The 57671-nt window shown below is 51.3% G+C and carries 39 protein-coding genes and 3 pseudogenes (1 of these 42 running past the window's edge); 19 read left to right on the forward strand and 23 right to left on the reverse strand.

Translation table 11 applies throughout. The features are described 5' to 3' along the window. Positions 1-160: 160 nt before the first annotated feature. Positions 161-1246, forward strand: a complete 1086-nt coding sequence (gene gluQRS / locus C5O23_RS09510) for a tRNA glutamyl-Q(34) synthetase GluQRS (RefSeq protein ID WP_240597781.1) — start codon at positions 161-163, stop codon at positions 1244-1246. 302 nt (positions 1247-1548) lie between these two features. Here the strand turns inward: gluQRS and recG are convergent, their stop codons facing one another. From recG to pnp, 3 genes are all read right to left on the reverse strand, one after another. Further along, positions 1549-3642 (reverse strand): ATP-dependent DNA helicase RecG, encoded by a 2094-nt coding sequence (recG, locus tag C5O23_RS09515; protein WP_107032713.1) that lies wholly within the window; start codon positions 3640-3642, stop codon positions 1549-1551. Between the two features lie 22 nt (positions 3643-3664). Then, positions 3665-4384, reverse strand: a complete 720-nt coding sequence (locus tag C5O23_RS09520; RefSeq protein ID WP_107032714.1) for an IspD/TarI family cytidylyltransferase — start codon at positions 4382-4384, stop codon at positions 3665-3667. A gap of 154 nt (positions 4385-4538) precedes the next feature. Continuing rightward, a complete protein-coding gene (gene pnp, locus C5O23_RS09525) occupies positions 4539-6806 on the reverse strand; it encodes a polyribonucleotide nucleotidyltransferase (protein ID WP_107032715.1) in 2268 nt (755 codons plus the stop codon). A 326-nt stretch (positions 6807-7132) separates the two neighbouring features. Here pnp and ybaK point away from each other — a divergent pair, with 326 nt between their 5' ends. The 4 genes from ybaK to upp all read left to right on the forward strand — a co-directional run bounded on the left by ybaK (position 7133) and on the right by upp (position 10506). After that, the gene (gene ybaK / locus C5O23_RS09530; RefSeq protein WP_107032716.1) at positions 7133-7621 is read left to right on the forward strand and encodes a Cys-tRNA(Pro) deacylase; all 489 of its coding nucleotides are present in this window, start codon (positions 7133-7135) and stop codon (positions 7619-7621) included. An 86-nt stretch (positions 7622-7707) separates the two neighbouring features. Continuing rightward, positions 7708-8784 carry a chorismate synthase gene (gene aroC / locus C5O23_RS09535; RefSeq protein WP_107032717.1) on the forward strand — a complete coding sequence of 359 codons (1077 nt, stop codon included), beginning with the start codon at positions 7708-7710 and terminating at the stop codon, positions 8782-8784. Continuing rightward, positions 8781-9677, forward strand: coding sequence for a TIGR01212 family radical SAM protein (locus tag C5O23_RS09540; protein WP_107032718.1), 897 nt, complete (start codon positions 8781-8783; stop codon positions 9675-9677). Before aroC ends, C5O23_RS09540 begins: the two co-directional genes overlap by 4 nt. A 175-nt stretch (positions 9678-9852) precedes the next feature. Next, complete coding sequence (upp, locus tag C5O23_RS09545) at positions 9853-10506, forward strand: uracil phosphoribosyltransferase (RefSeq protein WP_107032719.1); 654 nt, start codon at positions 9853-9855, stop codon at positions 10504-10506. A gap of 191 nt (positions 10507-10697) precedes the next feature. Here upp and metK read toward each other — a convergent pair whose 3' ends face one another. From metK to C5O23_RS09590, 9 genes are all read right to left on the reverse strand, one after another. Continuing rightward, the gene (gene metK, locus C5O23_RS09550; RefSeq protein WP_107032720.1) at positions 10698-12026 is read right to left on the reverse strand and encodes a methionine adenosyltransferase; all 1329 of its coding nucleotides are present in this window, start codon (positions 12024-12026) and stop codon (positions 10698-10700) included. Between the two features lie 409 nt (positions 12027-12435). Further along, positions 12436-14907, reverse strand: coding sequence for a GumC family protein (locus tag C5O23_RS09555; RefSeq protein ID WP_107032721.1), 2472 nt, complete (start codon positions 14905-14907; stop codon positions 12436-12438). Between the two features lie 167 nt (positions 14908-15074). Next, positions 15075-15881, reverse strand: coding sequence for a polysaccharide biosynthesis/export family protein (locus tag C5O23_RS09560; RefSeq protein ID WP_107032722.1), 807 nt, complete (start codon positions 15879-15881; stop codon positions 15075-15077). Positions 15882-16142: 261 nt separating this feature from the next. Further along, entirely contained in the window at positions 16143-16634 is a 492-nt protein-coding gene (locus tag C5O23_RS09565; RefSeq protein WP_107032723.1) for a hypothetical protein, read from the reverse strand. Positions 16635-16717: 83 nt separating this feature from the next. Beyond that, entirely contained in the window at positions 16718-19306 is a 2589-nt protein-coding gene (clpB, locus tag C5O23_RS09570; protein ID WP_107032724.1) for an ATP-dependent chaperone ClpB, read from the reverse strand. A 219-nt stretch (positions 19307-19525) separates the two neighbouring features. Further along, positions 19526-20383: an energy transducer TonB gene (locus C5O23_RS09575; RefSeq protein WP_107032725.1), complete on the reverse strand. Its 858-nt coding sequence runs from the start codon at positions 20381-20383 to the stop codon at positions 19526-19528. A 50-nt stretch (positions 20384-20433) separates the two neighbouring features. Next, on the reverse strand, positions 20434-21180 hold the full coding sequence (locus C5O23_RS09580) for a biopolymer transporter ExbD (protein WP_107032726.1): 747 nt from the start codon (positions 21178-21180) through the stop codon (positions 20434-20436). 5 nt (positions 21181-21185) lie between these two features. Further along, positions 21186-21902, reverse strand: coding sequence for an ExbD/TolR family protein (locus C5O23_RS09585; protein ID WP_107032727.1), 717 nt, complete (start codon positions 21900-21902; stop codon positions 21186-21188). Between the two features lie 74 nt (positions 21903-21976). Next, the gene (locus C5O23_RS09590) at positions 21977-22801 is read right to left on the reverse strand and encodes a MotA/TolQ/ExbB proton channel family protein (protein WP_107032728.1); all 825 of its coding nucleotides are present in this window, start codon (positions 22799-22801) and stop codon (positions 21977-21979) included. Between the two features lie 360 nt (positions 22802-23161). Here C5O23_RS09590 and C5O23_RS09595 point away from each other — a divergent pair, with 360 nt between their 5' ends. The 6 genes from C5O23_RS09595 to nqrF are packed head-to-tail and all read left to right on the forward strand — an operon-like array spanning position 23162 to position 29132. Continuing rightward, entirely contained in the window at positions 23162-24505 is a 1344-nt protein-coding gene (locus tag C5O23_RS09595) for a Na(+)-translocating NADH-quinone reductase subunit A (protein ID WP_107032729.1), read from the forward strand. Positions 24506-24534: 29 nt separating this feature from the next. Further along, positions 24535-25743, forward strand: a complete 1209-nt coding sequence (locus C5O23_RS09600) for an NADH:ubiquinone reductase (Na(+)-transporting) subunit B (protein ID WP_107032730.1) — start codon at positions 24535-24537, stop codon at positions 25741-25743. Between the two features lie 45 nt (positions 25744-25788). Next, positions 25789-26505, forward strand: coding sequence for an NADH:ubiquinone reductase (Na(+)-transporting) subunit C (gene nqrC / locus C5O23_RS09605; RefSeq protein WP_107032731.1), 717 nt, complete (start codon positions 25789-25791; stop codon positions 26503-26505). A 32-nt stretch (positions 26506-26537) separates the two neighbouring features. Then, positions 26538-27164 carry an NADH:ubiquinone reductase (Na(+)-transporting) subunit D gene (locus tag C5O23_RS09610; RefSeq protein WP_107032732.1) on the forward strand — a complete coding sequence of 209 codons (627 nt, stop codon included), beginning with the start codon at positions 26538-26540 and terminating at the stop codon, positions 27162-27164. Between the two features lie 49 nt (positions 27165-27213). Continuing rightward, positions 27214-27831, forward strand: coding sequence for an NADH:ubiquinone reductase (Na(+)-transporting) subunit E (gene nqrE, locus C5O23_RS09615; RefSeq protein WP_107032733.1), 618 nt, complete (start codon positions 27214-27216; stop codon positions 27829-27831). A 35-nt stretch (positions 27832-27866) separates the two neighbouring features. Continuing rightward, positions 27867-29132 carry an NADH:ubiquinone reductase (Na(+)-transporting) subunit F gene (gene nqrF, locus C5O23_RS09620; RefSeq protein ID WP_107032734.1) on the forward strand — a complete coding sequence of 422 codons (1266 nt, stop codon included), beginning with the start codon at positions 27867-27869 and terminating at the stop codon, positions 29130-29132. 119 nt (positions 29133-29251) lie between these two features. Here nqrF and C5O23_RS09625 read toward each other — a convergent pair whose 3' ends face one another. Then, positions 29252-29842: a nitroreductase family protein gene (locus C5O23_RS09625; protein WP_107032735.1), complete on the reverse strand. Its 591-nt coding sequence runs from the start codon at positions 29840-29842 to the stop codon at positions 29252-29254. A gap of 68 nt (positions 29843-29910) precedes the next feature. Between C5O23_RS09625 and C5O23_RS09630 the strand changes: the two genes are divergently transcribed. Next, positions 29911-31191, forward strand: a complete 1281-nt coding sequence (locus C5O23_RS09630; RefSeq protein ID WP_107032736.1) for an O-acetylhomoserine aminocarboxypropyltransferase/cysteine synthase family protein — start codon at positions 29911-29913, stop codon at positions 31189-31191. A gap of 107 nt (positions 31192-31298) precedes the next feature. On the opposite strand, the gene C5O23_RS09635 is transcribed toward C5O23_RS09630, so the two are convergent. The 8 genes from C5O23_RS09635 to C5O23_RS09670 form a co-directional block, all read right to left on the reverse strand. Next, entirely contained in the window at positions 31299-32729 is a 1431-nt protein-coding gene (locus C5O23_RS09635) for a sialate O-acetylesterase (protein WP_107032737.1), read from the reverse strand. Positions 32730-32734: 5 nt separating this feature from the next. Next, entirely contained in the window at positions 32735-34318 is a 1584-nt protein-coding gene (locus tag C5O23_RS09640; RefSeq protein WP_107032738.1) for a glycoside hydrolase family 43 protein, read from the reverse strand. 217 nt (positions 34319-34535) lie between these two features. Continuing rightward, positions 34536-36917, reverse strand: coding sequence for a TIM-barrel domain-containing protein (locus C5O23_RS09645; protein ID WP_107032739.1), 2382 nt, complete (start codon positions 36915-36917; stop codon positions 34536-34538). Positions 36918-37121: 204 nt separating this feature from the next. Next, a complete protein-coding gene (locus C5O23_RS09650) occupies positions 37122-38720 on the reverse strand; it encodes a xylulokinase (protein ID WP_107032740.1) in 1599 nt (532 codons plus the stop codon). Position 38721: 1 nt separating this feature from the next. Further along, positions 38722-40251 (reverse strand): L-arabinose isomerase, encoded by a 1530-nt coding sequence (gene araA, locus C5O23_RS09655; RefSeq protein WP_107032741.1) that lies wholly within the window; start codon positions 40249-40251, stop codon positions 38722-38724. A gap of 68 nt (positions 40252-40319) precedes the next feature. Further along, positions 40320-41015 (reverse strand): L-ribulose-5-phosphate 4-epimerase, encoded by a 696-nt coding sequence (locus C5O23_RS09660; protein ID WP_107032742.1) that lies wholly within the window; start codon positions 41013-41015, stop codon positions 40320-40322. A 62-nt stretch (positions 41016-41077) separates the two neighbouring features. Continuing rightward, positions 41078-42766, reverse strand: coding sequence for a sodium:solute symporter (locus C5O23_RS09665; protein ID WP_107032743.1), 1689 nt, complete (start codon positions 42764-42766; stop codon positions 41078-41080). Between the two features lie 110 nt (positions 42767-42876). Continuing rightward, positions 42877-44034 (reverse strand): aldose epimerase family protein, encoded by a 1158-nt coding sequence (locus tag C5O23_RS09670; protein ID WP_107032744.1) that lies wholly within the window; start codon positions 44032-44034, stop codon positions 42877-42879. 353 nt (positions 44035-44387) lie between these two features. On the opposite strand from C5O23_RS09670, the pseudogene C5O23_RS09675 reads away from it, so the two are divergent. Then, positions 44388-44651 (forward strand): annotated as a pseudogene (locus tag C5O23_RS09675) (ABC transporter permease); the annotation flags it as partial. 195 nt (positions 44652-44846) lie between these two features. Further along, positions 44847-45677, forward strand: coding sequence for a 4Fe-4S binding protein (locus C5O23_RS09680; RefSeq protein ID WP_107032746.1), 831 nt, complete (start codon positions 44847-44849; stop codon positions 45675-45677). Between the two features lie 31 nt (positions 45678-45708). On the opposite strand, the gene C5O23_RS09685 is transcribed toward C5O23_RS09680, so the two are convergent. Together C5O23_RS09685 and C5O23_RS09690 are read right to left on the reverse strand one after the other, a co-directional pair. Beyond that, a complete protein-coding gene (locus tag C5O23_RS09685) occupies positions 45709-47070 on the reverse strand; it encodes an MATE family efflux transporter (protein WP_107032757.1) in 1362 nt (453 codons plus the stop codon). A 173-nt stretch (positions 47071-47243) separates the two neighbouring features. After that, positions 47244-47822: pseudogene (locus tag C5O23_RS09690) on the reverse strand (sugar O-acetyltransferase). Between C5O23_RS09690 and C5O23_RS14660 the strand changes: the two are divergent. From C5O23_RS14660 to C5O23_RS09710, 5 genes and pseudogenes are all read left to right on the forward strand, one after another. Beyond that, positions 47809-47949, forward strand: a pseudogene (locus tag C5O23_RS14660) (phage integrase SAM-like domain-containing protein); the annotation flags it as partial. The pseudogenes C5O23_RS09690 and C5O23_RS14660 overlap by 14 nt on opposite strands. 155 nt (positions 47950-48104) lie before the next feature. Next, complete coding sequence (locus C5O23_RS09695) at positions 48105-52043, forward strand: hybrid sensor histidine kinase/response regulator transcription factor (protein ID WP_161553589.1); 3939 nt, start codon at positions 48105-48107, stop codon at positions 52041-52043. Positions 52044-52209: 166 nt separating this feature from the next. After that, positions 52210-53055, forward strand: a complete 846-nt coding sequence (locus C5O23_RS09700) for a glycoside hydrolase family 16 protein (RefSeq protein WP_107032748.1) — start codon at positions 52210-52212, stop codon at positions 53053-53055. Positions 53056-53064: 9 nt separating this feature from the next. After that, positions 53065-56256 carry a SusC/RagA family TonB-linked outer membrane protein gene (locus tag C5O23_RS09705; protein ID WP_107032749.1) on the forward strand — a complete coding sequence of 1064 codons (3192 nt, stop codon included), beginning with the start codon at positions 53065-53067 and terminating at the stop codon, positions 56254-56256. A gap of 14 nt (positions 56257-56270) precedes the next feature. Further along, on the forward strand, positions 56271-57671 hold the 5' portion of the coding sequence (locus C5O23_RS09710) for a SusD/RagB family nutrient-binding outer membrane lipoprotein (RefSeq protein WP_107032750.1). The gene runs 267 nt beyond the window's last position; 1401 of the gene's 1668 nt are visible here — the first part of the coding sequence; its start codon is at positions 56271-56273; the stop codon falls past the right edge of the window.

Below are 57671 nucleotides of genomic sequence, written 5' to 3' on the forward strand. Positions count from 1 at the left end.
CTTCAGAAGGCTGTGCAGGAATTACGAGGAAACGACAGAATCAGCCAACGAAATGCTCATGGTCGCAGCTGTTGTTATTTCTCTCCGAAAACTCACTTCTGTTAACAATCGTTTTTAAACAAGCTCTTACAAAAAGACAATACAATCGCCTCCGAAAGCTTTGAGCGGCTATGGCTCTTCATTTCAGTCACATAGCTCGCTATGCTCCTTCAATTCAGAGCCATATCCATCTCAAATCTTTCGCTCAGATTTTAACTATTGTTATGAAACGCCCTCTAAAGACTCAGATACCGGAATTTCAGCCGCTACGAAGACTCCTGCCGGACGTTTCGCGCCATCGCCTACCGGACGCATGCACCTCGGCAACGTGTTCACGGCTCTGCTTTCATGGCTTTCAGTCAGGAAGGCCGGAGGGCGGTGGATTCTTCGGATCGAAGATCTTGACCCACAGCGCTCCAGAGAAGAATATGCGCGGCAGATTGAAGACGACCTCCTCTGGCTCGGCCTTGAATGGGACGAGGGAGGTCTGGCTGGCAGGGGCGATTCGGCTCCTTACAGGCAGAGCCTCCGCGGAGAAATCTATGAGACTTATCTCAGGCGGCTGGAGTCGACCGGCTATACCTATCCATGTGTCTGCACCCGTGCCGACATAATGGCCACCCAGGCTCCACACCAGTCTGACGGGCGTGTGATCTATGGAGGCAGATGCCGTCCGGCCACACTGCCATGTGTTTTGCCTGCTGAAAATGTCACGGCCCGTCATGCTGTCAGACTCTATGTGCCGGAAGATGAAATCTGTTTCTCCGATCGCGTCTATGGCCCGCAGAGAGTTTCTTTGGCTGCCGAATGCGGCGATTTTGTGTTGCGTCGGGCCGATGGGGCCTGGGCCTATCAGCTGGCGGTAGTGGTCGATGACGCGCTGATGGGTGTGACCGAGGTTGTGCGCGGGAATGACCTCTTGCTGTCCGCCGCCCAGCAGATTTATCTCTACAGACTGCTCGGATTGCAGTCGCCCTCCTATGCCCACCTTCCGTTGCTCTGCAATCAGGACGGACAGCGCTTGTCGAAGCGCGACAGCTCGCTGAGCATGGATCGGCTGCGCGAGGCTTATATTCCGGAGCGACTTGTGGGGCACCTTGCGTGGCTTGCCGGATTGCTCCCGCAGCCCCAGGCCTGCCGTCCGGACGATCTTATTGAAGCCTTTGACTGGAATTGCATAAAGCCGCTTTCAGGAATCACAGTCTGACGCCTCAGGCTGTATATGACAAAGGAGGAGTTAAGACAACTGCCTTAACTCCTCCCCTCACGTTTCAACTATTTATTTATGAGAGCCTCAGAACCTGGTTTCACAACCCGATAAAGAGGACGAGGGATGTAAATTTAGATTTTCCTGCTTGTTGTTGCTTCTTTATCTTTACTTACACTATTAAAACAACTGAAACCATGCTTTGAAGTGGTCAGGTGCGCTAAAAGACTTTAAAAAACGTCAAGGGGAGGGCTTATTTCAGGTGATCTGTTAGAGGGTGTTGTCAGTTTGTACGGCAGTGGTCAGGAAATTCTCGACCAGTCGCGGACGCGGGTTGTAAGATTGGCCAGTTCTACAATAAGGGGGCGGTTTTCCGGGTGGCCGAGTTCGGGGTCTGCGTCAAGAATCTCGCAGGCCGTGTCGCGGGCAAGCTGCACGATTTGCCCGTCCGTAGCAAGATTGGCTATGTGAAGATCAATCGGCATTCCGCTCTGCATGGTACCTTCGATATCGCCGGGACCTCGCATCTGCATGTCGGCTTCGGCTATCGCAAAGCCGTCGGTGGTAGATGTCATGAGTTCAAGACGCTTGCGCGTGTCGGAGGCTATCTTGCGTTTCGACATCAGGATGCAGTAGCTCTGGCCTTCACCACGGCCCACTCGGCCGCGGAGCTGGTGAAGTTGCGAAAGTCCGAAGCGCTCGGCGTTCTCGATAAGCATCGTGGTGGCGTTTGGGACATTGACGCCGACCTCTATCACGGTTGTGGCCACAAGAATATGGGCTTCTCCTGATGCGAAAAGCCCCATCTGATACTCTTTTTCCTGCGGTTTCATCTGTCCGTGCACGAAGGCCACCTTATAGTCGCGGAAGGTGTCGCAGATCGACTCATAGCCTTCTTCAAGCGATTTCAGATCAAGTTTCTCGTTTTCTTTGATGAGCGGATAGACAATGTAGATCTGCCGTCCGAGGCGCAGTTGCCGTCCGATGCCCTGATAGGTAGCAAAACGGTTTTCTTCATAGCGTAGCAGAGTCTGCACAGGCTTTCGGCCGGGGGGCAGTTCGTCAATCACGGAGACATCGAGATCGCCGTAGACGGTCATGGCCAGGGTGCGGGGAATCGGGGTGGCCGTCATCACAAGCACGTGGGGGGCGATGACATTTTTGGTCCACAGCCGTGCACGCTGAGCCACACCGAAGCGGTGTTGTTCGTCGATCACAATGAAACCGAGGTTTTTGAACCGCACATTGTCCTCGATCACGGCATGGGTGCCTATGAGTATGTGGAGAGACCCGTCGGTGAGCTGGGAGTGGATCTCCTCGCGCGCTTTCTTGCGGGTAGATCCGGTGAGCAGTTTCACGTTTATGCCCATAGGAGCTACCATTGAGCTGATGGTCTCGAAATGCTGTGTGGCCAGAATTTCGGTCGGTGCCATCAGGCAGGCCTGGGCATCGTTGTCAAGCGCTATGAGCATGCAGAGCAGAGCCACAAGGGTCTTGCCGGAGCCTACATCGCCCTGGAGCAGGCGGTTCATCTGGCGTCCGGTGGCCATGTCGGCGCGGATTTCTTTGATCACGCGTTTCTGCGCGCCGGTAAGCGGGAAGGGCAGAAACTGGGAGTAGAAGGTGTTGAAAAAATGTCCGATGCGGGGAAACAGAAAGCCCTTGATGGCCTCGTTGCGGCGCCGGGCGTAGCGCTGAATGTCAAGCTGAAGATAGAAAAGCTCTTCGAATTTCAGACGGAAACGGGCTTGTTCGAGTTGCTGCGGTGTCTGGGGAGAATGGATGGCGGTGAGAGCTTCGTGTAGCCCCATGAGCCGGTGGCGGGTGATGATCTGCTGAGTGAGCGTCTCGGTGACAGTGCGTATCCCTGCCAGAATCTCTGTGGCGGCGTTGGCGAATGTGCGCGATGAGAAACCGCGGTTGCGCAGTTGCTCTGTCAGCGGATAGACACCTCGGAAGCCTCCTTGTGCCGAAGCGTTTTCAGGAGTGTCGACTTCAGGGTGAACCATGCTCCAGCGGCCATTGAAATTGGATGGCTTGCCGAAGAGAATATACTCGGTTGCGGTGTGATAGAGCTGTCTGAGCGATTTTATGCGCTGGAACCATACCACTTCCATCACTCCTGAACCGTCGGAAAAAAGGCCCACAAGGCGCATCTTGGCGCCTTCACCCTGCACATTGAAGCTGACAAAGCGGCCTCTGACCTGAATTGATGGCATGTCTTCACCGGCAAAGTCGATGATGCGGTAGACGGAACGACGGTCTATATAGTGGGTAGGGAAGTGGTACAGAAGATCGTGAAACGTCTTTATGCCGAGATTCTTGTCGAGAAGCTCGGCGCGTTTCGGTCCCATTCCGCGCAGAAATTTTATGTCGGTATGTCTCAGCCTGTCCATGAGTGTCAACAATAGCTTATACTTATAATGTGTCGGACAGCGAAAGATAGAGCTCGGCCACAGCCATGTCGCCGGGATTGGTTACTTTGATGTTATGCGGATCGCCGGCCGTTAGCCTCAGATTGCAGAATCCGGCGGCTTCCATCACCGATGCATCGTCAGTGAATTCCGGCCGGAGTTCCTGGCGGTAGGCTTCCGAGAGCTTTGCGGCGGGGAAGATCTGAGGGGTCTGTACCGATCGGTAGAGCTTGCGGTCTACGGCTCGGCTTGATCCGTCAGGAGCGGTGATACGTATGGAGTCTGTCACCTGGCAGGCAGGAATCACACCGTCTGCCCCGTTAAGTCCGTCAAGAAGATTCCGGATAAGAGAACTGCTTACCACAGGCCGCGCGGCGTCATGTACACTGATTAGTCCGCATGATTCCACGGCGAGTGATTCAATGGCGTTTCTGACGCTGTGTGCGCGGGTCGGTCCGCCGGTCACGATGCTGTGGGGCAGGCTGAAGCCATATTCCCGGCACATATCCTGCCACTCTCCGGTCATGTCACGGCTGAGCACCACTGTCAGTTCCCAGTCCGGAGTGTGGCGGTGGAGGCGTTCGAGGGTGGTCATGAGCAGCGGTCTGCCGTCGAGCAGGCAGAATTGCTTGGGCAGATTGCCTCCGTAGCGCGATCCGCTTCCAGCGGCTACTATAATGTGGACATTCCTTTCGGCTTGTTTTGTTGATGCGGTGGCTGCCATATGGTTCGGGTAAATAAATCCGGCGGATTCCCGTGAAGGGGAACCCGCCGGGGCGTTGATTCAATGGTAATGAATATCGGAGCTTGGTTAACTAAGAGTGTGCAAATTTAATCTGTATGATGGATTTAAGATACTATAATGCACTTTTCAGGTCTTAGTTACGGGGAGCGCCGTGGTTGCCGCCATTGTTTTCACGGCGGGGTCCACGGTCACCGTCACGTCGGGGACCGCGATCTCCGTCACGACGGGGACGGTCGCCTTCGCGACGCGGTCCGCGTTCGCCACGGGGTGCGCGTTCACGCTCTACGTAGCCTTCGGGTTTGGGCTGGAGCGCGCGCATTGACAGGCGGTATTTGCCGGTCTTCTTGTCGATCTCGATGAGTTTCACTTCGAGCTCGTCGCCTTCCTTGAGGCCCGCGGCTTCCATGTTTTCGAGACGGTCCCATGAGATTTCCGAGATGTGGAGCAGACCGTCGCGGTTGGGCATGAATTCAACGAATGCGCCGAAGTCAAGGATAGAACGCACTTTGCCGTGGTAAACCTTTCCCTCTTCGGGGAGTTCGACGATAGCGTTGATCATATCGAGAGCCTTGTCGATCGAAGCCTTGTTAGAGGCAGCGACTTCGATGTAGCCTCCGTCGGGGATTTCGTCGATGCTTACGGTTGCGCCGCTTGCTTCCTGGATTCCCTGGATGATCTTTCCGCCGGGGCCGATCACTGCACCGATAAGCTCTTTGGGGATGAGCATGGTGACGATGCGAGGCACGTGGGGCTTGTAGTCCTCGCGGGCTGCGGGGATTGTCTCTTCGATCTTGTCGAGGATGTGCAGACGACCTTCCTTGGCCTGATTGAGAGCCTTTTCAAGGATTTCGTAGCTCAGGCCATCGCACTTGATGTCCATCTGGGTGGCGGTGATACCTTCGCGGGTACCGGTCACTTTGAAGTCCATGTCGCCGAGGTGGTCTTCGTCACCGAGAATGTCGGAGAGGACTGCATATTTTGTTCCGTCTGAGATGAGACCCATAGCGATACCGCTGACAGGGCGTTTCATCTTCACACCTGCGTCGAGCAGCGAGAGGGTGCCTGCGCAGACAGTTGCCATTGACGATGATCCGTTTGATTCGAGGATGTCGCTGACGATGCGGCATACGTAGGGGAAATCATCGGGGAACATGCGCTTGAGGGCACGGTGGGCAAGATTGCCGTGGCCTACTTCGCGACGGCCTACGCCACGCACCGGACGGGCTTCGCCGGTGGAGAAGGGCGGGAAGTTATAGTGGAGGAGGAAGCGTTCGCGGCCCTGGTTGAGAACGTCATCGAGGATCTTCTCGTCGAGCTTGGTTCCGAGGGTTACGGTTGCGAGCGACTGGGTCTCGCCACGGGTGAACACGGCTGATCCGTGAGGTCCGGGCAGATAGTCTACCTCACACCAGATCGGGCGGATCTCGGTGGTCTTGCGGCCGTCGAGACGGATGCCTTCGTCAAGAACGCAGCGGCGCATGGCTTCTTTTTCCACATCGTGGTAGTAGCGCTTGACCATAGCGGTCTTTTCATCGCGTTCTTCTTCGGGGAGTGATTCGAGATATTCTTCGCAGATCTTTTCGAAGCTTTCCTGACGCCAGTGCTTGTCGGCGCAGCCGGCCTTGGCCACTGCATATGCCTTGTCGTAGCACTTGTCATGTACGTCCTTGCGGAGATCTTCGTCATTGGTCTCGTGGCAATATTCGCGTTTTACGGTCGAACCAACTTCCTCGGCAAGTTCCATCTGGGCCTTGCACTGAACCTTGATGGCGTCATGGGCGGCGCGGAGCGCTGCGAGAAGATCTGCTTCTGATACTTCGTTCATTTCGCCTTCCACCATCATGATGTTGTCATAGGTGGCACCGACCATGAGCTCCATGTCGGCTTTCTCAAGCTGTTCGAAAGTGGGGTCGATTACGAATTCGCCGTTTACACGGGCCACTCGGACTTCCGAGATAGGACCGTTGAAGGGTATGTCGCTCACTGCGATGGCTGCCGAAGCGGCGAGGCCGGCAAGAGCGTCGGGCATGTCGACACCGTCGGAAGAATACATTGTAACCTGTACGAAAGTGTCGGCGTGGTAATTGTCAGGGAAAAGTGGGCGGAGCACACGGTCAACCAGACGCGATGTCAGGATCTCGTAGTCGCTTGCGCGGCCTTCACGCTTGAGGAAGCCGCCGGGGAAACGTCCGTTAGAGGAGAATTTTTCTTTATACTCAACTTGGAGGGGCATGAAGTCTACGCCCTCTCCGGCCTCTTTGGCCGTTACTACTGTCGCAAGGAGCATAGTGTTGCCCATGCGCAGTTCTACCGCTCCATCGGCCTGCTTTGCAAGTTTGCCGGTCTCCAGTGTGATGGTACGACCGTCAGGCAGCGCGATGGTTTTTTTGATTGGATTCATAAATTGTTTCTATTTTCAGCTTGATAGTTATATCTTCGTTTTTGCAGCTTATTTGGTTTCAGTTTGCAAAGTTAACAAATATCTTGCAATTAACCTGCTTGATCAGACTGAAATAAGGGCGTGAATATGGGTCAAAACTTCGATTTAGTGTTAAATTTGTCTAATTACCGCTTCTTCCGGTTGAATTTTTCCGAAGCCCCTTTTTTAGGAGCCGTTCGGGGTGATGAAGATTTTTCAGCCGCCGTGGCAGCCCGATTTGGTTTTGATCTTAAAATGGATTAATTTTGTTTTCTTATTGTCGAACACTCTCTAAAACTGAAATTACTATGGATAAAGTGTCGAAAACAAATGCAGCGCGACTGCTTGACAAGGCTAAGGTTGAATATGAACTGATTCCTTATAAGGTGGATCCTGACAATCTCGCGGCCGAACATGTGGCCGAAGAGCTTGGCGAGGATATAAACTCGGTGTTTAAAACTCTGGTGCTCCACGGTGACCGCTGCGGCTATTTTGTCTGCGTGATTCCAGGAAACATGGAGGTGGATCTGAAGAAGGCCGCGAAAGCTGCCGGGGCTAAGAAGGCGGAGATGATTCCGATGAAAGAACTGTTGCCGCTTACGGGCTATATCCGCGGTGGGTGTTCGCCTGTCGGTATGAAGAAGCCTTTTCCTGTGTTTTTCCATCAGACGGCTCTTGATTTTCAGGCCATCTATGTCTCTGCCGGCCAGCGCGGTCTTCAGCTCAGAATCAGCCCACAGGCACTGATTGATTTCTGCAGGGCGTCGGTGGCTGACGTGGCGGAGAGTAAGGAGTGATTTGATATATAAATGAATAATAATTTTGCGCAGTCCCTGTGGCTTTCTACGGCGGAATGAAGAGTGCGCCAGGACAATGACAGACTATGAATACAATCGGAAAGATATTTACTTTCACCGGATTCGGTGAAAGTCACGGTGCCGCCATCGGCGGTGTCATCGACGGTATGCCCGCAGGGGTTGAAATAGACCTTGAAAAGGTGCAGCATGAGCTTGACCGCCGCAAACCGGGGCAGTCGGCTGTCACTACAGCCAGGAAAGAGAGCGACACGGTGGAGATTCTTTCCGGGCTGTTCGAGGGACGCACTACCGGCAGTCCGATCGGTTTCATTATCCGCAATGAGAACCAGCATTCGAATGACTATGATCATTTGAAAGACGCGTTCCGCCCGTCGCATGCCGATTTTACATATACAGCCAAATATGGTCTTCGCGATCATCGCGGAGGCGGCCGGTCAAGCGCGCGTGAGACTGCCACAAGGGTTGTGGCCGGAGCTTTTGCGCGGCAGGCTTTGGAGCAGTGGGGCATAACGGTCCGGGCCTATACTTCTCAGGTGGGTCCGCTTGTCCTTGACAAGGATTACGGCGGTATGGATCTGTCTGTAGCTGAAAGCAATCCTGTAAGGTGTCCGGATCCGGAGATGGCTGCCGAGATGGAGGCGCTGATACTGAAGGTGAAAAGCGAAGGTGACACGATAGGCGGTGTGGTCGACTGTGTGGTCAGCGGTGTGCCTGTCGGTATCGGTGATCCTGTGTTCGGGCGTCTTGGCGCGCGTCTTGCCGAGGCTATGATGAGCATAAATGCGACCAAGGGCTTTGAATACGGTATGGGATTCCGTGGCGTAGAGCTTCGGGGCAGTGAAGTGCTTGATCGCTTTGTTGCCGGACCAGACGGCGAGATATCTACTCTTACCAACCATTCGGGAGGCATCCAGGGCGGAATTTCAAACGGCCAGGACATAACTTTCCGTGTGGCTTTCAAACCAGTGGCCACTCTGATGCAGGATGTCTGCACGGTTGACCGTGATGGAAACGAGATCGTGATCAAAGGAAGGGGACGCCATGATCCCTGTGTGGTGCCTCGCGCAGTGCCGGTAGTAGAAGCGATGGCGGCTATTGTTATCCTTGATGCCTGTCTGATGAACCGAGCCTCTCGCCTATGAAGCCTTACAGGGATTTTTCAGATTTTCTGAGAGGGCATTTTGACGGGAAAGTCCAGAAAATCACTGTCAATGCCGGTTTTACCTGTCCGAACCGCGACGGAAGCAAGGGCCGTGGCGGATGCACCTATTGCAACAATCAGTCATTCAATCCCGGTTACTGCCGCCCTTCGCTGAGCGTCAGGGAGCAGCTCGAACGCGGCAAGGAGTTTTTTGCTCGGAAGTATCCTCAGATGAAATATCTGGCCTATTTCCAGGCATACACCAATACGCATTCAGATGATATCGACCGGCTGATGGCTCTCTATCGTGAGGCACTTGATGTGGACGGTGTGGCGGGGCTGATCATCGGTACCCGTCCTGACTGTATGCCTCAGGATCTTCTCGACCGTCTTGCCGGGCTTCGGGAATGGGTGATGGTGGAATATGGAGCGGAAAGCGCATGTGACCGCACTCTTGAACTGGTGAACCGTTGTCACACATGGGCCGACACTGTTGATGCTGTCAACCGCACTCACGCCGCAGGACTTCCGTGCGGGCTGCATCTGATCATGGGTCTTCCGGGTGAAGATGAGGCGACGATGCTTGAAACTGTCGACTGCATTAATGAGCTGCCTGTCGACACTGTAAAATTCCATCAGCTTCAACTGGTCAGAGGCACCAGAATGGCTTCAGACGTCGAAGCGGGGCTGTATGACATACCCCGTTTTACAGCAGAGGAGTATATCAGTCTATGCGTCAGGATACTTGACCGGCTGCGCAAGGATATTGCGGTGGAGCGTTTTGTGTCGCAGTCTCCGTCCGACTTGCTTATCTATCCGCGCTGGGGATTGAAAAACTACCAGTTCACAAATCTGCTCCACAACCGGCTTGCCGAAGCGAGGAATATAATATAGCCGGGGCACCAAATACACCTTGTGTTCTTGTCTGTGACAGGAATTCTCTGTAATTTTGTGTTTATAATATATAGGTGCCTTATAAGTCTTACATTAAAAGATTGTTTCTTGACGACCTCCAAAGAGGCTTTGGGCAATCTCCTGTCAATAAATTAAAAAAGTTAATCAGAATATCATGGAAGTAATCAATTTTGCTGATCAGCCTTCGCTGGTCAGCCAGTATATGAGCGAATTGCGCGATGTCAATGTGCAGAATGATATGTTGCGTTTCCGCCGCAACCTTGAGCGTATAGGCGAGATCATGGCTTTCGAGATTTCGAAGCGTATGCGCTACAAGACAGTCGATGTCACTACGCCGCTGGCGGTAGCTCCATGCCAGATTCTCGACGAGCAGGTGGTTCTCGCAACGATTTTCCGTGCGGGAATTCCGTTTCACAAAGGTTTTCTTGATTATTTTGATCATGCTCAGAATGCTTTCGTATCGGCCTACAGAAAGTATCGCGAGAAGGAAAATTTCGATGTGTTTATTGAATATATCGCTTCTCCGAAGCTCGACGGAAAGACTCTGATAATCGCTGATCCGATGCTTGCCACCGGTGCTTCGATGGAGTTAAGCTATCGCGCTCTGCTCACCAAGGGTGAACCGGCTCATGTGCATGTGGCTTCCATCATTGCCTCGAAAAAGGCTGTCGATTATGTGCGCGAGACTTTCCCGGCTGATAAGACAACTCTGTGGGTAGGTGCGATTGACGATGTGATCAACGAGCATTCCTACATAGTGCCCGGTCTGGGCGATGCAGGCGATCTTGCTTATGGTATAAAGGAATAACAGAGCCACGGAAGGTTCTCGAATTAAGAGGATGTTTTTAAACAACCTCTTGATAAGCCTCATGAAAATTAATAAGCCTCATGGAAAACAAGAGTCTGTGACGTCTGTTTCCCATGAGGCTTAAATGTTATGTCAATTGTAGTCAGTCAGTATTCCGGCGAAGATCCGGCTGAAATACAGATGTCGAATGTTCAATCAATTCCGAAGGCTTTTTTTACGGCCGGAACGGCATCGAGTTTCTCCCATGTGAAGAGTTCGACGGTGCGTGTGAACGGCTTTTCGTATTTTGAGTGGAATGTCTTTGTGACAGTCATCGGCTGGCGTCCCATGTGGCCGTAGCTTGCGGTCTCGCGATAGATAGGGTTGCGCAGTCCGAATCGCTTTTCGATGGCATAGGGGGTCATGTCGAAGCATGGCATGTCTGTCACTATGGCTGCGATCTCGGTGTCGGAGAGTTTTACCTTGGCTGTGCCGTAGGTGTTGATGCAGAGGCTGACAGGCTTGGCTTCGCCGATGGCGTAGGCGACCTGCACGAGGACACGGTCAGCCACTCCTGCGGCCACAAGGTTCTTTGCTATGTGGCGGGCGGCATAGGCTGCCGAGCGGTCTACCTTGGAGGGGTCTTTGCCTGAGAATGCGCCTCCGCCGTGAGCTCCGTGGCCTCCGTAGGTATCGACTATGATTTTGCGGCCGGTCAGGCCTGTGTCTCCGTGGGGACCTCCGATGACGAATTTTCCGGTGGGGTTGACAAGGAGCTTGACGTCATCGCCGATCAGAGCGGCCTCTTCCGGGCGGAGCTTGGCTTTGACGCGGGGGATGAGTATGTTGCGCACATCATCTGTGATTCTCTCCTGCATGGCTCGGTCAGCGGCAGCGCGGGCTGCGTCGGTGTCTTCAATCGGTTGGATGAATTCGTCATGCTGGGTGGAGATGACTATGGTGTCAACGCGGAGCGGGCGGTTGTTTTCGTCATATTCGACCGTTACCTGGCTTTTTGAGTCGGGGCGCAGATAGGTGTGCTGACGGCCGCGTTTGATGTGAGTCATTTCTTTTTCCTCGCGGCGTATGTCGGCAAGCTCGCGGAGCAGACGGTGGGAGAGGTCGATGGTGAGAGGCATGTAGTCGAGAGTCTCGTTGCAGGCATAGCCGAACATCATGCCCTGGTCACCTGCGCCCTGTGCTTCAAGTTCGCTGCGCTCTACTCCGCGGTTGATGTCGGCGCTCTGTTCGTGAAGGGCTGAGAGCACTCCGCAGGCTTCGCCATCGAATTTGAGGGCGCTGCGGTTGTAGCCGATGTTGCGGATCACATCGCGGGTCACTTCCATGAGGTCTATATAGGCTTCGCTTTTGACTTCGCCTGCTATTACAACCTGGCCGGTGGTGACGAGGGTCTCGCATGCTACTTTTGACTTGGGGTCACGGGCGAGAAACTCGTCGAGTATGGCATCGGAAATCTGGTCTGCGACTTTGTCGGGATGGCCTTCCGAAACTGATTCGGAGGTGAAGAGATAAGTTTTCATATTTTGAAACTGGTAAAAAAATAAAATGTCGAAAACAGCTTTTGTTGCGTGGATAAGACGCGGCTGCTTCAACATTTTCATCCGGTGGCGGTGAATGCCAGGCGGCATTCCGGTGCCGGATTCGTTTATGCTCAAAAGTCAATCCTCTGATTGATGGTGACAGTCTCTTTCAGCGTTCTGCTGCAATGCTTTGGAGGCAGGGGCGTAAATGCGGTTGAAAGAGGTGCAGTTTTAGCATTTTTTGAAGTGGTTGCAAGCAGCCAAATTTGTCCACTTTTTGATTTCGGGTGCAAAGTTAAAAAGAATCCGTCTGACTTGCAAATAAATTTTTGCAAGCCGGACGGATTCCGATATTGCGGTTGATCATTGGGCGGTTATCAATCCGATGTTATCGGCTAAGCCCGTATGATCAGGATTTTTTATCATAGGCCGAGTAATAAGAGGCATAGCGGTTATAGGGGGCGCCGGATGTCAGAGTGCCGTTAAGGATCACCATGAAATTGTGATAGCGGTGCGAGTCATAGATTCGGTCGATTTCCGGGATCATGCGGCGGTCCAGCAGGCCTGCGCGCAGAATGAAGATGGTGATGTCAGCGAGCGGAGCGATGATCGAGGCATCGGCCACGAGTTCGGCCGGCGGACAGTCAAGGAATATATAGTCATACTCCTGACGGTATTTTTCGATCAGCTGTTTCAGCCGGTCGGAGTAGAGCAGTTCCGAGGGGTTGGGGGGAATGGTGCCTACGGGGAGCAGGTAGAGACCCGGACATTCGGTCTGCTGGATGTATTTGTCGCAGTTGTCAGTCGCTCCTGAAATGTAGTCAGTGATGCCTCGTGAGTGGTCCGGGAGGATACGGGAGACGGAGGCGCGACGCAGGTCGAGGTCGATGATCAGTACCTTGCGATTTTTTTCTTTCAGAGCCAGAGCTGCCGCGAGGTTGAGCGAGATGAATGATTTTCCTGAGCCGGGATTGAATGAGGTGACCATTATCACGCGGTTCTGACTGTTGCGTGTCATGAACTCAAGGTTGGCGCGCACCATTCGGAATGATTCGTCCATGATGCTGCGGCCGTGATCGCGGACGAGAAGCGAGGGGGCTTCTTCGATCTGTGAGTTTTTGCCGAGAATGTCACGCCAGCGGCGGCGCCAGCGGCGTACGCGCAGGGTGTTGCTGTCAGAAGATTCCGGAATCTCGCCGATCAAAGGAGTGCGGATGCCTTCAAGGTCACCGCGGTTGCGCAGACGGCTGTTCATGCTTTCGTCAATGAACAGAATGAAGCCTGGAATCAGGATGCCGAGCGCGAAGCAGATGAGGAGAATGTTGCGCGAGATTGGTGCGGTTGGGCGGTTGGAGCCCATCGGTGGTGTGATGATGCGGGTGTTGTAGGGCGTGAATGCCAGTGTGAGCTCGTTTTCTTCTCTCTTCTGGAGCAGATAGAGATAGAGGGCTTCCTTGACTTTCTGCTGGCGTTCTACGGACAGGAGATATTTGGCCTGTCCGGGCGATGAGGCTATTTTCCGGCTTGTGACTCTGTCGCTTCTGATCAGAGAGTTGAGCTGGGTCTGAAGAGCGCGCTCCTGGTTGGTGAGCGATGAGACGAGCGCGCTGCGCATGCTGCGTAGGTTCTTGTCATAGTCCTGGAGCAGAGGGTTGGTATCGCCTGTTGAGTTTGAAAGTTTGTCGCGTTCGAGTTGCAGCTGGTTGAATTCATTGATCTGCGCCTCGATGCCTGGATTTTCAAGTCCGGCGTTTGCGGGGACGAGCTGGCCATTTGTGTCGGGATTCTTGATATAGTCAAGGATGAACTTTGAAATGGCGATCTGAGTGGACACCTGCATCTGCTGTTTGGTGTTCTCATTGGCGTCTTCCATATACATGGCCGAAGCTGCCGCTACGTCGGGCACGAGATGTTCGCCTTTGAAGTCGGCTATGTCGCTGTCGACGTTGCCGAGTTCCTGTTCGATGACGCGCAGACGATCGGCTATGAACCTGGAGGTCGATTTGGCCATTTTGGCTTTGTCATCGACCCATTTTTCATTGTAGATGTCTATGAGGGTGTTGAGGAAATCATCTGCACGCTGGATGCTGACGTCTTTGAACGTGAAGTCAATGACTGTGGAATTGTCATCGGCGAGGTTTTCCGAGAGCCTGGCTTTGTAGGCTTCGATAGCGTCAGAGATGCTGTAGCGGAAGATTTTGATCGTGTTTCCGAATCTTTTGGCGTAAGCGGGACCAGGATTGATTGTGATAGGACCGAATGAGGTGGCCACAGTGTCGCCGATATTGACCGTCATTTCGGAAGGGTCACATTCGACTCCGTTGAGCATCATTTTTGAAATGTCGATCTTTCCGTCGTCACGGATGTCGAGTTCCATTGATGCCGATTGTTTTGAGGGGATAGACAGAAAATTGACGGACACAGGGCAGGAGTCGCCATAGAGTGTTATGTTTTTCAGATTATGGCGGTAGATGTAGTCAGTCTGCAGGCCGAGTCTCTGGATCACATCGGCGATTATGGCCGGCGACTGGAAGGCGAGCATCTCGTTGTTGACGTTTGCCGAACTCTGGAAGAGGCCGATGTCGCTGAGTGCGCTTGCCACTCCCTGACTTCCGGATTCGGTGTCTTCGTTGATCATTACGGACGCTGTCCGGGTGTAGGTTTCGGGTGTGCTCATTATGTAGAGCACTCCAAGACCGAGGAAGATTATAATGGAAATTACGAACCATTTCCATTTGTTCAGGCAGAGAATGAAGAAGTCATGCAGGTTGAAAGAGCTGTCGTCTGTTTCTGGTGCCTGAGGCGATGGAGCCGCTTCCGGCCGGGCGGATGCGGGATTGTATGGATATCCTTCGGGAAACGGGTTGCTGTTCTGAGTCATTTTTTTGACACGTTTTTTAGTAGTAGTGGTCCTTTTATGGAAGAATCTTGAATTGGCAGAGCCTTAGAGGTTGTTTTTTTACAATCTCCTGGTTCTGGCCTTGGCCTTTGGAGAGGATGAATCCGGTTGGAATTTGGCGTGACGGTCTGAAAAAGAGGCCGTCGGCATCACTTGAGTATGATGAGCGAGGTGATTGTTGTGGCCAGAGATGCGAGGGAGATCCAGAATGATGTTGACTGGAAGGTGTTGCCGTTGAGTGTGCTCTGGCGGATTCTGGTTTTGTTGGGATCAATGTAGATTACATCGTCCTGCTGCACGAAATAGGCCGGGGAGTTGCGCAGTTTCTCTACATCGAGCAGGCTTACGATGTATGTTTCCTGGCGGTCGCCGTAGCTGCGCACGAGTTTGACTTCCTGACGCTTGCCATAGATGGTGAGGTCGCCGGCGAGGCCGAGCGCATCGAGTATGGTCATGTCATCACGGTCAATGGCGTATGAACCGGGTTTTGCTACTTCGCCCATCACGGTTACGATTCCGTTGGTAAGTTCGACTGTCACCACGGGGTCGCGTACGAGGTCTTTGGAGATAAGCATTCCTTTGATGAGGGCGGCGATTTCAAGACGGGTCATGCCTTCGACTTTGATTTCGCCAAGGAAAGGAAAGTCAATTGAGCCTTCCGGCGATACGGTGTAGACGCTGACTCCCTGATTGGTCCCGCGGCCGGATGCCGAGGTGCCGATGTTGCGTGGGACATAGGGCAGATTGAACATGTCGGTGAGCTGCGCGTCACGTGAGTTCACGACGATTGAAATCTTGTCGGCCGGTTTGATCTTTATTGTCTGGGTGGGGACTGTGTAGATCTGAGCGTCTTTAAGATCTTGAAAATAAGTGATGTCTTTTGGCGTAGAGCATGCGGCCGAGGCCAAGAGAAGAATAATCAGAATTGAGATCTGGTTGAAACGGAGGTGAAGCATAATCAGCTTATGGCTTTGATGCGTGGTGAATTGAATTGTAAACAGGTGTTGAAACTGTAGGGCCGTATTACGGTGCAAAATTAATATTTTTTTTGGTATCAACTGCAACTATCCGGCATAAATGAGAAGACCGGTGTCGGTTGGCTTGTCTGGGGTCTTTATCCGGAGCGTGTAATGGCGGTCACTCCGGCCGTCCTTGTTGAAAGGTCGGGCAGAATGGCCGCCATATTGGGTTGATGTCACAAATTGAATCTCATGTGTTTATTTTCCCTGATCTGTAATCTGGGTGTCGGGGGTAAGAGTGCCGCCGCCTTCACCGCCTTGGTCTCCGCCGGGTTCCTGAGTGTCGTTGGGGAGGACGTTGAATTTGAAGCGGGCTACCGCGAATCCGACAGATTTGCCGACCTGGAGCACTGTTGCCTGGACGCCGAGATAGTGTTCGCCTACTTCGAGTTCGGTAGTGTTGATGTTGATGGCGAAAGGCATGATATCAGTACGGCCAACGGGCACACCGTCAAGGAAATATACAACATTGGTGAGCGTAGCTTCTTTGGTGCCTTCTGCCGGGATGGCTTTCAGGGCGTTGATTTCGAGGGTGTTTCCCTGAACTACGCTGACAACTCCGTTTTCCTCGGTGCCTCCTGAATAGTCAATTGCCAAAGATACGTTGGGGAGGTCCTTGTCGTCATCGTCACATGATGTGAAGACGCCGAGTAACGGAAGGACTAAGAGCAGATAAAGAAATTTTTTCATAAGTTGCAGTAAAATAGTTTTGAGTAAAAAATAGGTAGAGTATGATAAATTATTGATAAAGAGCGCCATTGTCGGCGCAAGGATCAGTTCCTGAATATGATGTCGGAGCCGTCATGGTCGATTATGATCGGATGTTCGCGGTCTACTTTCTGGGCCAGGATGTCTTTCGAGAGCTGGTTGAGCACCAGACGGTGGATCACTCGCTTGACCGGACGGGCTCCGAATTCCGGATCGTAGCCCTCTTCGGCGAGAAATTTCAAGGCCTTCGGTGTGACTTCGAGCGTGATGCCGTTTTTGGCGAGCATTCGCTGGATCGACTTGATCTGCAGGCCTACGATTTCTTCGATTTCCTTCTCGTTGAGCGGCGTGAACATTATGATCTCGTCGATGCGGTTGAGGAATTCCGGACGGATGGTCTGCTTGAGAAGTTCGATCACTTCGCCTTTGGTCTTATCGATGACTTCGCTTCGGTTTTCGGGAGTCATTTTTGCGAAGTTGTCGCGGATGAGAGGCGAGCCCATGTTGGAGGTCATGATGATGATGGTGTTCTTGAAGTTGACCATGCGGCCTTTGTTGTCGGTCAGACGGCCGTCATCAAGTACCTGCAGCAGGATGTTGAACACATCGGGGTGGGCTTTCTCGATTTCGTCGAACAGAACCACGGAGTAGGGCTTGCGCCTTACGGCTTCGGTCAGCTGTCCGCCTTCGTCGTAGCCTACATATCCCGGAGGTGCTCCGACGAGTCGGCTGACGGAGTGTTTCTCCTGATATTCGCTCATGTCGATTCGGGTCATCATGTTTTCATCGTCAAACAGATATTCGGCGAGGGCTTTTGCCAGTTCTGTCTTGCCGACACCGGTGGTGCCGAGGAAGATGAACGAACCGATGGGGCGACGTGGATCGTTGAGGCCTGCGCGTGAGCGGCGTACAGCGTCGGCTATGGCTGCGATAGCGTCGTTCTGCCCGACAACCCGGTTGTGGAGTTCGGCTTCGAGATGGAGGAGTTTTTCTTTTTCGCTCTGCACCATCTTGTTGACAGGAATTCCTGTCCATCGGGAAACCACATCGGCTATGTCTTCCGAGTCAACCTCTTCTTTGATGAAGGCTTTTTCGCCCTGCATCATTTTCAGCTGTTCCTGAATGGCGGCGTTTTCCTGTTCTTTCTGCTGTACTTTCGAGTAGCGGATTTCTGCCACTTTGGCATAGTCGCCCTCGCGTTCGGCGCGTTCTGCGTCGAAGTTGAGCTGTTCGATGTCTATCTTGTTCTGCTGGATCTTGTTGATCAGGTCTTTCTCGGCCTTCCATTTGGCTGTGAATTCTTTTTCCTGATCGCGCAGATCGGCGAGTGATTTTTCAATCTCTTTGACTTTTTCTTTGTCACCCTCGCGCTTGATGGCCTCGCGCTCGATCTCTTTCTGGGCAATCAGACGGGTGATTTCGTCAAGAGCCTGCGGCACGGAGTCGATCTCAAGACGCAGCTTGGAGGCGGCCTCGTCCACCAGGTCGATGGCTTTGTCGGGGAGGAAACGGTCGGTTATATAGCGTTCCGACAGGGTTACGGCGGCTATGATCGCCTCGTCGCGGATGCGGACTTTGTGGTGGTTTTCGTAGCGCTCTTTGAGGCCGCGGAGAATCGCTATGGCGGCGGCCTCGTCAGGTTCGTTGACCATCACTTTCTGGAAACGGCGTTCGAGGGCTTTGTCTTTTTCGAAATATTTCTGATATTCGTCAAGGGTCGTGGCTCCGATTGAGCGGAGTTCGCCACGGGCAAGTGCAGGCTTCAGAATGTTGGCCGCATCCATCGCGCCTTCACCTTTGCCTGCTCCGACGAGGGTGTGGATCTCGTCAATGAAGAGTATGATCTCGCCGTCGGCTCCGGTGACTTCGTTGACAATGGCTTTGAGGCGCTCTTCGAATTCGCCTTTGTATTTTGCGCCTGCCACGAGGGCTCCCATGTCAAGGGAGTAGATCTGCTTGGTGCGCAGATTTTCCGGAACGTCGCCGCGGACTATGCGCTGGGCGAGGCCTTCGGCAATGGCAGTCTTACCGGTGCCTGGTTCGCCGATGAGCATGGGGTTGTTTTTGGTTCGGCGCGAGAGGATCTGAAGCACACGGCGGATTTCATCGTCGCGGCCTATCACCGGATCGAGCTTGCCTTCACGGGCGCGCTCATTCAGGTTGATGGCATATTTCGAGAGGGCCTGATATGTGTCTTCGGCACTTTGGTCAGTAGCTTTTTTGCCTTTGCGGAGTTCTGCGATAGCCGATTCGAGTTCCCGTTGGCTCAATCCGGCGTCTTTGAGAATGGTCGATGCCGGAGAGTTGACCGAGAAGATGGCTAAAAGCAAAGCTTCGAGGGTGACATATTCGTCACCTTGCTTTTTTGCTAAGTCAAGTGCTTTCTGCAGGACGTCATTTGAACTGCGGCTGAGATAAGGTTCGCCTCCCGACACTTTCGGTTCGGCTGCAATCTTGCTGTCAACTTGTCGCATCAAAGTGGCAGTGTTGGCTCCGACTTTGGAAAAGATGAAGTTGATGAGCGATTCGCCTTCAGTCATGACTCCTTTGAGAAGATGCACGGGTTCGATGGCCTGATTACCTGCTCCGCGGGTAATTTCGATAGCCTTCTGAATGGCTTCCTGTGATTTGATAGTGAAATTGTTGAAGTTCATGAGCTATGTTGAAGTAGTGAGTTTTGTCTGTTATGATGGCCGCAGAGGGGCCTGGGCCTTGGCCGGTGCGTTGTTTGGCCGGCTACTATAATAGTTTAACAAAAATCATGCCGATTGGTTGAGTTGTCAGTCAGGATTGAGGCAAAAAACGAGCCGCCGTCTTTACCGCAACAGGTAAAGACGGCGGCTGCCGTTAGTCTGATGAGAATCGAGTCAGGATCAGATACCCTGGAGTTTGAATGTCACGGGGAGGGTGTACCATACGTTCACCGCGTGACCGTTCATCTTGCCGGGGACGAATGCGGGAAGTGACTTCACCACGCGCACAGCTTCCTTGTCAAGATCGGGGTCCTTAGAGCGGAGCACCTTCACTTCACCGACCTTACCGGTCTTGGTGACGACGAACTGTACGACTACGCGTCCCTGAATGTTGTTCTCCTGAGCCATGGCCGGGTAGCGGATGTGCTCGCTCACCCATTTGAGGAGTGCGGCATCGCCACCGGGGAACTGGGGTTTCTGTTCAACCACGGTGAATACCTGGTTGTCATCCACGGGTTCGGGTTTCTTTTCTTCAACGATTACTTCTTCTTTGTGTTCGCGAACCACATTGAGGTCATCGGTACCCTTGTCAAAGTCAGTGGTACCCACGGCAGTGTCAGTGTCCTTGAGTTCGTCCTGAGATTTGATTTCCTCTACTACTTCTTCGTCTTTTGTGATCTGAAGTTCGGTTGCCTTTACGGTGTTGAGGATTTCTTCAGGAAGAGCTTCGGGCTTCTGCTCCTCTACGCGCTGCATTTCTTCTTCTTCGGGCTCTTCTTCCTGCTGGTCATCGGCTGTGTAGTCGATCATGGCCTGTTCGATCTGGTCTTCAGGGCGTTCTTCAGCTTTCTGAAGCACGGTATTTGCGAGGAGACCGAGGAGGCCGACCAGGAGGAGCACGATAAGAATAACGAGCATCGCGCGGTTGTGGCGTCCGGCAGAAGCCTTGCGGAGCTCATAGGCTCCGAAGTCTTTGTTCTTGCCTTCGAAAATTATGTCAATCCATTCTTTTGATGAAAGATCTACGTCTTTTGCCATAGTTTCAATAGAAATTTTTCAGGGTTAATTATATATCTGTCATCAAAAGATTACTTCTTCGGGTTCTTCTTGAGGAAGTCAAGAATGAGCGCTGAGTCTACCTGGTTGATGTTGTCAATCTGGTAGCGGGAAATCTGGTTGATCTGCATTTCGTCGAGAGCGCTGATCAGGCTTTCCCATGAAGCTTCAGGAGTGGCCTTGATGATAACCACCGGACGGGTAAGAGTAGAGTCGTTACGGATTTCGCGGGCACGAGCCTGATAGATAGAGTCGTTGACTGCTGAAATCGGAGAGAACTCTTTGGCGCGCCAGCGAGCTTTCTCTTTTTCGATTTTACTCAGAACCTGGAGGTTACGATCGTGGAGGATCTTGCGGATGCCTTGCTGGAGTTTTCCGTCGTTGCCGAGAAATTTTTCAGCTTTGAGCTTGTTGTTGTCAATAAGACCGTCGCCGTTAGTGTCAGCGATTTCAGGCATGCCTTCGTAGTAGTAAACCACGTTCATGGGGCGGCCTGCATCGTCTTTCTTGACTTCGCCGTTGGCATTGCGTTCAGTAGTCAGGATGAGGGTGATAGCCTCTGATTCCTTTGCTTTGTTCATCTGCTGTTCCTCAACTTTCTCATTCGAGGGGAGTGAGATGGTGAGGGTCTGAGATTTGATCATTGTGGTACAAAGCATGAAGAATGTAATCAGAAGCATGTTCATGTCCACCATGGGGGTGAAGTCCACGTGGATAGACATCTTTTTCTGGGCGCCTTTTTTCTTCTTGCCGCCGTCTGATTGTTCTATTTGTGCCATAATGATTAGTCTTGCTCAGTTTTTAACGCAGTCTGGATGCTGAAGCGGTTCATCTTGAGTGTCTGCAGGTTATCGAGTACGTCGTGAACGATGTCATAAGAGGTGTCTTTATCGGCCTTGACGGCGATACCTTCACCTTTTTTCATGGCTTTCACGAGGTTTTCGTTGCCTGAGTTGTAGATGGCGCGCATCCATATCTGGAACTCATTGAGGTGTTCCATGTCCTTGTTGTCATTGATAGGAATTCCGACACCTTTCTGAGTCATGTCAGTGATGAATTTGTCCTGATCAGTCTGAGACATTGAAAGGAACTGGGGGAGTACCTGGAAAGGAACACCGAACATATTGATTTTAGAGAATGCTTCGCGCTGTGCCACACTGAGCTGCACCTGATTGCTGGGGTGCTGCTTGTTGTAGAGCGTTACTGCTTCATCAAGAATCGTCTTGCGGAGAGCCTCAGATCCCCATGTGTCTTTGGTTTCGGCGTCAGCGTCACCGGCAATGGAGATGAAGATTTTCCCCTCAGGGCTCACGAGTATCGACGCCAGGTTGGCGGTCGGTACCTTCTGCTCTGATACAGAGGAGGGGGTCAGCACTGTGACCGGCTCCTTCTGAAGGAAGGTAGATGTCAACATGAAGAAAGTAAGCAAGAGCACAGTCACGTCACTCATCGCGGTCATGTCGATGAGGGTGCTTTTTCTCTTCATTTTTACTTTTCCCATATTACGATTATCTAATTGTTATAGGTTAATTTGAATTGGATTAAACCTTGGTTAGTTGAATCTGTAATTAGGGATTAGTGTGTAGCTGTGAATGTCTGCACGATAGAGTAACCGATCTCGTCGATAGCGTAGGTCAGGTTGTCGATCTTGTTGGTGTAGAAGTTGTAAGAGATTACAGCGAATGCACCGGTTGCGATACCGAAGGCGGTGTTGATAAGTGCCTCAGAGATACCGGTTGAAAGTTCGGTTGAGTCAGGAGCACCGGATGCTGCGAGAGCCTGGAATGATTTGATCATACCCATCACAGTACCGAGAAGACCGACGAGAGTACCGAGGGTGGTGAGGGTAGCGACGATCGGGAGGTTCTGCTGAAGAGCGGGCATTTCAAGAGCGGTAGCTTCTTCTACAGTCTTCTGAAGGTTGGCGATCTTCTGTTCTTTGGTGAGGATGGTGTTCTTGTCCATTTCTTCGTAGCTTACGAGAGCTGCGGCAACAACAGCGGCAACTGAACCCTTCTGGTTCTTGCAGAGGTTCTTGGCACCCTGGATGTCATTGGCGGCGAGGCATTTCTTAACGCCGGCAACGAACTTCTGGATAGAGCCTTTGCCCTTTGCAGAAGAGATGGCGATCCAACGTTCAACAGAGAGAACGATTACAGTGAGGAAGAGGGTCTGGAGGATAGGCACGATGAAACCGCCCTTATAGATGGTGCCCCAGAGGTCGATGGGGTGGCCTTCTTCAAAGTGAGATTCGTGACCGAACCAGAAGATGAAAAGACATACTGCTACTACGAAGCAGGCGAGAATAACCAGGAAGGCATTCTTGATTCCGGCTACGTTGCTGCCGGAGTTGTTCTTGGCATTGGCCTTTGCGGGCTGGGTGGGCTTTTGAGCTTCCATAATTTGTAATTACTAAAATTTTAAGTTTATTGGTTTATTGGTTATTAGTTTTGATGATTGAATAGGTTCAGAGATAGTAGAGGCTATATCGGACCTTGGTTATGGCTTCGAATTTAAGGCTCTGTCAATGGTGTTTTGTAAACGATATTGCAAAATTATAAGGAAATTTCGGTGTTTGCAAACGTTTTGCTTCTTTTTTTCAGTGCGGTGCGCTTAAAATGTAAAGGAAAGTTGAGCCGGGATTTCGCTTTTTAATTATTTGTGATTATTTTACTTAAACATGATTAAGAAATATCCAAATCTATTTACTATCTTTGTGCCTTACAATTTCTAATAAAGGTATAATTTATATTTCTAAGGATGAGAAGGACTGTCAGCCTAACTAAAGGCTTAAACCTTAATCTTGAAGGTGGCTTGACCTCTAAGGAGTCCGTCGGAAAGGCCTGTGTGGGCCGTGTGGCCGTAGTGCCTGACGATTTTCCGGGATTTGTGCCTAAACTTGACGTCAAGGAAGGCGATAAGGTCAGCATCGGTTCGCCTCTGCTTCACGACAAAAATGATCCGTCGGTCAGACTTGTGGCTCCTGCCGCAGGTGTGGTTGAGGCTGTCGTGCGTGGAGCGCGCCGTAAGATCGAACGAGTGGTAATTGCCGTGGATGCGGCTGAGTGTCAGGCCGAGACCCGCGAGCCTTTTGCCGGTGCCGATGCCGACACCGTGCGCCGGGCTCTTGCCGAAAGCGGCCTGTGGGCCATGATGCGCCAGCGCCCGTTTGATGTTGTGCCTAATTCGGCAGTGAAGCCGAAGGCGATAATGGTGACCGCAATGGACACTGCTCCGCTGGCTCTTTCGCTTGAAGAGTCGGTCAAAGGAAAGACGGCCGAGCTGAAGGCCGGTATTGACGTGCTGCGGACTCTCTGCAGCGGCCCTATATATATAGGTGTGGAAAAAGGATCTTCGCTGCCTGATTCCGATGGGGTGGAGATGGTGGAATTCCCGCGTCTGCATCCGGCCGGAAATGCCGGAGTGCAGATTGCCAACATTGATCCGGTCAACAAGGGCGAGGTTGTGCTGACTCTCGATATTGTGACGCTTGTCCGGATCGGGTCGCTTGCGCTGACAGGGAAGCCTGACTGGACTGTCGAAGTGGCTGTGACCGGAAGCGAGGTTGAGCGTCCGCATGTAGTGACAGCAGTTGCCGGTGCCGGGATGGATGCTCTTGTCGGCGGCAATGTCAAGGTTGACGGGCGGCATCACCGTGTGATTTCCGGAAATGTACTGACCGGAGTGCCGGTAGGCGAGGACGGTTTTCTGCGTTATCCCTACCGTCAGGTTACGGTTATTCCCGAAGGTGATGATGCCGACGAGTTCATGGGCTGGGCTTCGATGAGCCCGTCGAAGATGAGTGTAAGCCCGTCGTTCATCGGCCGTTTCCTCAGGCGTAAATTTTCGCCCGACGCACGTCTCAACGGCGGACGCCGCGCCATGATCATGTCAGGAGAATATGACAAGGTATTCCCTATGGATATCCTTCCGGAATATCTGGTCAAAGCTATTCTCGCGAAAGATATCGACCGCATGGAGGCTCTGGGCATCTATGAGGTGGCTCCGGAAGATTTCGCTCTTGCCGAATATGTCGATCCGTCGAAGCTGGAACTTCAGAAAATTGTCCGCGAGGGTCTTGACTATCTCCGAAACGAAGTCTGACGATTGTTTTTAGATTCAACATTTCAACAATGAAAGCGCTAAGAAATTATCTTAACAGGATCAAACCGAATTTCGAGCCTGATGGAAAGCTGCATGCTTTCCGCAGTGTGTTCGACGGGTTTGAGACCTTTCTTTACACCCCGAACTCTACATCCACATCGGGAGTCAATATCCATGACAGCCTTGACTCCAAGCGAGTGATGATCATAGTGGTGCTCGCACTGATGCCCTGCCTGCTTTTCGGCATGTATAACACCGGCTATCAGAACTGGCTGGCAGCCGGCGCGGCATCGTTCCCGTTCTGGCAGATCATGGCCTATGGATTCCTTACAGTGCTCCCGCGCATTGTGGTGGCCTACGCAGTAGGTCTCGGCATTGAATTCGTGGTTGCCCAATGGCGTCGCGAGGAGATCCAGGAAGGCTTCCTTGTAACCGGCATCCTTATCCCGCTGATATGCCCGATAGAGACTCCGCTGTGGATGCTTGCCGTGGCCACGGCCTTCTCGGTTATCTTTGTCAAGGAGGTGTTTGGCGGCACAGGCTATAATATATTCAATGTGGCCCTCGTGACCCGCGCCGTCCTCTTCTTCGGCTATCCGGCCCAGATGAGCGGCGACAAAGTGTTCGTGTCGACCAACTCTATCTGCGGTCTTGGCTATGACCTGCCAGATGCTTTTTCTGGAGCCACTCCTCTGGGACAGATCGCCTCGTTCAGCGGCGGCGACCTTGAGCTGCTCAACCTTCAGGGCAATGTGATCAGCTCCTGGGATGCTTTTCTCGGTCTGATCCCCGGATCATTCGGCGAGACATCCACGCTGGCCATTCTTATCGGAGCTGTCATATTGCTTGCCACCGGCATCGCCTCCTGGCGTATCATGCTGAGCGTGGTGGCCGGCGGGTTGCTGATGGGATGGATTGCAAACGTATTCGCCACCCCGACTTATCCGGCTTCGTTCCTTTCGCCTGCCGACCAGCTTCTGTTCGGCGGTTTCGCCTTTGCGGCTGTCTTCATGGCCACAGATCCGGTGACCGCGGCCAGAACAAATGCCGGCAAGTATTTCTACGGGCTCCTTGTGGGCGTGATGGCCATAATCATCCGTACCTACAACAACGGTTATCCCGAAGGCGCCATGTTGGCAGTGCTTCTGGCCAACGCTCTTGCGCCTCTGATTGACCATTGTGTGGTTCAGCTCAACGTGGCCCGTCGCATGCGCCGTCTGCGCCAGAGCGCCGAATGAGGCTCTGAAATTTTGCATTAACGTTCACTTCATCCATTAACAGCAATGAACAAGCAAAGCAATACATACACCATTATATATATAATAGTACTTGTCATCGTCGTCGGGACGGCACTGGCGGCCACAGCGCTCGCACTGCGCCCGCGTCAGCAGGAGAATGTCAACGCCGATAAAATGGCGCAGATTCTTGCGGCAGCCATGATCACGCCTGAAAAAGACAGGATTGTGGCCGACTTTGACCGTTATATCACATCGCAGTTTGTGGTCAACGAGCGCGGCGAGACTCTTGACAATGTCAAGGCTTTCGATGTTGATGTGGCCACGCAGGCAAAACTTGCCCCTGACCGCAGAGAACTCCCGGTCTATGTCTGCACCGTTTCCGAAGGAGTACAGAAATACATTCTTCCGGTCTACGGCGCCGGCCTCTGGGGCCCGATCTGGGGTTATGTGGCCTTCGATTCCGACGGCTCAACAATCTATGGCGCCTATTTTGCCCATCAGGGAGAGACTCCGGGACTTGGAGCTGAAATCGAGAAACCGGCTTTCAGCAGCCAGTTCGCAGGCAAACAGGTGTTCAAAGACGGCCGTTTCCGTCCTATCGCCGTAGTCAAGGCCGGCCAGGCTCCGCTTGACGGCGAAGACTATGTCGACGGAATTTCCGGTGGCACGATCACTTCAAAAGGAGTCGGATCAATGCTCGACAACTGTCTGACCCCCTATAAGAAATTTCTTCAGAACCTTTCGCAGCAGACAGTCAGATGAGATCTGCCGCGATGAAAAAACTTCTATAAGTCATGGCTGACAAAATCAAAGCAAAAGAGGTGCTTTTCAACCCTCTGTCAAAAAATAATCCCGTGGTGGTGCAGATCCTCGGTATCTGCTCTGTCCTTGCGGTCACTGCCAAACTTGAACCGTCAATCGTCATGGGTGTGTCGGTGATTGCCGTTCTGGCATTCGCCAACGTCATCATCTCGCTTCTTCGCAACACCATTCCGACAAACATCCGTATCATCGTGCAGCTCGTAGTGGTTGCCGGACTCGTGGTCATAGTCGATCAGGTGTTGAAAGCCTACGCCTATGATGCCTCCAAACAACTCTCGGTATTCATCGGACTCATCATCACCAACTGTATCCTTATGGGGCGTCTCGAAGCCTTCGCGATGGCCAACAAGCCCTGGCCTTCGTTTCTCGACGGTGTCGGCAACGGCATCGGCTATGCCGTCATCCTCGTCATAGTAGGTTTCTTCCGCGAACTCTTGGGCAGCGGAACTCTTCTGGGCTATCAGGTGATACCGCAGAGCTTCTACAATGCCGGATATGTCAACAACGGTCTGATGATCCTTCCCCCGATGGCTCTGATCCTCGTAGCCTGCATCATCTGGGTGCAGCGTTCCTACAACAAGGATCTCCAGGAGGATTGATCTCTGAGTGTTCGCTAAAAATAGTGTTTACAGTTTAAAACTATCAGAGTTGGAAAATTTAAATATCTTCATACGGTCGATATTCATCGACAATATGATTTTCGCCTACTTCCTCGGCATGTGTTCATTCATTGCCGTTTCGAAGAACGTAAAGACGGCTTTCGGACTTGGCGTGGCTGTGACTTTCATGCTTGTGGTCACTCTGCCGGTCAACTACCTTCTGCAGACCTACGTGCTTAGCGCCGGCGCACTCTCATGGCTCGGTCCGGAATACGCCGACGTGGATCTCAGCTTCCTTTCGCTCATAATGTTCATCGCCGTCATAGCCTCGATGACACAGCTTGTCGAAATGACGGTAGAGAAATACAGCCCCGCGCTTTACTCGTCGCTCGGCATCTTCCTGCCCCTTATCGCAGTGAACTGTGCCATTCTCGGCGGCTCGCTCTTCATGCAGCAGCGTGATTTCCCCTCGGTCTGGACCGCAGTCTGTGCAGGTGGCGGCTGGGGGCTCGGCTGGCTGCTGGCTATCACTGCCATCGCTGCCATACGCGAGCGTCTTGCCACATACTCTAACATTCCGAAACCACTGCGCGGAGTGGGCATCACTTTCATCCTCACCGCACTGATGGGCATAGCCTTCATGAGCTTCCTCGGAATCAAGATCTGATTTACTAACCCTTGTTATTACTGAATTTCACAGATATGCTGACAATACTCTCAGGCGTTTGCATCTTTCTGATCATCACACTTTTTCTTGTGATGATTCTGCTGCTCGCCAAGAAATATCTTGTCCATTCGGGCAAAGTAAAGATCACGATTAACAACGATACTGTTGTGGAAGCCGACTCAGGCAAAGCTCTGCTCTCAACACTCGCTGACGAAAACATCTTCCTCCCCTCGGCCTGTGGCGGAAAAGGAAGTTGCGGACAGTGCAAATGTCAGGTCTTTTCAGGTGGCGGTGACATACTTCCTACTGAAAAGGTGCACTTCTCACGCAAACAGCAGCAGGACCATTGGCGCCTCGGTTGCCAGGTAAAGGTGAAGGAAGATTGCTCTATCGGCATTCCGGCCTCTGCGCTTGACGTCAAGGAATGGGAATGCGAGGTGATCTCAAACCGCAATGTGGCCACCTTCATCAAGGAGTTCATTGTGGCTCTTCCTGAAGGCGCCCACATGGATTTCATCCCCGGTTCATATGCACAGATCAAGATCCCAACCTTCGATATGGACTATGACAAAGACATTGACAAGGATTCGATCGGTGCCGAATATCTTCCCGCATGGGAAAAATTCGGGCTTTTCGGACTGAAATGCCGTAATACAGAGACTACCGTCCGCGCCTATTCGATGGCCAACTATCCGGAAGAAGGCGACCGCATCATGCTGACAGTCCGCATCGCCACTCCACCTTTCAAGCCGAAACCCCAGGTGGGATTCCAGGATGTGATGCCGGGTATCGCTTCGAGCTACATCTTCACCCTCAAGCCCGGCGACAAGGTGCGCATGAGCGGTCCTTACGGCGATTTCCACCCGATTGTCGATTCAAAGGCCGAGATGATGTGGATAGGCGGCGGCGCAGGTATGGCCCCGCTTCGCGCGCAGATCATGTGGCTCACCAAGACGCTCCAGACCCGCGACCGCGTGATGAACTATTTCTACGGAGCCCGTGCGCTCAACGAGGTGTTCTATCTCGACGATTTCATGCAGCTTGAAAAGGACTTCCCCAACTTCAAGTTCCATCTCGCTCTTGACCGCCCAGATCCGGCAGCTGATGCCGCAGGAGTGAAATACACCGCCGGATTTGTTCATCAGGTGATCTATGAGACATATCTCAAGGACCATCCAGATCCGGAAGATATCGAATACTATATGTGTGGCCCCGGCCCGATGAGCGCCGCCGTCAACAAGATGCTCGATGATCTTGGCGTTGATCCCGAATCTGTCCACTATGACAACTTCGGAGGCTGACCGCTGAAGATCTCAGGCACTGAAAATACAAAGCCATCGGCAGTATCCATGTCAGGATTCAGCCGATGGCCTTGCATTTTGTGGCGGTCTTGTGAGACGGCGCTGCCGCAGGGTTTGTTTCAGCTGATGATAAGTTCTTCCAAAGGCCGTTTGGGCACGATGTGGACATCTGCGTCATCACGGAAGTAGCGGATGTCTGCCTGGCTTGTACCGTCAGTGGATATGATTTCGACTTTTTCAGCCGGATAGCCTAAAGCAAGCACATATAAAGGCTTGTATCGTTCAGGTATCGCGAGCGATCGTACCACCTCGGCTGCATTGAACGCTTTTATTATGCAACCGTTGATTCCGAGGGCAGAGGCTCCGAGTGTCAGGGCTTCAAGATGAAGCCCGTCGTCACACAGGCAGTTGCCTGCCAGTTCCGTGTCGAGGCATTGCACAAGATAGGCCGTCGGGCGTTCCTCCTCTGACGGACCGGCCCAGTCAGTCAGATAGCCGGCCCATTTCAGAGCCGGAAACAGACCTCCGCACTCCTCAGGTGTGCTGACAAGGCGATAGCGCAGAGGCTGCATGTTGCGGGCCGATGCGCAGTAGCGGGTCAGTTCGACCAATTGCTTCAGAATTTCTGCGCCGACAGACTTTGAACCGTCGAAACGGCGCACGGAGCGGTTGCTTTTCAGAAGATCTCTGAGATTGTCAAAAGTTATCATGGACAAAAGCCGGTTACGGAGTTGCTAAAATTTTATTACCTTTGCAAAAATACTTAATAATAACAATAATGTCAAATAAACTTAACAGCGGTACTATTTGTGTGCAGGGCGGTTGGAAGCCTGAAAACGGGCAGCCCCGTGTCTTGCCGATCATTCAGAGCACAACCTTCAAATATTCAAGTTCCGAACAGATGGCCAGGCTTTTCGACCTTGAGGAAAGCGGTTATTTCTATACACGTCTTGCCAACCCCACAAATGATGCCGTAGCGGCAAAGATAGCCGAACTTGAGGGCGGTGTGGCTGCGATACTGACATCTTCAGGCCAGGCCGCAAACTTCTATGCCGTGTTCAACATCTGTCAGAGCGGCGATCATTTCGTCTGCTCATCGGCAATATATGGAGGCACATTCAACCTTTTTGCCGTGACAATGAAGAAAATGGGCATTGACTGCACTTTCATCAGCCCGAATTCTACGGAAGAGGAAATCGCTGCGGCTTTCCGGCCCAACACAAAGCTGCTTTTCGGCGAGACTATCTCCAATCCGAGCAATGATGTGCTTGACATTGAGAAATTTGCCAAAGTGGCCCATGCCAACGGTGTGCCGCTGATTGTCGACAATACATTCGCCACGCCCATCAACTGCCGCCCGTTTGAGTGGGGCGCGGACATCGTGACACATTCCACTTCTAAATATATGGACGGCCATGCCACAAGCGTAGGCGGAGCCATAGTGGACAGCGGTAACTTTGACTGGGATGCCTATGCCGATAAATTTCCGGGCCTGACCACTCCTGACGAATCATATCACGGACTCACATACACCAAGGCTTTCGGGAAGGGTGCGTTTATCACCAAGGCCACAGCTCAGCTGATGCGCGATCTCGGATCAATTCCTTCGCCACACAATTCGTTTCTGCTCAACATCGGTCTTGAAACCCTGCATCTTCGTGTGCCCCGTCATTGCGAGAACGCACAGAAGGTGGCCGAATGGCTTGAAAAGCACCCGAAAGTCAGCTGGGTGAACTATGCCGGGCTGCCGGGCAACAAGTATTATGAACTCGCCCGGAAGCAGATGCCGCAGGGCACTTGCGGTGTGATCTCGTTCGGACTTAAGGGTTCGCGCGAAGATGCGATAGAGTTTATGGACAAACTCCGGTTTATCGCTATAGTGACCCATGTGGCTGATGCCAGGACCTGTGTCCTGCATCCTGCAAGCCATACCCACCGCCAGCTGACCGACGAGCAGCTGAGAGAAGCCGGCGTAGCTCCGGATCTCGTGCGACTGTCGGTAGGCATCGAGGATATCGACGACATTCTTAATGATCTCGATCAGGCGCTCGCAGACTAACAGGATATAGCAAAGGCCGTAACACATACAAGCTTCATAAAGCGTGTGTTACGGCCTTGTTTTTTTAGGATCTGTCCGGCAGATGCAGGAGGGTGGGGCGGCGGAGCTTACTCCCAGTCATCGGTCCGAAACGGAATCAGGGGCAGATAGTTGCCGGCATGTAGATTGCCCGGCATGAAATCGCGCCAGCCGTAGCGGACAGCCACCGGTTGCGGCACCTCTTTGCTTGAAACCACCATTTCGTTTGTCTGCCAGTGGAGCCACACGGAATCGGCCGGGTGGAAGACTTTGTCAGCACCTGCAACCTCAAAGCCCTGTATGTCATAGTTGCGGCAGATGCCGTCACAAGGAGAGTCTATAGCAACCCATGCGGCTCCGTCTTTGAATTTGTGGCTTTTATAGCGTGGACTTTCTACCGGGAACTGCTTTTTGCCGTAAGTCTTGTTAAGCACAAGGTCACACAGACGCTTGCCTACAGCCGCTTTGTCGGCCGGATGGATGTTGAAACGTTCATAAGGCTTTACGAGATCGTTCGTGCAGATGATTCCGCTGTTCGGAATCCGCTCCACGGCTTTCCGCTGAGCCTCGCGTAGCAGAGGCGCTTTGCCTTGCTCAGAAGGGTCGCCGTATTCATACGGTGCGATCTCAACACTGTAAAACGGAATGTCGCCGATGGCTATCCGGTCTCTCCAATGTTTCACCATAGCCTCAAGCCGTTCGGCATAGGTCTGCCAGGTGGATACGTTGGAGCAACCCTGATACCACAGGATACCTTTATAGGTGTAGTTGCTGATGGGTACAAACATAGCGTTATACATCAGCATCGGGCGCAGGTAGTGGACCATCGGTTCGATGTCTTTCGGATCGAGCGACACATCCTTGTATGTCTCAAGCAGCTCTCTGGGAGTCCAGCTTTCAACTTTGGCACCGCCATAAGCCGCACTGACAATGCCCACCGGCACATCAAGCACGTCGCTCATGCGCTTGGCCAGATGCCATGCGAGTGCGCTGAATTCTGTCGAGGTTTCAGGTGACGGTACAGCCCATGAGGCATTGACGGTGTCAACCGGAGTATAGCTCTGGGTCAGGGGCACGGTGAAAAATCTGACTTTGTCGGCCTGCCGGCGTGAAGACGCAATCTCATCATATCCGCCTTCGGTGCAGCAGCCGGGAAATCCTTTCAGCGGCATCTGCATGTTGGACTGTCCGGAAGCCAGCCAGACTTCACCGACGAGCACGTTGCCGACCGTTATCGGCTCGCCGTCAGAAATCGTGATGGTGTGCTTGTCGAAACTGCCGCCGGGGGTGTCAATGGCCAGGCACCACTGGCCGGTGCGGTCAGTGGTGGTTGAGTAGGGCTTGTTGTTCCATGACGGAGTCACGGTCACAGTCGATCCCGGATCGGCGCTGCCGAATATGCGTGCGCTGGCATTCTGCTGAAGCACCATGTTGTCACTGATCATAGCCGAAGGCCTGACCTTTGCCGAGGCTCCTCCTGCAGTCAGCGCAAGAGCGAGGGCTATTAAAGAAGTTCTCATTTATTTTATTCTGATTTAGGAATGTAGTCGAAATAGTCAAAAATTCCGTCTCCGTGATTGTCGGGCGAGACGGCATATAGCCCGATGAATGTGCCGGTGAATCCTCCGGCGGTTTCGGTTGAGAGATAGCGGGTGTTCATCTTTCCGAGCTCCTGAAAGCTCTTGCCTCCGTCAGTTGATGCGGAGAAACTGTAGACAGTCGGGCTTGCGGTAACGCGCAGTATCGCCTTTTTGCAGTCATGCGGGAGTGAGAGTTCCTTTTCGATATGGGTCAGTTCGTTAAGCCGGTATCTGAGCGCGACCGTTTTGCTCCCGTCGGTTTTCTGAGTGACGAACATGTCATAGTGCGACGGCTCGGAGGCGAATACCGTCAGGCCGGCTTCGCTCCCGGCCGATGGATTCTCAAGGCTGACAGATGTAGTTGCCGTGAAATTGATATGCTCCTGACGGCGTAACAGCATTGTCGGTGATTCGGTCGTGCTATCCGGTCCGGCGGAGGTGCCTTTGAGTTTCAGACTGCCTTTGCCATAGCTGTAGTTGCCGGTCACCGGATTTCTGAGCCACACCCATTCGTGGCCGAGAGTCTTGCTGTCGAAATTGTCGCGCTGCTTTTTGGGAGGGAGCGGACTGAGCGGCAATGTCGGCACATCCATGTCAAGGCTGATGATTCCGTTGCCGTTGACCACAGGCCAGGCGTTTTCGTCCCATCGTACCGGAGCAAGATAAGTCTCGCGTCCGAGAAGATGGTGCGCGCCGTTCTGCTGGCGGAATCCGAGACATACCAGCCACCATGATCCGTCAGGAGCCTGGACGAGATCGGCATGTCCGGTTCCCTGGATGGGGTTGGCCTGTCCAGCCCGGTTGAAATGAGTGAGTATCGGATTTGCCGGATTGGCTGTGTAAGGCCCGGCTATGTCACGGCTGCGGGCTATGGTCACACTGTGGCCCGGTTCGGTGCCTCCTTCGGCTATCAACAGATAATACCAGCCGTCTTTTTTGTAAATGTGCGGTGCTTCGGGATATCGACCGCCTGTTCCGTCCCATATGTGCCGGCTTTCACTCAGCTGCTCTCCGCTGAGCGGGTTGATCTCACACAGCCATATGCCGTTGTCAGGATTGCTGACCATGTAGCATCGGCCGTCCTCGAAATATAGCGATGGATCAATGCCTCCCTGCCTGAGCCACACCGGATCACTCCAGCCTTTTGCCGGATCGGTGGTGTGCACGAGAAAATTTCCTTTGTCCGAGACATTGGTGGTGATCATATAGAACCGTCCGTTGTCATATCTGATAGTCGGGGCATAGATACCGCCCCAGACAGAGGCGCCTTTGAGATTCAGCTGACTTTCGCGGTCAAGCACGTGGCCTGTCTGCTGCCAGTTGACAAGGTCTTTGCTGTGATAGAGGGGCACTCCCGGAAAATAGCAGAATGACGAGTTCACAAGATAAAAATCATCACCGACTGCCACTACTGAAGGGTCGGGATGAAAACCCGGTATCACCGGATTGCGATAGCCGTCGGCCCTGGAGCCGAACGGCAGCAGAAGAGAAGCCGACAGTGTCAGCGAGAAGAGTATGCACTGTTTCATGTCTATGATAGGTTATTGACTTTTGGCACATTAGCGGCATAATGCCGATGCAATCGCGAAGTTACGAAAAAAAAGTGATTTTATCGCATCTCGGAGGCATTGAGTTTTGGGCACACGTCAGCACGAGAAGATTGCATGATGTAATCCGTAAAAAAAAAGCCCATGAACTGTGGCGCTTGGCCATTGGTCATGGACTTTTTTTGGGGGGGGAGACTGTTTAGCGGATATGTATTGCCAGAGGTTTGTCAACGTTCCATTTGATTTTGAATGTCAGCATGGATTCGCTGCGGTCAAATTTCCATGCTCCGCGTTTCAGCTTGTGTCCGTCAACGCTGACTGATGAAGGGTCGCCGTCAACAAGATGGATCCGGAATGTCAGATCTTTGACTTTCGGCGCTCCCGGATATGTGCCTTGTGACGAGATGTCAAGATTTATCCCTTCAATGGAGGCTTCGCCGGTGAAATTTATGAGAGAATAAGCTCCTTCATCGAGTGAGCCGGGCGATTTGCGGTCATCTTCAAACAGAGTGTATTCCGATTTGCCGAGATACGGATAGTAGTTTATCGTATAACGGTCGGTTCGGTAGTCTTCAGTCGACTGCATGCCATAGTCGGCCTGCGGGATGATGGCACCTGCGCGGACAAAGAGTGGGAGCACTTCAAGTGGCGCGGGATAGGTGACGGTATCTCCGCCGTTGTAAAGTCTGCCTGGATTGTTGTAGTCAACCCAGAGGCCATCGGGGAAGACAATGCTGCGCCGGGTTGCGCCCTGGGTCATGACCGGAGCCACGAGGATGTCGCGTCCCCAGAGATATTCATCTGTGATGTCATCGAATCTGTCGGATCCGGGACTGTAGAAATTGAGCGGGCGCACAAGGGGCAGACCCTGCGAGGCATTTTCGTAGGCCAGAGTGTAGTTGTATGGCAGCCATCTGTAGCGTTCCTTGATCAGGGGCAGGATTATGTGCTGTTGGTCCGGATAATTGTAAGGTTCTGCCGTAGCCTGGGCATGAGTGCGGAGGATGGGAGAGAAGGTGCCGAGCTGGAGCCACCGCACATACAGTTCGGGATCATAGGGAGCATCCGGGTCGATTGCAAAACCGCCCACATCGTGGCTCATGTAGCCCAGGCCGCTGAGCCCGGAGTTGAGCATGATGGTGATCTGCGGCTGCAGTCCGCCCCAGGAGCGGGATACATCAGTTGACCAGGGGTAGACGCTGTAGCGCTGCAGGCCTGTAGTGCCTCCGCGCATCATGGTCATTAGCCTGCGGTCTGGAAACTCCGAGGCAAACAGGTCAGATATGACTGATGACCAGTCGTTGCCGTAGAGATTATGGTATTCACGGGCGCTGAGTCCGTTGGCGTGTATGCCGGTTTCAGGGTGCACTTCGGGTTCGCCGAGATCGCCCCACCAGCCTCCGACACCTTCAAGGGTAAGAGCCTTGTAGCGCTCGCTCAGCCACGACCTGGTGTCAGGATTAGAGACATCAAACATGCCGCCTTCGCCGACCCAAATTTTGACTTCCTGCGGGCCTCCGGTCGAATCCTTGACCAGGAGGCCTTTCGATGCAAGCTCATTGTAGTTTTCAAGACCGCGTCCGTTGCGGAGAATGTAGGGCTGGGATATGATGACCGTGTTTACACCGCGCTCTTTGAGATCGGCAAGCATTTTCTTATGGTCGGGCCACTGTTGCTGATCCCAGGCCAGACGCCCCATGTCTTCCTCTTTGCCGTACCAGTAGAGGTCGAGCACGATTCCGTCAAGCGGATAACCGGCCCGTTTGAGAGTGTCAACCACACCGAGAGTCTCCTGCTGGGTGTGATAGCCGTATTTTGAAGTTATGTATCCGAGGGCCCAGAACGGGGGCAGTTTCTGCCGGCCGGTAAGCGCTGACAGTTCTCGTGTCACTGAAGCGAGTGATCCGGCGCCGTTGATGAAATAATATGAAATTGGTGACCGTGATTCGCTTGTGTAGACAATCGGATTGGACATGATCATGCTGGCGGCTGCAAAGTCATCGAATACAACTGCATAGCCGTTTGACGAGAGAAACAGCGGCATTGTGATGTTCATCTGACGGATGCGTTCTTCGCCTGCGGTGTAGCCGTAGTTCTGTTTGTTGTACATCACAAGAGTGTCACCCGCAAGGTTGAAACTGTAGCCGCGTTCGCCTGCGCCGTAGAATGAACCTTCGCCTACGGTCGACAGTTCGAGCCGCCTCTGTCCGCCGGCGAGTGTGCGCAGACCGTTGTCACTGACTGATCGTTTCGGGCCGGCGCTGATGTCAACAGAGCCGGTCAGGCTGTCTACCCGGACAACTATTCCGCCTCCGGTTGTCATCACGCAGATGCCCGGAGCCGTGCTCACTGATGAAGTTCCGCTTTGGCCTTTCAATACCGAAGTGGCGGTTTCCGGCAAAGTCTCTCCGGCATTCCAGTTGCTAACTTTGATGATGTTGTCACTTACGGCGCTGACTCTGATGTGCTGTCCGCCCGGTGTCTGAAAACAGATCTCATTTTGCTGTGCGATGGCACAGTGAGGAATTACGCCGGCAAGCACAAGCGTGGCTATGGCCTTTATCTGACCGTTGATTTTCATATACTGATGTGTTTTAGACTGATGATAAAATTTTACGCGTCACAAATTTACAACAAATCATCAGAAAAAATCAAATGCCGGTTCTTAAATTTTCTTTCTCGGAATGGTTTCCGTGTTTTTGGTGAAAAAACAGAAAGACGGACAGCTGTTGAAAGCTTTCCGTCCTTCTTATGGGATAGTTTTGACAGTTCTTGTGGAGCCGGATTATCGTTTGGCTTCGCAGGCCGCATGTTCAATGGCCAGACCTTGTCTGTATGTTTCGATGTAGCGGTTGAAGCCTTCGACATCGGCCGGATCAGGGGCGATTTCAGAGCCCGCATCACCGAGAAACACCCGGTCGTTGAGGAAGCCTGCAAGCGACAGCCCTTTGTCATTGTTGACAAGATACGATGCAAGAAGCGCTATGCCCCATGCGCCGCCTTCGCCGGCAGTCTCCATTACGGAGATCGGAGAATTGAGCGCCGCTGCGAGTATTCTTTGGCCTACGCCTTTGGTCTTGAACAGACCGCCGTGTCCGGTGATACGGTCTACTTCTACTTTCTCTTCGTTGAAAAGGATGTCATTTCCGATTTTAAGCACAGCCACGGATGCGTAGAGGTTTGCGCGCATGAAATTGGCGAGGTTGAATCTGTCGGCGGCTGAACGGACGAAAAGCGGGCGTCCTTCGGTCAGGCCGGTCACAGGTTCGCCGGAATAGTAGTTGTAGGAAAGCAGTCCGCCGCAGTCGGGGTCTCCGCTAAGGGCATTTTCATAGAGTTTGCCGAACACCTCGTTCATGTCAACGGGCACTCCGAGCAGTTGCTGGTATTCTTTGAAAAGGCTGACCCAGGCATTTAGATCGGATGTGCAGTTGTTGCAGTGGACCATCGCGACGAGGCTTCCGTCAGGTGTGGTCACCATGTCGATCATCTCATAGGGCTTGGAGAGATCTTTCTCAAGAACGATCATTGAGAATGACGAGGTTCCGGCAGACACGTTGCCGGTGCGCTGCAACACGGCGTTGGTTGCTACCATGCCGGTTCCCGCATCGCCTTCCGGCGGGCAGAATGGTGCGCCCGGCTGCAGATGGCCCGACACGTCAAGCCTTCTGGCGCCTTCAGGCGTGAGCTTTCCGGCATCCTGTCCGGCCGAAAGCACTTCAGGAAGTATATCGGTCAGAGTCCAGGGGTAGGCTTTGTCTTTGATGAGCGAGTCGAATTTGCCGACCATTTCAGCCGAATAGTTTCCGGTGGAGGGATCTATGGGTATCATGCCTGAGGCATCGCCTACGCCAAGCACTTTCCTGCCGGTCAGTTTCCAGTGGATATAGCCTGCGAGAGTGGTCAGATAGTCGATATCTTTCACATGTTCCTCTCCGTTGAGTATAGCCTGATATAGGTGAGAGATGCTCCATCTGAGAGGGATGTTGTAGACAAAGAGTTCCGACAGCCGGGCTGCGGCAGGTCCGGTGTTGGTGTTGCGCCAGGTCCGGAAGGGCACGAGTATTTCGCCGTCGGCTCCGAATGGCATATAGCCGTGCATCATGGCGCTGACACCGATTGCTGCAAGATGTTCGATCTCTATATCGAAATCTTTGCGCACATTTGCGCGCAGGTCGGCATAGGCGTCCTGCAGGCCATACCAGATAGCTTCTGTGCTGTAGGTCCACAGGCCGTCGGCGAGCTGGTTTTCCCATTCATGACAGCCTTGGGCTATCGGCTTGTTCTCTCCGTCGATCAGTACGGCTTTGATTCGGGTGGATCCCAGTTCGATTCCGAGGATCGCCTTGCCCTGTTCGATTGTTGTTTTCGGATCAAGTTGCATTTTATCTGTTGAGCATGTAATAGACATCGTTGATGCGCATCTCACGCTTGAAATTCTCGATGGTTGTGTCCTTGTCGATGTGAAGCATTTCGATGCCGGCCATTTCGGCATAGTCTGCCCAGTATTCGGGAGTGACACCGTAGGCGAAACATGAGTGGTGGGTGCCTCCGGCGAGAATCCATGCTGCGGCTCCGGTGGCGAAGTCGGGCATCGGTTTCCAGAGAGCCGATGCTACGGGCAGTTTGGGAAGAGGTTTTGATTTCAGACATTCGACATCGTTGACAATCAGGCGGAAACGGTTGCCCATGTCAATGACAGTGGCTGTGACGCCGGGCCCCGGTTTTGAGGTGAATACCAGACGTGCGGTCAGAGCCTTGCGGATGCCGATGCCGAGGAAATGCACTTCAAGACGAGGCTTACGCTCTGCTATGAGAGGGCAGATTTCAAGCATATGTGCCTGGAGTATAGAGCTTTCATTGCCATCGAAGTTGAGAGTGTAGTCTTCAAGGAAGGAGCACCCGCCGGATAGACCCTGGTTCATAACCCACAGGGTGCGGTAGAGGGCTGCTGATTTCCAGTCGCCTTCGGCTCCGAAGCCGTAGCCTTCAGCCATCAGTCGCTGTGATGCGAGGCCGGGTATCTGGTCAAAGCCTTCGAAGTGCGGATCATTTATGTCATCAGTGCCGAGATCGTCAAAGTTGGTAGTGAATGCCTTGGCTCCTTTGTCCTGGAGGCAGGCACGGATTGCGAGTTCGGCGCGGGCGGCATTCCAGACCGATTTGTGTTCAGGAGTTGTGGCGTCAGCGATTTTCGGGTCAAAATCATAGGAGGCGAGGTAGGTATCGAAGAGAGCCTTGGTTTCCTCTTCGGTGACTTTCTTGTGATATTCCATCAGTTCGCTGACGGGACAGTAGTCCACGTGGTAGCCCAACTGCATTTCGGCGGCAACCTTGTCACCGTCAGTGACAGCCACGTTGTTCATCTGGTCGCCGAAGCGGATGACTCTCATGTCCTGTGCATCGGCCCATGCCGCGGCCACTCGTGACCAGACGGCTATGCGTTCCTGGATGGCCTTGTCTTTCCAATAGCCTACAACTACTTTGCGGCGGATGTTCAGACGGGCGCAGATGTGGCCGAATTCGCGGTCGCCGTGGGCGCTCTGGTTGAGGTTCATGAAGTCCATGTCCATAGTCTCCCAGGGGATTTCGGCATTGTACTGTGTGTGGAAATGGAGCAGCGGCTTGCGGAGTTGCTGCAGGCCGTGAATCCACATTTTGGCCGGTGAGAATGTGTGCATCCAGGTGATCACACCGACGCAGCGTGAGTCGTTGTTAGCCGCTTTCATGATCTCTTCCACTTCGCGTGAAGAGTTGGCTGTGCCTTTATAGACCACTTTCATCGGTATCACGCCGGAGGCGTTGAGACCATCGACCATTTCTTTTGAGTGTGCGTCGACTTTTACGACTGCGTCGCCGCCGTATAAGAGCTGTGCTCCGGTGATCCACCAGAGTTCGTTGTTTTCAAATGCCATATAAGTTTGTTTTTTTCTGTCTGTGTTATCTGTATTATTTGAATTGCAAGAATTCGTCTTGCAGTTTTTCAATCCTGTTTGCCCTGTCCGTAATATGCACCGGGGCCGTGCTTGCGGTTGTAGTGCTTCTCGATGAGGAGCGGATTCATGGTCAGCGCCGGATTGATGGTGCGGGCTATGAATGCCATTTTGGCGACCTGTTCGAGCACAACTGCGTTATGGACTGCATCGGCCGGATCTTTGCCCCAGGTAAAAGGTCCGTGGTTTTTTACCAGAACTGCCGGTGTGGCCGTCGGGTCGATGTCGGCGAAGCGTCTGACGATGACGTTGCCGGTTTCCAGTTCATAGTCACCTCTGACTTCTTCGGCTGTCATGTCGGCCGTGCAGGGGATGTCTTTGTGGAAATAGTCGGCATGAGTGGTGCCTATGTTGGGTATGTCAAGGCCGGCCTGTGACCAGGCGGTGGCATAGGTGGAGTGAGTGTGGACAACTCCGCCGATAGCCGGAAAAGCCCGGTAGAGAGCGAGATGGGTGGGAGTGTCAGAAGATGGGCGCAGCTTGCCTTCTACGATATTTCCTTCAAGGTCAACCACTACCATATCGTCAGCGGTCATTTTGTCATAGTCGAGCCCGCTCGGCTTGATTGCGATGAGCCCTTTTTCACGGTCTATGCCTGAGACATTGCCCCAGGTGTAGATGACGAGTCCTTGCTTTACCAGTTCGAGATTGGCGTGAAAGACTTTTTCTTTAAGTTCCTGTAACATTTATGAGACGAGTATAGTTTAATATAAACAATCATTCGGCTGGTCAGGTTCAGTCCGCCAGATTACCAGAAGTAATAATAGAAAGCGGCTGTGATGCCGAGAATGATGACGGTGTGGATTACATCCCAGTGGTTCCAGCTTGCGCGGGTTGCGGCCCGCTGTTCCGGAGTTGAGGTGCCGAACACAAGTCCGCGTATCTTTTCCTGGTCAGGCGCTTTGGTTAAGAGGCTGACAATTATCACAACCAGGAGGCAGAACACCAGCATCCATCCGCAGAAGAAGAGCCAGTTGGTGTCGTAGAACAGGTATTGGAAGAGGCTGCTGTCGCTGCCGGGCACTACGGTCGCATTGCTGTAATAGATTTTGGCTCCGAGTCGGGTCAGGCCGATGACGAGACCGGCGATAAGTCCCCACATGCCGCCTTGGGCTGACGCGCGTTTCCAGCAGATGCCCATGAGGAATGCTGCTGCGATGCCGGGGGCGAGCACTGACTGCACGTCCTGAAGATAGAGATATAGCACATCGCCTACGGAGCGCATGACCGGTATCCAGAGAATGCCGAGAGCCACGATGACAACTGTGGCGGCCTGGCCGATGCGCACGAGTTTTTTCGGGTCGGTTTTCGGACGGAAGCGCTGATAGAAGTCGATGGTGAACAGAGCGGCTGAGGAGTTGAAGAGAGATGCGAGTGATGACATAAGTGCAGCGAGAATGCCGCATACAATCAGGCCTTTCACACCGGCCGGAAGCAGTTTGGCCACAAGGGTGGGGAAGGCGGCGTCAGAGTTTGGGAGTCCGTTTTCAGTCAGCGGAAGGAAGTCGCCGAGATTCTGATGGAGTGCGAAGGCGATCATGCCGGGAATGAGAAAGAGGAAGACCGGGAGCAGTTTGAGGTAGGCACCGAAGATTGTGCCTCGGCGGGCTTCACGCTCGTTTTTGCCTGAGAGCACGCGCTGCACTATGAACTGGTCGGTACACCAGTACCAGAAACCGATAACCGCTGAGCCGATAAGGGCGCCGAGCCAGGGATATTGCGGATCGCGGTTGTCGCGTATGAGGTTAGTCATGGTGTCACCGTATTGGTTGACTTCCACCGAGGAACAGATTTCCATCATCTTGTCCCATCCGCCGAGTTCCTTAAGGCCGAGCACGAGGATGATCATTGATCCGAGCAGCAGGATCGGAGTCTGGAGCACGGAGGTGTAGAGCACAGATTTCATGCCGCCGAAGATGGTGTAGAGGGCAGTGATCACGACAAGGCCGATGGCAGCGATCCAGAAAAAGTCTATGCCCCATAGGGTGTCGATGCCGAACACTTGCTGGAATACGAGTCCGCCGGCATAAACCGTCACTGCGACTTTAGTCAGCACGTAGCTGATCAGAGAGATCAGCGAGAGAATGGTTCGGGAGGCCGAGTTGTAGCGGCGTTCAAGAAATTCAGGCATCGTTATGACCATAGAGCGGGAATAGAACGGCACGAAGACCCATCCGAGCAGAAGGATCATCCAGCCCTGGATTTCCCAATGGGCCATTGCCATGCCGCTTGATGCTCCTGATCCGGCCAGGCCTATAAGATGTTCCGATCCGATGTTAGAGGCGAAAATCGAAGCGCCGATGGCAATCCAGGTTGCGTCTTTGCCGCCAAGGAAGTAGTCTTCGGCATTGTTTTGTTTCTGCCGCATCACCCATACGATGATGCCGATGAGCGCTATGAAGAATATAGCGATGACAATCCAGTCTAATAGAGCCATGATTTAATTGATGATTTTTTTAGTGTCAGATTCTGAGTTATAAGAGATTGTTTTTAAACAACATTTAAATATAGTAATGGTATAAATATAGTAATAGTATATGTGTAGAATTACTTTTCAATTCCGAAACGGAACACGCAATGGCTACTGTACGTCTCGCCGGGTCTGAGAATCACAGACGGCCATTGAGGTTTGTTCGGGCTGTCGGGGTAGTGCTGTGATTCAAGGCATATGGCAGCCCTTTTGTTGTAGACTTTGCCGTTTTTGCCTTTGACGGAGCCGTCAAGAAAGTTGCCGGAGTAGACTTGAATACCCGGTTCGTCGGTGAACACATCAAGTCTGATACCTGTTGAAGGGGCGTAGAGGCTGGCGGCGATAATGCTGTCGTTGCCGTTTGTGGTCAGTACCCAGTTATGGTCATAGCCCATACCGTTTGAGATCTGTTCGAAGTCTGTTTCATCAATTTTTTCGCCGATGGCACGCGGGGTGGTGAAATCCATCGGAGTGTCTTTGACAGAAGCTATCTCGCCGGTGGTCATGAATGTTGAGTCGACAGGAGTGTAGTCCGCAGCGTTGATGTAGAGCAGATGGTCTGTGATCGCTTTGTCAGGGTCTCCGCTGAGGTTGAAATAGGAGTGGTTGGTCATGTTGATGACAGTCGGGCGGTCGGTGACAGCGCTGTAGGCTATGTCAAGTGCATTGTCAGGGGTGAGAGTGTAGCAGACTGTCGCTTTCACGTTACCTGGAAAATTGTTGTCACCGTCAGGAGAGTCCATTTCGAGCACGAGAGTGCTGTCATTTGCTGCAATGACGTCATATACCTGATATTGCCATCCTGCTGGACCGCCATGCAGGCAGTGGCCGAAGTTGTTCTGAGGCAGTCTGATGCTGTCGCCGTCAATCACCATTCTTCCCTGATTGATGCGGTTGGCGTAGCGGCCTATCGCAGCTCCGAAGTCAGTCTGATTGTTTTCCGGGAGATATGAGGCGATGCTGTCGAATCCCAGCACGACATCTGTCGGGGTTCCGTCTCTGTCAGGCACAGTCAGCGAGACGATGCGTCCTCCGAAATTGGTGATGCAGACTTCCATGCCGGAATTATTTTTCAGGGTATAAAGTCCGGTAGTCTTGCCGTTGACGGTGGTCACGAAGTTGTCAGGGTCAAGTCCGGATTCTGTAAGATCCGATGTTTTTTTGTTTTCTCCACATGATGTCAGAGTCAAGGCTGCACCGGCAACGATGAATGCTGTGAGATATGTAAATTTCATAAGGTTTGGTTTTAGTTTGTAAAATTAGATTTTTTGCAATAACTTTCAAGCGATCGGTTATATGTTTTGCAGCATATTCACGGCGCAATTTTATAAGGTATGTTAAAACGTTCACGGCATGGCAAAAATACGAAAATGGCAGCAGTCCGATGTGTCATTATGGCTCATATTTATGCACAATATGTTTCGGCCACAATGCCACCGCGTTGCTCCCCTACTGCGCGAACACATCTGCATGACGCTTGAGCGCCCCGGCGTTAACAAATATTGGTGAACAGGGCCTTAGCCGTGTGGATGTCCGATAAGAGCCGGTTCGTGGATTTTTTTTGCCTGTTGGTTTAATATTTGACGGAGTTGGAGCCCGTGGCATCGACATCCTCTCGCAGTTCCTGATCGAGGCCGTCATCATAAGCGTGACCGGCGGTGTCATAGGCATATTGGTCGGAGTGCTTGCCTCCTGGCTTGTCACGGTCATAGCCCACTGGCCGGTGTATATTCAGATGTATTCGGTCGGACTTTCATTTGCCGTGTGTACGATCACCGGGGTCTTCTTCGGCTGGTATCCGGCAGAGAAGGCGTCGAATCTCGACCCGATAGAGGCAATACGTTATGAATAATCCATATTGCTCATACTTTCAACAAACACATAATATATAACAAAGAAGATTAGTTTATAAGCAGAAAAGATGTTAAGTGTTTAACAATGCGTCCGCTAAGATGTGGATCCTGGCGGACGTTTTTTCATTGTAAATGCGTATATTTGCAGTCTCGGCCCTATCGGTTGCCGGTATCACATAATATTGCTTCTTGAAATGGAATTACACAATATCGTTTTTTCGCCTACAGAAACATCTCTGAAAATAGCCCGTTCGGTTGCGGACGGCATCAGCGGAACGGCTGCGGCAGGCAGTATTCTCCACAATCTTACTCTTGGGCTTCAGCCTGGCAGCATCAGCCTAAGGCGGTCTGATCTGGCCGTAATCGCAGCACCTGTCTATGGCGGCAGGATGGCTCCGATGGCAAAGGAAAGAATGAAACACATTGTTGCAGATTCAACTCCGTGTGTGCTGATCGCAGTTTATGGCAACCGGGCTTTTGAGAACGCGCTTTCAGATATGGCAGAATTTGTTTCCGGTCTTGGCTTTGTGCCGGTTGCGGCCGGAGCCTTTGTCGGGGAGCATTCCTATTCGCGCCCTGACACCCCGATTGCTGTCGGACGTCCGGACCGGGCAGATCTTGATGAAGCATTCGGATTCGGCAAGGCTGTTGGCGAGACTTTGAAATGCGAAAGTCTGAGGCCGGTGGATGTGGCGGTGCTGCATGACGAACCGTTGCCGGAAGAGTCTTTGGCTAATTTCAGGGCGTTTGTGAAAGTTTACTCCGAAGGACAGAAAGTGAATCCTGTCAGGCTTGTTCCGCTTATAGATCCGATGCTTTGCAGCGGGTGTGGGAAATGTGTCTCTGTATGTCCGGCTGATGCAGTCAGTGATGACTGCCGTTCGTCAGATCCGGCAAAGTGCATAAAATGCTGTGCCTGTGTCAAGGGTTGCCCGTCCGGAGCGCGAAGTCTTTCATCGCCGTTTGCGCCGGTGCTTTCAGCAAACTTCAGCAGGCGCAAATCCCCGCAATGGACAGTCGGATAATAGAATAAATTCTTTTGTTTTCCTGCAATTTCTATGACTGTGCTCCGGGCCGGAGTCTGTTGTACAGATAATACGCGGAAATGCACAGGCTTGTCATGATCTCTGAAACAGAGAGAGCCATCCATATGCCGTTTATGCCTAATAGCTTCGGAACAAGAATAAAGGACGGAACAAGGAATATGACACCTCTCAGCAGAGCGAAAATTATTGCCGGGAGCGCTTTTTCGATACTTTGGAAGTAGCCTATTGCCGTCAGATTGAAAATGAAGAAAACAAATGCTGTAGAGTAGACCGGGAAGCCGGCTATTGCAATCGAGGCAGCTTCAGAATGGATGTCAAGAAAGAGGCCTACCATAAGTTCCGGCAGCAGACTGAAAGAAGCGGTGACTACCCCACCACATATCAGGGCGGTGATGATGGCAAGTTTTTCAGTAGATACCACTCTTGAACGCTCTCCGAGTCCGTAGTTATAGCTGATGATCGGTTGTGCTGACTGTGCGATGGCATTACCGATCATGAATGCGAACGGACAGTAGTAGCAGGCAATGCTGAAGGCTCCGACGCCGTCATTGCCTATATAGCGCATGAATCCCAGATTGCCCATCAGCATCAGAACGCCCATAGTAGCTTCGCCAAGTAGTGCTGAAATACCGATCTTGCACTGGTAACCTATGTTGCGGAGAGTCAGCCGCAGGCTGGTCAGGCTGATTTTCAATTTAGCCGGTCTGAGATCGGATGCGAGAAACACAAGATAGACAAGTACCATGACGCCGCCTGTCATGCAGCTGAGAAATGTGGCGAGTGCCGCACCGCGGACTCCCATGTCAAGCGGAAAGATAAACAGATAGTCGAGGATCACATTCAGCAGGCCGGGCAGGACGTTGCACCACATGGCATATTTCGGCGAACCGTCAAGTCTGACAATAAAAAGGCCTATCGCACACCAGATCTGAAACACACACGTGGCAAATATCCAGGGCATATAGTCCAGGACAAGCTGCATAAGCGATTCGGAGCTACCTAAAAGCAGCGCGGTGTGACGGGGAGATGACAGAGTGGCGATAAGAAACAGCCCTGCGAGGACGGTTGCGACAAGGAGGGCCTGGGTGATGTTCAGTCTTGCGGCTTTGATGTTGCCAGCGGCAAGATGGAGTGAGGAAACAACAGACGCTCCTACGCCAAGCATCAGTCCGATGCCCATCATCACCATTGTCGGCGAAATGCAGATGTTGACGGCAGCCAGTGCGTCGCTCCCACATCCGCGTCCTACGAATATACCGTCCGTTGCGGTCACCGCACAAAGTGCGAGCATTCCAAGCAGCGTAGGCACAAGATAGATTCTGAAGAGGGTGGGGATATGTACATTACCCAGATCAATAGCATCACGTTTCATAAGATAGAAAAAAGGGGTTATGACTAATGTGAACATAAAAATTGCTGAATAAGAATCGAGGTTTTACCCGGTCATCTTATCCAGCATTATCATAATGCCCTCCGATGAGGATTACAAAACGCATCTTCAGATCAGCAATGCAAAGGTACGAATTTTTTGTCAGAACATGATGCTTAAGGTTGCTGTTCGTCTATTTTCCTGATGACGCGGCATGGATTACCTACGGCTACAGAACCGGCCGTGATGTCTTTTGTCACTACACTTCCGGCTCCGATCACGCAGTTGTCACCTATGGTCACTCCCGGCAGTACCGTGACAGATGCTCCGATCCATACGTTGTTGCCGACGGTTATCGGCCGGGCATATTCCAGACCTTTGTTTCTTTCAACCGGGTCAATCGGATGACCGGCGGTGTGGAATCCGCGGTTCGGGGCTATGAAGACATTGTCGCCGAATGTCACCTTGGCTCCGTCAAGGATGACGAGGTTGAAATTGGCGTAGAAGTTTTTGCCTACACTTATGTTGTAGCCATAGTCGCAGAAGAAGGGCTGTTCGATCAGGATTGAGTCTTCCACATGGCCGAGAATGCGGCGCAACAGGCGCTCGCGGCCTATGGTGTCTTTTGGACGCAGGTCATTATAGTCACGGCAAAGTTCCTTGCATTAGAGACGCTCGGCAATGAGCGACGGATCATAATTGGCATCATATATCATGCCGGCAAGCATTTTTTCTTTTTCTAAGTTGTCGGACATTCCGTTTACGGCTATCGACCGTTCCTTCATAGACAAGTATGACATCTACCTGCGTACACAGCGCCGACTCGCCACCTCCGCCGTGGACTTTCATACCACACGGCTGAAGATGATAGTGTCGGAGGCAACTCGTCTGTTTTTGCTATTATGCTATTATTAAAGTTTTTGAGTTGTAAATCCTCTAATGTCGAGAAATTTAGCTAACTTTGCAGTATTATGGGTGATTATACGCCAACTTCGCTAAAGAGCACTAAGAACGGGCTGTTTATTACAGTGGTTGTCATGGTTTTTCTGTTTCTTGCACAGAAAGGCTATGGAAGTCAGCATGTAATTTCAGAAGTTCTGCGTATTGACAACTCGACGGGGCTCAGTAGTCAGAAGGTGTATTCGCTTGCTGAAGATGCGTCAGGAGCTATCTGGATAAGTACCAAGTCGGGGGTTGACAGGTATAATGGTAGGATTCTTAAGAATTACTCTCTTGAAGGCGATTCGTTCTATGGCGATAGAGCTGGTCGTATAATTCAGCTGTATCTCAATGAGGGCGATTTGTATGCCTACGAAAGTACAGGCAAAATTCACAAATATACGCCCGTATATGATTCGTTTATTTTGACGAGCAATCTTTCCGACCTAAGTCATAGCGATGTTGTGCTCAACAAAATGCTGGTGAGCAGTGACAACAGTATATTGTATGCAACCAATGACGGCCTGTTTAAATACGTGTCAGATAAGGACTATCGCCCCATACTGCCCGGCGCGGCTGTCAACGACATCATTATTGCAAAAGGTTATTTGTTTGCAGCAACCTCTTCGGGACTTAAAATCATGCGTGACGACCATGCGGTCAAAGATGTTGGTCTGCTGAAAGATACCAAAATACAGAGCCTGTATTTCGATGAGGAAAACGATGCCCTATATATCGGAGCTTTCAACAAGGGCTTATATAAACTTGATTTGTCGGATTTCAGTGTTGCCCAAATCCATGCTACAAACAGCCTGTTGCATAAGCCGATACGTTCTATTGTCAAACTTAGCCCGGAAAGGCTTGCCATAGGTATTGACGGCAGCGGTGTCCTGGCTTATAATGTAAAGGCCAACTCTCTGGCCACGTTTGTCAACACGGAACTCGCCCCGGAGTTTTCATTTACCGGCAACGGCATATATGCACTGTTGAATGACGGCCACGGCAATCTGTGGATTGGCAGTTATACCGGAGGGGTGACAATGGTGAGTCTGTCGCAGTCGCCCATACAGATAATTACACATATAAAAGACAATCCCAACTCTCTTGTCAACAACAATGTGAATTATATCATAGAGTCGACAGACGGAAATATATGGTATGCAACTGACCGCGGAATAAGCATTTACAATCCCCGTACCGGAATTTGGAAAAATTCATTATCCGGAATAGTCGTTGTATCGCTGTGTGAGGACGGCAACGGAAATGTACTGGCCGGTTGTTATGGCGACGGCGTATACCGTATGGATTTGTCGGGAAACATCAAGGGGCACTGGACACAAAGCGATGGAGCCTTGTCATCGAACTATATCTTCGCAATACAGACTGATTGTCATGGCAAGATATGGGTCGGCTCTCCTCACGGCTGCCTCGTAGCCCTTAATAGCGACGGCTCGTTATATCATAGGTTTGAGATAGACGGCGTTATGTCAATCAGTGTCGTTGACGAGAAGCGTATAGGTGTCGCTACCGGCAACGGATTTTATATCATCGATGCCGACACGAACAGCTATAACTGGTACGCCAATTTTCAAGAGCAGTCAGAGCACGACGTAAGTGCATATATAATCCCGATGATGTTCACAAAAGGTACCACAGTATGGCTTGGAACCGAAGGTGGTGGTCTTAACCTGTATGATTATAAGAACAGGAAAATCATACGTGAGATAAAAATGTCAGACGGATTGCCCTCAAATGATATATACGGTCTTGTGCATGATGACAAGGGACGCCTTTGGGCAAGTACAGGCAACGGCCTCGCAATCATAGGCGATTCAACAGTTTCCAGTCTTAACTTTATCAACGGAATTGCCAGAGAATATAACAAGTCCTCGATTTTAAGGACATCTAACGGTGATTTGATTTTCGGCAGTACGGCAGGCGCAGTCAGGCTGTCGCCCGACAAAATCAGTGTAGCTGAATACTCCGCACCATTGAGAATATCCCGATTCACTATTGACGGCATCAGCGAAGAGGAGTCTGCCAAGATTATACCGGAGCTTTTTGAGATGCTGCAAAACCGGAATATAGTGCTCAGTGCCAGTCATAACTCGTTTGATGTTGATTTTGAGGCAATAAACATAGACTATCGCAATGACATCGCTTATCAGTATATCCTTGAAGGGTATGACCACGATTGGAGCGAAATGACCATGAACGGTACCGCCCGCTTCCGGAATGTGCCGCCGGGCAATTATACCCTAAAAATAAAAGCGTTGCGTAAAAGCGACGGACGAGTCATAGATGAAACCTCTATTGACATCACTGTCGAAGAACCGTGGTGGAATACAATATGGGCCAGAATATGCTATCTGGCTATAATAGTCTTTATTATATATTTTATAATTAGGTATAAATGGTATCAATTGCGAAAAGAGCATGACGAAGACAAAATCAGATTTTTCATCAATACAGCCCACGATATCCGCACTCCATTGTCATTGGTCATGTCGCCCATTGAAGAGCTGAAGACACAGGACGGCCTTTCCGAAAAGGCTAAATATCTGCTCGATGTGGCGGGCGCAAATATACGAAAGCTTAATGCTGTCACCGCTCAGCTGCTCGATTTTGAAAAGATTGATTCGAGAAAAGCAAAGGTCAACATCGAGCCGATCAATCTTAATTATCTATTGTCGGAGGAACTGAGTTGTTTCAATAATGTTGGTGAAAAACGCGGCATCACGCTTCACCTGCAAGTTCCCGATGAGCAGGTAGTGGTTTCAGCTGACAGACATCTGCTTGAACTCATGCTTGATAACCTCATGTCGAATGCCTGCAAATATACCAATCAAGGTGGCAAAGTGGAGGTGTCACTAACCGCAAACAAGTCAAAGGCTGTCATCAGGATTACCGACAATGGTATAGGCATACCTGAGAAAGAGCAGAAAAACATATTCACAAATGTCTATAGAGCCGAGAATGCGAGAGCGTCACAAGAAACAGGCAACGGTTTCGGTCTGCTTCAGGTCAAGCGTATAGTGGAAATGCTCAACGGCAACATAGGCTTTACATCTAAAGAGAATGCAGGAACCACTTTTACAATCTCATTCAAGCGTATCTATGACGAGCCTGTCATTCACTGGAATCCGAATAATCTGAATGAGGCTTTGAATGAAATACGCATACCTTCTCCCGTAGTATCCGCTGTTTCTGAGAGTAAGGATGAGACATTGTTGATTGTCGAGGACAACGATGATCTCAGGAATTATCTGACGGCAACATTCTCGGTTGAATATAATGTCGTGTCAACTATTTCGGCTGAGGATGCCCTAAGATTCCTTGAGAATCACTATCCGGATATTATCATCTCAGACGTAATGATGCCCGGAATACAGGGTGACGAGCTGTGCAGCATGATAAAGAACAACCCTGACACCGCCGACATTCCGGTCATTTTACTTACTGCGAAAACCACTCATGACGCGATTGTGAACGGCATTGAAAAAGGAGCCGATGACTATATCGCCAAGCCGTTCAGCCTTGACATCCTCAAAAGCAAGGTCAGAGGTATGCTCCACAACCGCAAGCGTATCCGTGAATATCTTATGAGGCTTGCATTGATGAGAGCCGAGGGTGACGTAGTCGAAGTGAAGACAATCCCACAAATCGTCGAGGAACCGACACTGACCGAAGGCAATCGGACAAGCGAAATGCTGGCATCTGACAAGGCATTTGTTGATAAGGCTGTTGATATAATTATCGCAAATATATCAAACACCGAGTTTGACATTGAATATCTATGCCGAGAGATGGCAATGAGCCGAACACTGTTCTTCGGTCGTCTGAAGTCATTGACCGGGAAAGCTCCTCAGGAATTTATAAGAATCCTGAAACTTGAACGAGCCGCTGAGTTACTTAAGCAAAAGACACCTGTAACAGAAGTGGCTGTGATGACAGGCTTTGCTAATTCTAAGTATTTCAGCACTATCTTTAAGAAACACTTCGGGGTGTCTCCAAGTAAATTTTGTGAACAGAATTGAACGAGGTTAAACGTGTTTATGTCTGATTTTCTGAATAATAGCATAATATATCAGAAAACAAACCTCAAAATGTCAGTAATCAAACCTTGATAATAACGAACGGTGGTAATTTTGCAAAACCCATATAAGGTCTATGTGGGAGTAAATATACCAACCAATCAATATCATGGTCTTTTTCAATATCAAACATTTGTTCATCTCTGCGTTCGCAGTAGCGACTTTAATAGGGTGTGGCGACTCGGAAGATGAACCGACACCGACACCGCCAGTAGTTGAACCTGTCGATGATGTGGTGTTCTTTGACGATTTTGATTCATTCAATTCCGCTTACTGGTCAAAAGAGACACACGAAGCCGGATGGACAAATCAAGAGTTACAATCCTATAGTACCAGTCAGGTCAAAGTCGGCAAGGACGAAGGTAAGACTGTACTAATTCTTACAGCCAAGCGCACCGGCAACAAGGTGGTGTCCGGTCGCGTGAACACCAAGAACAAGAAGTATTTCAAGTATGGAAAGGTTGAGGCAAGTATAAAACTGCCTGAGACCGCAAATGGTCTGTGGCCCGCATTTTGGATGATGGGCAACAATAAGCAGGAGTGGCCTGCCTGTGGTGAAATAGATATAATGGAGATGGGAGATGCCCAAGGTATCGCCAACGGGACAAGTACCACGCGAGTAAATACCGCGCTCCATTATGGCCCTGATGTTGCCGCACATGAACAGCAATATTTCGCCGGAGATACCGGTTCAAATTTGCAAGACGGCAAATATCACACATATACGCTTACTTGGAATGAAAATAAGATTGATGTTTCTGTAGATGATGTCAAATTTCATAGTTTTGACATTACTGGTAATCCATATTTTCAAAATGACTTTTATATTCTGTTTAACCTTGCTGTTGGCGGATCATTCACCGGTATCTATGACATCGAAGGCATTACAGCCTTAAAAGATGGTCAGACGGCATCGATGTATATAGACTGGATTAAAGTAACTAAAATAAACTAATCAATACACATGAAACAGAGAACTTTAACAACCAAGCTCCTGTGCGGTTTCCTGCTTGTCGGTGCGGTATCCTTTGCTATGCCGCTTCAGTCGTATGCAGAACCCAGCGCAGCTGCGGCAACGCCATCTCAGAAGATAAAGGTGACTGGTGTCGTTGAAGATGCTGAAGGCCCCGTTATCGGTGCCTCAGTAATTGAGAAAGGAACCAGCAATGGAACAGTTACCGATCTTGACGGTAACTTTACGCTGATGGTATCACCGGGTGCTACCCTAAAAATCAGCTATGTCGGCAGTGAGCCTGTTGAGGTCAAGGCTACAGAGGCGCCAATGAAAATCACGCTGGAGCAGAGTTCGCAAATGCTCAGCGAAGTGGTGGTCACTGCTCTTGGAATCAAGCGCGACCGAAAGGCACTCGGTTACGGTCTTGACGAAGTAAAAGGTGATGCCTTTGAAAAAGCCAAAGAAACTAACGTCATCAACTCTATGGCAGGTCGTGTGGCCGGTCTCGTTGTAAGCCAGACCGCAGGTGGTCCTTCCGGATCAACCCGCGTAATTCTGCGTGGTAGTACTGAAATGACCGGTAATAACCAGCCATTATATGTTGTCGATGGTGTACCTCTTGACAATACAAACTTCGGCAGCGCAGGAACATCAGGCGGATACGACCTTGGTGACGGCATCTCAAGCATCAATCCAGATGATATAGAAAGTATGTCGGTACTTAAAGGTCCGGCCGCTTCCGCTCTCTACGGTAGCCGTGCCAGCCACGGTGTAATTCTCATCACCACCAAGAAAGCCGGTAAAGAAAAATATTCGATAGAGTATAATGGAACACTGACATTTGACAAACAGCTCTCTAAATGGGATAACGTACAGCAGATCTATGGTATGGGCAGCAACGGCACATACAGTATCGACGCAGTTTCAAATACCAATAAGAGCTGGGGACCGAAAGCAGACGGAAGCAACGTCCTTCGCTACTTTGACGGCGTGGAGCGTCCATATCTTATAATACCTGACAATACCTCCGGATTCTTCAGAACCGGTCTTACCGCAAACAACACGGTTACAGTCTCATCCAATTCAGGCAATACAGGCATTCGTTTCACACTGACCGATATGCGCAACAAGGATATTGTCCCCAAGACTCACATGAGCCGTGACATTTTCAATCTGCGTGCCAATACATCTATGGGGAAGGTTGACCTCGACTTTACCGTAAACTATACCCACGAAAATGTAAAGAATCGTCCTGCTCTTGGCGACAGTAAGTCTAACGTCGGCAAGAACCTAATGACCCTTGCAACCACCTACGACCAGCGTTGGTTGCGCACATATCAGGATGCTAACGGAGAGTATTCCAACTGGAACGGTATGGACCCCTATAATGTAAACCCCTATTGGGACGTCTACAAGAATTCCAATGATTCAAAGAAGGACCTGTTTCGTTTACACGCATCTGCTATTTATAATGTAACATCACACCTCAAAATCAAAGGAACAGCGGGAGCTGAACTCAACTGGTTTAATTTCAATGATTTCAAGGCTCCGACAACTCCCGGCTATGAGTCAGGTTACTTACAGCAGAGCCAGTTCAAAAACCAGATGTATAACTTTGAACTCATAGCGACCTATAACAACCGCTGGGGTGACTTTGACTTCACAGGAACTGCCGGTGGAAACATCTATAAGGTCGATAACCGTACAAATATAACCACAGCCCAAGAAATGCAGATTATGGATGTGGTTGCCCTTATGAGCTTCAACGAAACAAGCCTTCAGGAAAACAGCTACCGCAAGCAGATTAACTCGCTGTTCGCGGCTGTCAATCTCGGATGGAAAAACCTGTTATATCTTGACGCTACTATCCGTGGTGATAAATCGTCGACTCTGCCGACTGGAAATAACACCTATATTTACCCCTCGGTGTCGGGTAGCTTTGTGTTCTCTGAACTGATCAAGCGTGGTGACATTCTGCCATACGGTAAAGTTCGCCTGTCATTCGCACAGGTTGGTAGTGATACAGATCCCTATCAGTTAGGACTGGTATATACAAAATCAAAATTCACATATCCCGGTTACACCATCGGCTTTATTGACAATACCACTATCCCCAATAAGAACCTCAAACCTACCCGGACCAACTCATTTGAAGTGGGTTTTGAAACAAAGTTCCTCAACAACCGTATCGGTCTTGACTTCACATATTACAATCAGATAAGTAAAGACCAGATTATGGGCATGGCAAGTAGCTGGGCCACAGGATACCCCTATCGTCTTATCAATGCCGGTGAAATCCAAAACCAAGGTATCGAAATCGCACTTAACACACGTCCCATTATCATAGGCGATTTCTCTTGGGATTTGGGTATCAACTTCTCTAAGAACAACAATAAAGTGCGTAAGCTTGTAGACGGCATGGATATGTTTGAACTTGAAAAGGCTTCATGGCTTGATGTCCAGGTCGCTGCAAAGGTTGGTGAGAACTTCGGTTCTATCGTAGGCCCCGATTTCCAGAGAAACGAAAACGGAGATATTCTTATTGACCCAGCAACCGGTTTGCCGATGTACGACAAGAGCAATCACGTTCTTGGAAATGCATCTTGGGACTGGACAGGTGGTCTGAGCACAACATTCCATTACAAGAATTTCGGGCTTACCGCACTTTTTGATGTAAAGGTTGGAGCTGATCTGTATTCTATGTCGGCACGTGCTGCTCACGAATCAGGCAAAAGCCTTGCAACACTGGCCGGACGAGAAGAATGGTATAAGTCGGAAGAAGAGCGTCAGGCAGCAGGTATTGCAAAAGGTGCCTCGACATGGACTCCAACCGGAGGTTTTGTCGCACCCGGTGTGATTGACAACGGCGACGGCACTTATCGTCCCAATGACATAAAGGTCAACCCCGAAGACTATTGGATGAGTGTTTGCCGCAATGCCCCTTCGATGTTCATCTATGACAACTCATACATAAAGTGTCGTGAAATCACACTTACCTATCAATTCCCGAAGAAATGGCTCGGTAAGGTAGTGCAGGATATGTCTATTTCATTTGTGACACGAAACCCGTTCATCGTATGGAAGAACATTCCCGACATCGATCCTGATTCTAACTACAACAACACAACCGGTATGGGACTTGAATATGGTTCGCTGCCTTCACGCAAGAGCTATGGTTTCAACCTGTATGTTAAATTCTAAACGTAAGATTACCAATGAAACTACATAAGATATTCACTCCTGTTTTAGCGGCTCTTGCGCTCATTGCAGGTTCATGTAGCGACAGCTACATGGAGGATCTGAACACAGACCCTTCAAAAGCCGACGGCATTGACCCCAATGCCCAGCTGACCACAGCCCAGCTCCAGACCTACGGCGATCTGGGTATGGTGGAAATCTACCGCAACTACCATTATGCTTTCTCTCAGATGCTGATGGGTTGCTGGAATACGACCAACTATGGCGGCCGCCACACAATCGACAATAACGAAATGTGCCGCATCTGGACTTCGCTATATCCCAACGCTATAAAGAACCTTACTGACGGCATTCATAACAGTGAGGAAGAAGGTCTGACAAACGTAAATGCCGCTCTGCGCATCTATCGCGTCTATATGATGTCCCTTATTACCGATGTGTATGGCGATGCGCCTTTCAGCGAAGCAGGTCTTGGGTATATTGCCGAGAAATTCAACCCTCGATACGACACTCAGGAAGAAATCTACGCAGCTTTCTTCAATGAACTCACCGATGCCTGCGGCGCTCTGTCATTGTCAGGCGATAAGATTACAGGCGATGTAATCTACAACGGAGATGTCAACAAGTGGAAAAAACTTGCCAACAGTCTCCGCCTCCGATTTGCCATGCGTATATCCGATGTCGATCCTGACAAGGCTAAACAGGAATTTGAAGAGGCACTGATGGCTGACGGCGGCGTCTTTACAAGTGCTTCTGATGACGCTCTCATTAAGTATATGGAAGTATCGTTCAGCTTTGGTCAGGATACATATTCCGACTATCGTGGCAATGCCCTTTCCAAACTACTGTTCGGTAATGACCCGGCAAACAACCCGAGCTATCTCTGTTCTACATTCTTCAATCAGATGTATAACAGCGGCGACCCTCGCACATTTATCTTTGCCCGATTCTACTATGACGGTCTGATGAGCCTTACAAGCCCCGATAACCGCATTGACCTTACTGAGGAAATTCTTTCAAAAGGTATTCCGATGAATCCGAGAGATCCGGGTGCTTACTCATGGGAACCGTGGCCGGCAGGCTATGACAGCGATATCATGAAAGAGATTGCTGAGAACAATCCTTCAGTCGAAGTAAGTATGACGCGCGAAACCGAGCCCAAGCTTGCCAACAACTTCCTTAAGAGTGATAATCCGGGCGTCGTTATGACCTACGCCGAGGTAAACTTCCTTATGGCTGAGGCCGCCCTTAAAGAAGGCTGGGCAGTCGCCGGCAGTGCTGACGGCTACTACAAAACTGGTGTACGTGCGTCAATGGACTTCCTTACTGACAACTACGGCTGCCGTAAGATTACTGATGAGGAATTCTCTACTTTCATTGCCAACAACGGTATCGGTTACACCAACGAGCAGCGTAAG

This window comes from Duncaniella muris, from assembly GCF_003024805.1.
In the GTDB taxonomy this organism is placed as follows: Bacteria; Bacteroidota; Bacteroidia; order Bacteroidales; family Muribaculaceae; genus Duncaniella; species Duncaniella muris.

Bases quoted from the DNA above. Each gene is read 5' to 3' on its own strand.
- recG (WP_107032713.1), bottom strand. From the start codon at position 3,642: ATGGACAGGCTGAGACATACCGACATAAAATTTCTGCGCGGAATGGGA.
- C5O23_RS09520 (WP_107032714.1), bottom strand. From the start codon at position 4,384: ATGGCAGCCACCGCATCAACAAAACAAGCCGAAAGGAATGTCCACATT.
- pnp (WP_107032715.1), bottom strand. From the start codon at position 6,806: ATGAATCCAATCAAAAAAACCATCGCGCTGCCTGACGGTCGTACCATC.
- ybaK (WP_107032716.1), top strand. From the start codon at position 7,133: ATGGATAAAGTGTCGAAAACAAATGCAGCGCGACTGCTTGACAAGGCT.
- aroC (WP_107032717.1), top strand. From the start codon at position 7,708: ATGAATACAATCGGAAAGATATTTACTTTCACCGGATTCGGTGAAAGT.
- C5O23_RS09540 (WP_107032718.1), top strand. From the start codon at position 8,781: ATGAAGCCTTACAGGGATTTTTCAGATTTTCTGAGAGGGCATTTTGAC.
- upp (WP_107032719.1), top strand. From the start codon at position 9,853: ATGGAAGTAATCAATTTTGCTGATCAGCCTTCGCTGGTCAGCCAGTAT.
- metK (WP_107032720.1), bottom strand. From the start codon at position 12,026: ATGAAAACTTATCTCTTCACCTCCGAATCAGTTTCGGAAGGCCATCCC.
- C5O23_RS09555 (WP_107032721.1), bottom strand. From the start codon at position 14,907: ATGACTCAGAACAGCAACCCGTTTCCCGAAGGATATCCATACAATCCC.
- C5O23_RS09560 (WP_107032722.1), bottom strand. From the start codon at position 15,881: ATGCTTCACCTCCGTTTCAACCAGATCTCAATTCTGATTATTCTTCTC.
- C5O23_RS09565 (WP_107032723.1), bottom strand. From the start codon at position 16,634: ATGAAAAAATTTCTTTATCTGCTCTTAGTCCTTCCGTTACTCGGCGTC.
- clpB (WP_107032724.1), bottom strand. From the start codon at position 19,306: ATGAACTTCAACAATTTCACTATCAAATCACAGGAAGCCATTCAGAAG.
- C5O23_RS09575 (WP_107032725.1), bottom strand. From the start codon at position 20,383: ATGGCAAAAGACGTAGATCTTTCATCAAAAGAATGGATTGACATAATT.
- C5O23_RS09580 (WP_107032726.1), bottom strand. From the start codon at position 21,180: ATGGCACAAATAGAACAATCAGACGGCGGCAAGAAGAAAAAAGGCGCC.
- C5O23_RS09585 (WP_107032727.1), bottom strand. From the start codon at position 21,902: ATGGGAAAAGTAAAAATGAAGAGAAAAAGCACCCTCATCGACATGACC.
- C5O23_RS09590 (WP_107032728.1), bottom strand. From the start codon at position 22,801: ATGGAAGCTCAAAAGCCCACCCAGCCCGCAAAGGCCAATGCCAAGAAC.
- C5O23_RS09595 (WP_107032729.1), top strand. From the start codon at position 23,162: ATGAGAAGGACTGTCAGCCTAACTAAAGGCTTAAACCTTAATCTTGAA.
- C5O23_RS09600 (WP_107032730.1), top strand. From the start codon at position 24,535: ATGAAAGCGCTAAGAAATTATCTTAACAGGATCAAACCGAATTTCGAG.
- nqrC (WP_107032731.1), top strand. From the start codon at position 25,789: ATGAACAAGCAAAGCAATACATACACCATTATATATATAATAGTACTT.
- C5O23_RS09610 (WP_107032732.1), top strand. From the start codon at position 26,538: ATGGCTGACAAAATCAAAGCAAAAGAGGTGCTTTTCAACCCTCTGTCA.
- nqrF (WP_107032734.1), top strand. From the start codon at position 27,867: ATGCTGACAATACTCTCAGGCGTTTGCATCTTTCTGATCATCACACTT.
- C5O23_RS09625 (WP_107032735.1), bottom strand. From the start codon at position 29,842: ATGATAACTTTTGACAATCTCAGAGATCTTCTGAAAAGCAACCGCTCC.
- C5O23_RS09630 (WP_107032736.1), top strand. From the start codon at position 29,911: ATGTCAAATAAACTTAACAGCGGTACTATTTGTGTGCAGGGCGGTTGG.
- C5O23_RS09635 (WP_107032737.1), bottom strand. From the start codon at position 32,729: ATGAGAACTTCTTTAATAGCCCTCGCTCTTGCGCTGACTGCAGGAGGA.
- C5O23_RS09640 (WP_107032738.1), bottom strand. From the start codon at position 34,318: ATGAAACAGTGCATACTCTTCTCGCTGACACTGTCGGCTTCTCTTCTG.
- C5O23_RS09645 (WP_107032739.1), bottom strand. From the start codon at position 36,917: ATGAAAATCAACGGTCAGATAAAGGCCATAGCCACGCTTGTGCTTGCC.
- C5O23_RS09650 (WP_107032740.1), bottom strand. From the start codon at position 38,720: ATGCAACTTGATCCGAAAACAACAATCGAACAGGGCAAGGCGATCCTC.
- araA (WP_107032741.1), bottom strand. From the start codon at position 40,251: ATGGCATTTGAAAACAACGAACTCTGGTGGATCACCGGAGCACAGCTC.
- C5O23_RS09660 (WP_107032742.1), bottom strand. From the start codon at position 41,015: ATGTTACAGGAACTTAAAGAAAAAGTCTTTCACGCCAATCTCGAACTG.
- C5O23_RS09665 (WP_107032743.1), bottom strand. From the start codon at position 42,766: ATGGCTCTATTAGACTGGATTGTCATCGCTATATTCTTCATAGCGCTC.
- C5O23_RS09670 (WP_107032744.1), bottom strand. From the start codon at position 44,034: ATGAAATTTACATATCTCACAGCATTCATCGTTGCCGGTGCAGCCTTG.
- C5O23_RS09680 (WP_107032746.1), top strand. From the start codon at position 44,847: ATGGAATTACACAATATCGTTTTTTCGCCTACAGAAACATCTCTGAAA.
- C5O23_RS09685 (WP_107032757.1), bottom strand. From the start codon at position 47,070: ATGAAACGTGATGCTATTGATCTGGGTAATGTACATATCCCCACCCTC.
- C5O23_RS09695 (WP_161553589.1), top strand. From the start codon at position 48,105: ATGGTTTTTCTGTTTCTTGCACAGAAAGGCTATGGAAGTCAGCATGTA.
- C5O23_RS09700 (WP_107032748.1), top strand. From the start codon at position 52,210: ATGGTCTTTTTCAATATCAAACATTTGTTCATCTCTGCGTTCGCAGTA.
- C5O23_RS09705 (WP_107032749.1), top strand. From the start codon at position 53,065: ATGAAACAGAGAACTTTAACAACCAAGCTCCTGTGCGGTTTCCTGCTT.